This window comes from Catellatospora paridis, from assembly GCF_009720365.1.
GTDB classification, from domain to species: Bacteria; Actinomycetota; Actinomycetes; order Mycobacteriales; family Micromonosporaceae; genus Catellatospora; species Catellatospora paridis.
The window spans coordinates 160,295-209,275 of sequence record NZ_ML769320.1 but is presented as its reverse complement, the minus strand read 5'-3'; the positions used below and the strand labels follow the sequence as shown (position 1 = coordinate 209,275).

Here is a 48,981-nt window from a genome sequence, read left to right as displayed (position 1 = left end):
TTGCTCTCCCGCTGGGCGCCCCCCCCCCCCCCCGCGCCGGGGTGTCCCCCCCCCCCCTCCTCGACCCTTTGCCTCCTGATTAGACTGCGCCAGCTGAAGTGCCGAGCGTTAGGCTGACGAAGCGCCATGCCGGCGCGCACAGGGGGCTCAAACTGCTCCGGATTCTATGGTCGGACGTGGTCGAACATGGACTTGTATGGTGGCTCGGTGAAGCTTGCGCAGTGGGCGCGCTGGCTGCTGACTAATCTCGATGGTGGCACCCTGCGCGGGGCGGCTGTCGGTTCGTTCGATCACGGCACGCGGGTCGTCCACCGCGGGGACTGCGTCGCGTGAAGAAGTTCCAAGTGCAGCCCGGTTTTGTAGTGCAGGCGTGCGCGACGAAAGCCAAGCTTGCGCTGCACGTCCGAGCCTTCGACTGCGACGTCTGCCCGCTGGTGATGGACCGCGACGCCAACGCAGCACGAAATTTGGCCGCCCTCGCAGCGGCCGTGACGACTGGTACCGGAGTGGCCGGAGACCAGGACGCGCAAGCGTCGAAACCTCGTGGAGCCGACCAGAAGACCCGCACCACCACCCGACCGCGCAAGCGGCCGGGTGGGCGGGCAGGTGGCGCAATCCCGCGCCAGCGGACAGAAGCGAGAGACCGTACTCAGGACACCGAAACGCACCCGCGCAACGGTGACACCGTGACGGACCTTCCCGCCCGAAAGGCCGGGACTACTGATATCCGACTATGGAATCCGTAACGGCACGTTCATGCAGCCCGACAACGGTTACGCCTACTATCTGCAGCAGCTCAACGAGTGAACGGGCCGACATATGGCTGTGAACTGGGCCGACGACGCCCCCGCGACGGAAGCCGCCTGGACGCGGCTCACCCCGGCGGAGCGTACGTCGATCGAGCGGATCGACGCCGAGCGCCTGGAGCGCGAACGCGCGGGTATGTCACCCCGGTTCGCCGCCGTGCTGCGCGAACCGAAGTACTCGGTCTGCAGCAGATTCCGGCTCTGGGAACACCTGATCGGCCGCCTGGAGCAGGACCGCCTCGACGACGGCTACCTGATCGACCTCTACTTCAACGACCTGGCCAGCCGCGACTCGCTCGGACTGATCCTGGAGGCCCACCCGGAACTCGCCGACGGGGAGCTGGGTTCGCTGCTGGGCGCGCTCGACCGCAGGTTCGACGCGGCGACCGCCTTCGACGGCGGCGCGGAGCGGCGGCGCTGGACCTCCCGTTTCGAGTCCGAGCAGCTCAGTCCGCGCTGGTCCCGCCGGCCACGCGAGCTGCCCTGGGAACACTGAGCGCGTTCGCCAGGTGCCGGAGCCGCCCGCCTTCAACTCAACGGCTCCACCTGCACCGGCAGCTGAGAAAGGAAGGGCACCTTCACAACGTTATGCGTTGCAGAAGGTGCCCTTCTTAACGGTTCACCGCCCGCGGGCAGGCATCGGTCAGCGCAGCGGGTCCTGGACCCAGGCCTGGGGGAAGTCACCGGTGATCGGGGCGAAGTGGCCCATCACCCGGTTGGCGTCGCCCTGGCTGATCGAGGGCGTGCCGGGGCTCAACGACGCCGCCTGCGTGCCGCTGTACGCGTACCCGGCCGCGTTCTTGGCCGACTGGATCCGGCGACCGTCGATCTCCACGAACGGGCCGGAGGTGTCGAGGTCCGCACGGTTGTGGGTGTTCACCCACCACCACGCGCCGCCGGTGGCCAGCCGCGCACCGCTGTACGTGGCGACCCGCCCCGGGCGGCCCACCGCCTCGAAGGAGCAGTCCGTCATCCGGGTGCCCGGCGGCGTCCAGGCCAGCCGGAACCCCACCACGCAGCGGCGCACCCGGTCGAAGCGCACCAGGCCCGCCGTCGCCAGCACCTCGGACCGCTCGGTCTGCGGCTGGTCGTCGACGTGCAGGACGACCTGCACCCAGGTGCCCGGCGCGGGCTGCCAGGTCAGCGAACCGTACGACTGCCGGCCCGCCACCCGGTCGCTCAGCCGCAGCGTCGCCGGCCTGCCGTCGAAGGTCACCGGCTCGGTGGACACGGGCGGTGGCAGCGGCTCGCCGCGTCGGGCGGCCACCAGGCCCTGCTCCGTGTCCGCCGCCAGCACCTCGTACCGGCTGAACGCCGCCGCGTCGCTCACCCGGACCACCGTCAGCGACTCGTGCCGCTGCCCGGTCGACCACGTCATCCTGACCGCCGCCGGGTCGGCGGCGTCCAGGTACAGCAGCTGCCCGGTGCCGACCCGTCCGCCCTGGCCCAGCGGCTTCGCGGCGGCGACGTACGGCGGCCGGAACGCGCCCACGGCGGCCGCTTCGCTCGGCAGAGCCGGCAGTGGGCTCACCGATCCACCGCGCGACGGTGTGGACGGTCCAGTGGTCGCCGCACTCGGCTGCGTCGCGGTGTCCACGCCAGGAGCCGCCGCGGTGCCCCACGGCACCGCCGACAGCACGCCGCCGACAGCCAGCACCGCCACGGCGGTCCCGCCGGCGACCAGGGCGTGATGGATCCGACGCCGGCGTTTGCCCAGCCGGGTGGCGCCGGCGAGCAGGCCTTCCAAGTGCACGTCGCCATCGGCACGTTCGTGCAGCGCGGCGCGGATCGTCTCGTCGATGTCGGTGTTCACCGGTCTCCTCCTCGGGCAAGGGCCGCCGGCACGTCCAGGTGCCGGCGGAGGGTGGCGAGGGCGCGCATCGCCTGGGTGCGGACGGTGCTCGGCGCGCAGTCCAGGATCTCGGCGATGGCGGCGTCGTCGAGGTCCTCGTAGTAGCGCAGCACCAGGGTGGCGCGCTGCTTGGGCGGCAGCTCGGCCAGCAGCCGCCAGGCGGCGTCGCGGTCGGCTGCCGCAGCGCCGACATCCGTGCGGTCGGCGCGGTCGGCGACGTCGCCGACCGCGAGTTCGCTCGACGAGCGGCGGCGCTGCCGGCTGATGTGCGCGTTGACGAGCATCCGGCGCACGTACGCGTCGGGCTCACCGAACTTGACGATCTTGTTCCAACGGGCAAAGGCTCGGCCAAGCACCTCTTGCACGAGGTCCTCGGCCAGGTGGCGGTCGTGGACGAGCAGCCGCGCCAGGCCGACCAGACGCGCGCCGCGTAATCGGACGTACTCCTCGAATGTGATCATCGGCAGGTCCTCCCCGTAGATGAACCGGTCGACCTGAATGCACGCGGCCCGGACCCCAGATGTTGCACGCCCCCGGGCCGGGCTTGCGTACAGGACGGTGACCGGCACCCCACCAGGCGGCTCCAGATCAGGTCAGGCCGGACGGGAGGCAGTCCGGTGCCTGGGCACGGTCGGTCGGCGGATACGACAGTGGGCGGACGCCGCCACGGCGCCCGCCCACTGTCGTGCTTGCTCAGATCCTGCCGACCCCCGCTCCCGCGGTCACCGCGGCAGGCACGGCCGTGGCGCTCTGCAGGGTGTACGAGTAGAAGCTCCCCGGCTCCGTCACGCTCCCGCCGGCCTCGCAGGCCCCCGAGTTCACGAACGCGTTCGCGCGCTGGACCAGGCGGCCCGGGGCGCTGTCGGCGTACCCGTTCGTCGAGTGGCACGGGAACGCCACGTTCTCGAAGTAGTTGCCCTCCACGACCACGCCCGCGTTCTCCGTGGACGCGACGCCGTACAGGCCGACGTTGCGGTAGTAGTTGTTGTACACGTGCACCGGCTCGCCGAACCGCACCCGCGGATGCCGCTGGTTCGAGCCGTCGAACAGGTTGTGGTGGTAGGTCACCTTCAGGTGCCCGATGTCGTCGGGGAACGTGTCCGAGTGCCCGAGCAGCATGGACTTGTCGGTGCCGTGGAACACGTTCCAGGACACGGTGACGAAGTTCGACTGCCGCTTCACGTCGACGGAGCCGTCGAAGCCCGGCCAGAACTCGTTGTGGTCGATCCAGACGTGGTGCGAGGCGTTGTGCACGCTGACCGAGTCGTCGGACGCGTCGCGGAAGGTGATGTTCCGGACGATGACGTTGTTGCCGGGCCGGGTGGTCGAGCCCATCTGCAGCCCACCACCGGTGATCTCGGCTGTCGTGCCGACGCCGATGATGCTCTTGTTCGCCACTACGGTGATCATGCCGCTGACGGAGATCCGTCCGGAGACCATGATGGTGTACGGCTCCGCCCGTCCCGCGTAGTCGGCCAGTTGCGCCGCGCTGGTGACGGTGACGGTCTGCCCGCCCGCGCCGCCGTACGTGCCGTTCTGGCCGAGGGAGTTCACCGAGGCGTAGCCGTCGGCCTGGCCCGGCGGAGGCGGGGGCGGCGGGCTGGTGCTCGGGCTCGGCGAGGCCGGCGGTGAAGCGGGTGTCGACGGTGAGGCCGGTGCCGATGGATCGGGGCCGCTGCCGGTGACGACCTGCACGTCGTCGAAGGCGGCGCTGGCATATGAGCCGATCAGCCCGATCCGGCCCGTGGGGAACGTGCCGTCGGTGGCCGACACCAGTTGCACGCCGTTGACGGACCCGCGCAGCGTGCTGCCGGTGAGCTGCAGGGCGAGGGTGTGCCAGGTGCCCGGCACGACCGTGGTGGCCGCCTGGGCCAGCACCGTCACCCCACCGCCGCTGGTGCGGCGCAGCTCGGCGCGGCCCGCGCCGACCAGCACGAGCGAGTAGAAGCTGGATGTGCTCGACGCGCGGGCGGCGATACCGGCCGCGCGGGTGCTGTTGCCGAAGGCGATGGGCTTGACCCGGGCCGAGACCGTGTAGTCGGTCCAGGAGGCGGTGCCGGACAGGGACTTCGCGTCGGCGCTGGTGCTGCTCTGCCGGTAGGCGCGCGAGCCGTCGACGACGACCGACCAGCTGCCGCCCGAGCTGCTCCAGCCGGTGGCGTTGCCGTCCTCGAAGTCGTCGCTGAACAGGGTGGCCGCGGACGCGGCGGTGGTGAGGCCGACCGCCAGGGCGAGGGCGGCGGCGATGGTGCCGGCGAGGAGTGCGGTGCGCCGGCGGTGCGGGATCGTCATCTCTCCTCCGGATCACGTGCGAGATCGGGGTGGCCGCGGCAGTCCGCGTTCGCGGGTCGCCGGCGGGCAGGTCAGGTGCGGTGCGGTGCGGAGATGGGAAGGGCACCTTCTACAACGCGGAGCGTTGTGAAGGTGCCCTTCCTTTCATCAGATGCGGCCGGCGCCGGCGCCGCCGGTCACGATCGACTTGATCGAGGACGCCGTTTGGAGGGTGTAGGAGTAGGGGATGCTGTTGACGGAGCCCCCGCCGCTGGCGGGGCTGCCGGAGCCGACGAAGTAGTTGTTGCGCTGGACGATGGCGCCCACGGGAGAGTCCGCGTAGCCGACCGCGGTCGGCTCGTCGACGTTCTCGAAGTAGTTGCCCTCGACGAGCACACCCGCGCCGCAGGTGGAGGCGACGCCGTACTCGTTGCCGTTGTAGTAGTTGTTGTAGACGTGCACCGGGTTGCCGAAGCGCACGCGCGGGTGGCGGGTGCCGGAGCCGTCGAACCAGTTGTGGTGGTACGTGACGCGCAGGTGGCCGATGTCCTGGCTGCCGTTGTCGTCACTGTGGCCGAGCAGCATGCTCTTGTCGTGGCCGTAGATCCGGTTCCAGGAGACCGTGATGTAGTCCGAGCCGCGCTTGATGTCGATCGCGCCGTCGTAGCCGTTGGTCAGGCTGTTGTGGTCGATCCACACGTGGTGCGAGCTGGTCTCCACGTTGATCGCGTCGTCGTCCCAGTCCCGGAAGTTGATGTTCCGGATGATGACGTTGGAGACGTTGCTCAGCGTCAGGCCGCCGCCGACCAGGGTCGCGTTCGAGCCGACCCCCAGGATCGTCTTGTTCGAGGCGACCCTGTTCATGCCGCTGAGCGAGAACGAGCCGGAGAACGTGATGGTCTTCGCGCCCGACGAGTTGATCTCGCTGAGGAACTGGGACGCACTGGTCACGTTGACCGTGCTGCCTCCCGCGCCACCGGTGGTGGTGCCGGAGACCGTCGCCCAGCCGACCAGCCCGGTGACCGGCGGCTGCGGGCTGCTGGGCACGGACGGGGAGGGGGACGGGGGCCGCGGTGACGCCGACGCCGACGGCTGCGGACCGCCGGTGGTCGGGGCCGGGCCTGCCGCGTCGGAGACCACGACGTCGTCGAACCGGGCCGTGGCGTACGACGTCACCAGCACGATCCGCCCCGCGCCGAACGCGGTGTTCGTGCCCGAGGCGACCTGTGCACCGTTGACCCAGCCGGTCAGCGTGGATCCGCTGGCCGTGAGCTGCAGGGTGTACCAGGTGCCGGTGCTCACGGTCAGGTTCACGCCGCCGATGACGGTGACGCTGCTGCCGTTGACCACCTGCAGTTCGGCCCGCCCGGAGTTGAGCAGGGCCAGCTGGTAGCGGGTCGAGGACCCGGTGGACCGCGCGCCGAGCGCGGCGTAGCGGCCGGAGCCGGAGAAGCCGGTCGGCTTCACCCGCGCGGTCACGGTGTAGTTGGTCCACGAGGTGCTGCCCGCGAACTGGCGGGCCAGTTCACTGTCGACCTTGCCCTGCTGGAACGTGCCGGTGCCGTCGGTGACCACGGACCAGTCGCCGCCGGACTTGGACCAGCCGGTGGCCGATCCGCTGTTGAAGTTGTCGGAGAACAGCGTGGCGGCCATGGCGACGCCGCCGGTCAGGTTCAGCAGCATCGTCATCACGACGGCCAATGCTGCGGTGGCGGCGGCGGTCACCAGACCGGCTCGCCTGGCGCGGTGCGCGCCCGGGCTGTACGCGTGTCGCATGGAAGATCCTCCTCAGATCTTTCCGACACCGGCGCCGGCCATCACGATGGCCTTGACGTCGGCAGGATTGTCCAGCACGTAGCCGTAGTAGGCGCTGGGCTCCTCGACGGTGCCGGAGCAGTCGGGGGCGCCGGGCTCGTTGCCGGTGTAGATGTTGTTGCGCGCCACGCAGCGACCGCCCGGACCTGCGTAGCTGTTCGAGATCGGCTCCTCGACGCTCTCGAAGTAGTTGCCCTCGACCACGCAGCCGGCGTCGGTCTGGCAGGCCACGCCGACGTCGGTGTTGTGGAAGTAGTAGTTGTTGTAGATGTGCACCGGCTCGCCGTAGCGCACGCGCGGGTTGCGCTGCGGGGTCTCGTCGAACCAGTTGTGGTGGTAGCTGACCTTCAACCGGCCGGTGTCCTGCAGGTCGTCGGCGTCGTCGCGGCCCAGCAGCATGTTCTTGGCATGGTGGTGGGTGTGGTTCCACGAGATGGTCACGTACGACGAGCCGCGCTTGACGTCGATCAGACCGTCGTAACCCTGGGCGAGGTCGTTGTGGTCGAGCCAGATGTGGTGCGAGAACATCTGGACGTTGATCGAGTCGTCGCTGGCGTTGCGGAACACCATGTTGCGGATGATCACGTTCTGCACCGCGTTCGCGGGCGGGGACGTGATCGCGTCGTCGATGGTCAGGCCGATGTTGAAGCCGCCGCCGGAGATGCCGGAGTTCGCACCGACACCGATGATCGACTTGTGTGAGCTGACGTTGTACATGCCCGCCGGGACCGTGATCAGTCCCATGACGCAGATGTTGAGCGGGCCGGTCTGCGCGATCGCCGCGATCAGCTCGGCGGCGGTGTCGACCTCGACGGTCGCGCCGCCCGCGCCGCCGGTGGTGCCGTTGCGGCCCCAGGCGTTCACGGCCGCGAAGCCGACCGGGGTGCCGCCGGTGTTGCAGGTGCCGGGCGGCGGCGGTGAGCCGCTCGGCGACGGTGACGGAGGCTGCTGCGAACCCGAGGGGGTGGGCGTGCCCGGCCCGGCCGTGTCGGACACCGCCACGTCGTCGAACGCGACGCTGGCGTACGACGCCATCAGGCCGATCTTGCCGGAGCCGAAGGTGGCGTCGGTGGCCGAGGCCACCTGCGTGCCGTTGACGTAACCGGTCAGCGCCGAGCCGAACGCGTCGAGCCGCAGCGTGTACCAGGTGCCGGGCGTCACTGCGACGGTGGCGGTGGCCAGCGTGGTGACTCCGCCGCCGGAGACCCGGCGCAGCTGCGCCGTGCCGGAACCGGTCAGCACCAGCGAGTAGTAGTTGGACAGGCTCTGCAACCGGGCGGCCACGCCGACCGAGCGCGAGGAGTTGCCGAACGCGATCGGCTTGACCCGGGCCGAGACCGACTGGCCGGTCCAGGTCGAGCCGGCCTGCGCCTTGGCGTCTGCCCCGGTGCTGGTCTGCCGGTAGACCTGACTGCCGTCGGCCGTCACCGACCAGCTGCCACCGGACTTGGACCAGCCGGTGGAGTTGCCGTCTTCGAAATCGTCCGAGAACAGCGTCGCCGCGTACGCGGTCCCGCCGAACCAGGTTGCCCCGAGCGCCACGACGAGGGCTGTGAAGCCCGCGCCCAACGCCGCGGCCAGTCTGCGACGCCGTGGAGCCGCGCGCATGGAGATGGACATGAGCGGTACCTCCTTGGGAGGAACCGCACCCGGTGGTCCGGCACGGGTGTGCCGGAGGGCGCCACCAGGGTGCGGGAGCTCTGTTGCCGTCGGCGGACCTTGCCACCGCGGCGGCGGTGTCCGGCGGCCGGGCAGGGGCCGACCGCCGGACACCGGGTCAGCGGGCGCCGAGCCTTCCGGCACCGGAGAGCAGGGTGGCCAGCGGCACCGCCCAGCCGGGCAGCGGCTGGTACGCGCGCAGCGTGGGCGTCCAGCCGGCGTCGGCGCCGAAGTCCGGGTCGTTGGCCGTGTTGTACGCCGCCAGCAGGTTCAGCGGCCCCGGGCGGCCGGTGCCGACCCGGCCGAAGCTGCCGCGCTCGGTGACGGCGGTGCCCTTCCAGTCCTTCAGCACCCGGTCGGCGGTGATGCCGTCGGTCAGCGTGAAGTGGTTGTTCTCCAGGTACACCGCGGACTGGATGCCCAGGCCGACGCTGTAGTCGTAGAACTCGGCGACGCGGAAGGTGTTGTTGTACACGTCGACCTGGCCGAACCGCACCCGCGGCGCGCGCTGGCCGACCCCGTCGAACACGTTGTGCCGCAAGGTGGTCCGCAGCTTGCCGACGTCCGGGCCGACCGTGTCCGAGGAGCCGATGAGCATGGTCTTGTCGTGGTGGGTGAACACGTTCGCCGACACGGTGACCAGGTCCGAGGTGTGCGTGATGTCGCACGCGCCGTCGTGCACCTGCCAGGGACGGCCGAAGTACACCGGCTGGTTCGAGTCGGGATTGTCGCCGTCGCTGAAGGTGTTGTGGTCGATCCACACGTTCGTCGAGCGGCGCACCGAGACCAGGTCGTACTCGGAGTTCCAGTTGCCCTCGGCGCCGTCGGTGGGCCGCCAGCGCGGGAAGCAGTCCGCGGCGTCCTCGAAGTTGAGGTTGCGGACGATCACGTTGTTGCCACCGTCGATCATCAGGGTGAGGTGGCGCAGCGTGGCGTTGCCCAACCCGAGGACCGTGGTGTTCGGGCCGACCTTCAGCTCGGTGCGGGCCCGCTGGTTGGCCACCGAGCGGACCCGGGCCTGCTCGATCGGGCCGCTCGGGTCCGTGGCGCGGCCCCAGACGGCCGGGTCGTACGCGGCGAGGTAGCTCTCCAGCGTGTAACCCGGGTCGGCGAGGTCCGCACAGGTCAGCGCCGCGCCGTCGGCGGTCTTCAGGCCGTCGACGACACCCTCGACGAAGACGATCTTCGGCTCGGCACCGGTCAGTGCCGCGGCCAGCTCGTCCCGGTTGCGTGCCACGAACACGTGGGCGTCGTCGGCGGCGGAGCCGCCCGTCGTGCCGGCGCCGGCGGCGGCCCAGCCGTCGTTGGCCGCGAGCGGCTGCCGGGCGAGCTGCTGGGCCCACCAGCCGGGGCCGCTGGGGTCGCCGGTCGCCACCGCGGGCGACGCGCCCGTCAGCAGCAACAGGACGCCGAGGGCGGATCCGGCGGCTGCCCGCCGGATCCGGCGGCGACCGACCACACTGTCTCGCATTCGCATCGCGCTCTCCATATGTATCCGATGTGTTACCTCATCAGGAACATAAGAAGCGCCAACAGTGAAGTCAATGGATTGAAATAGCAGCTTTGTTGCAGTGATTAATGCACAGTAACCCCTGCTCCAGCCCTTGAAAGAGCTGGATGCAGCGGCTATTCAAAAGGGTCTTGCCGCGCTTGTTCAGCCGTTTGCAGTCACGTCCGGACCGTTTGCACCCCAAGGCGTGGAAAGCTCGTTCATCAGCGCCCCCTCCGCGGCGCAACGGCGCAATACCGTGTTGACCCCGACCAGTGTCCGGTGCCCGTCGTCTACCGCCAGCGCCTGCGGAGCGACCTGATAGGGCGGTGGGGCCACCCGCAACTGCTCGATGACGGTGGTGAACGAGGCGGTGCGGGCGAGCCCGGACAGCAGCGGGGCCCCCGTCGCGCGGTGCGCCAGCAGGTTCTCCAGCAACGACTCCCGCCCCTCGACCAGCACGGCCGCCTGGTCGGCGGGCAGCCGCAGCAGGTCCTCGCGGAAGGCCAGCTCGGCGACGCCGCGGTCGCCGTACACGGTGAGCTCGCCGTCGACGTGTTCCTCCCCCGCCAGCGTCACCGCGACGAGCACCCGCGCGCCGTCCGCCAGCGTGATGCGCAGCGTGGCGGTGTCCTCGACCTCGATCGGGCGCACCCGCAGCCAGTCGATCTCGACCCGGAGCACCGGCGCGTCCAGCACCGCCAGCGTCTGCATCACGGCGTGCGCGAACGGGTTGGCCAGCGCGCCGTCCAGCGACGGCCGGCCGTTGACGGTGCGCCGCCCGGACCAGGGCGAACGCGACCAGTACGCGTCGTCGCGCCGCCAGCAGCCCAGCACCGAGATCTGACGCACGGTGCCGAGCTCGCCAGCGGCGACCGCCGCGCGCAGCTTCACCAGGGCCGGCGAGGCCAGCGACTGGAAGCCGACCTGCACCACCCGGCCGGTGGCGTCCTGCTCGGCCAGCAGCGCGTCGTGCTCCGCCCGGTCGAGCACGGGCGGCTTCTCCAGCAACACGTCCGCACCCGCGCGCAGCGCGTCGCGGGTCAGCGCCAGGTGCGTGTGCGGCGGTGTGCACACGATGACCACCTCGGGCTTGACCTCGGCCAGCATGGCCGCGTGATCGGTGTAGACGGGCACCCCGTCGGGCGGGTCCACCACCGGCTGCGGATCGGCGAGCCCGGCCAGCCGGACCAGCCCCCGCTCGGCGGGTTCCACCAGGTTCTGCCGGTGGTGCAGCCCGTGCCCGTTCGCGCCGATCAGCGCCACCGATGTGACCGTCATGCCGTCCTCCTTCGCGCCACTGTCACCGCACCGCCGTCCGGACCAGGTCCGCTGCGCCATGTGTGGCCAGTGCGGTGCGCCATGCCTCGATCATGCGGCGATGGGCCGGATCCGGCACCTCGAGCACGCCGCCGGGGCCGAACAGGGCCTCGGTGCTCAGGTCCGCGCGGACCTCGGCGGCCCGCGGGTCGTCCAGCGGCAGCGCCTGCCCGGCGTCGCCCGTGCCCTCGGCGAACCTCGCCCAGGCGGCCACGATCAGCGTGGCCAGAGCCGGTTCGGCGACGGTGTTGAGCACCGACAGCACCCGCTGCGGCAGCTTCTGCGTGCCGTCCATGGCCACCTGCAGGCAGCGGTGCCCGAGCCGCGCGTTGGCGAAGCGCTCCAGCGCCGCCTCACCGTAACCCGGGACGGTGACCCCGTCCGGCGGCGTCATCGAGGCCGTGACCTCGGTGGCGACGTACCGGCGCAGCAGGTCGGCCATGCCCGGCAGGGCCAGCGCGTCGGCGATGCTGTCGCAACCGGCCAGCGCGCCCAGATAGGCCAGGGCACTGTGTACGCCGTTGAGCGCGCGCAGCTTGAGGTGCTCCCACGGCGTGACGTCGTCGGTGAGCACCGCGCCCGCCGCCGCCCAGTCGGGGTGCGCGCCGGCGAAGTCGTCCTCGATGACCCACTGGCTGAACGGCTCCCCGGCGACCGCGGCCAGGTCACGGGCCCCCAGGCAGCGCTCAGCGGTGGCCAGCGTGCCCGCCGTGGTGGCCGGCACGATCCGGTCCACCATGCTCGACGGGCAGCGCACCGAGGTCTGGAACCAGTCGCGCTGCGCGGCGGGGATCATCCCGGCCAGCAGCTTGCCCAGCACGACACCGTTCGACGGCAGGTTGTCACAGCTGAGCAGGGTGATCGGGCCGGTGTCCGCGTGGGCGCGGGCGACCAGCCCCTCCACCAGCAGCCGCGCCACGGCCGCGTCCGGCGCGTACGCCTTCTCCGTCACGGTCAGCGTCACCACCCGGATCGCCGGGTCGGCCAGCAGCGCGACCACGGCCGCGGGATCGCTCGCGGCGTGCACCGTGCCGTTGAGCGCGCCCAGCACCCGGGTGCGTTCGGCCGACGCGTCGAGCGTCACCACGCTGTAGAGGTGGTCCTGCGCGCGCAGCGCCTCCAGCACGTCCCGCGAGCGCGGCGCGACCCCCACGATGCCCCAGTCGCCACCGCGCGCGGCCATCGCCGCCTCGATGTAGACGGCCTGGTGGGCGCGGTGGAACGCGCCCAGTCCCAGGTGCAGCACGCCGCTGCGGGCCTCGCCGGGCCGCACGGCCGGGCGGCTGTCGGCGGGCAGCCGCGACAGGCTCGCCCGGCCGAGCCGGGTCGTGGGGACCGTCATCGCCATACCGGGCCGTCCGGGAACGAGTACTGCGCGATCGACTCCGGCTTGAGCGTCACCGAGTAACCCGGCTGGGTGGGCAGCTGGTAGCGGCCGCCGACCACGTTGATCGGGTCCTCGAAGTGCTCGTGCAGGTGCGCGACGTACTCCACCATCCGGCCGTCGAGCGAGCGCCCGAGCCGCAGGTAGTCGAAGATCGACAAGTGCTGCACGTACTCGCAGAGCCCGACGCCGCCCGCGTGCGGGCACACCGGCACGCCGAACTTCGCGGCCATCAGCAGGATCGACAGCACCTCGTTGACGCCGCCGACCCGGCACGCGTCGATCTGGCACACTTGGATCGCGTCGGCCTGCATGAGCTGTTTGAAGATGACCCGGTTCGCGGCGACCTCACCGGTGGCGACGCGGATCGGCCGCACCGACCGGGCCACGGCCGCGTGCCCGAGCACGTCGTCGGCGTGCGTGGGCTCCTCGATCCAGTACGGGTCGACCTCGGCCAGCACCGCCATGTTGGCGATCGCCTCGTCGACGTCCCAGACCTGGTTCGCGTCCATCATCAGCAACGCGTCCGGGCCGATCTCCTCACGGATCAGCCTCGCCCGGCGGATGTCGTCCTCGATCGGGCCGCCGACCTTCATCTTCATCGCCCGCCAGCCCTGCGCGTACGCCGCCCGGGTCAGCTCGCGCACCTGCTCGTCCGGGTAGCCCAGCCAGCCCACCGAGGTGGTGTACGACGGGAACCCGTCCCGCTCCAGCACGGCCAGCCGCTCGGCGTAGCCCTCGTCCTGGCGCAGCAGCTCCAGCGCCTCGGCCGGGGTGATCGCGTCGGTGATGTGGTGGAAGTCGACGCTGGCCACCAGCTCCTCGGCCGGCATCTCGGCCAGCAGCCGCCACATCGGCTTGCCCTCGGCCTTGGCCCGCAGGTCCCACACCGCGTTGACCAGCGCACCGGTCGCCATGTGGATGACGCCCTTCTCCGGGCCCAGCCAGCGCAGCTGCACGTCGGCGCTCAGCGAGCGCCAGAACGTCACCGGGTCGGCGAAGATCTCCTCCAGCGTGCGGCCGACGACGTGGTGCGACAGGGCCTCGATCGCCGCGCAGGCGATCTCGTTGCCGCGGCCGTTGGTGAAGGTGAAGCCCGCGCCGAACAGGCCGGACTCGGTGTGCAGCTCGACGTACGCGGCGCTGTAGTCCCCGCGGTTGATCGCGTCCGAGCCGTCGCCCGCGGCGGCGGTCGGGAAGCGTACGTCGTGCACCTTGGCGTCGATGATTTTCATGACTGTCCTACTCGGAAGATCTTCTTGGGCAGGTGGTAAGCCAGGTCGGCGATGGTCTCCGCGGCCTCGTCGAGGCCGAGGCGGTGCTCGGCGACCAGGCGCGCGAGGAAGCCCGCGTCGACCCGGCGGGCCACGTCGTGGCGCACCGGGATGGAGCAGTACGCGCGGGTGTCGTCGACGAACCCGGCGGTGTTGTAGAAGCCCGCGGTCTCGGTGACCCCCTCCCGCCAGCGGCGCAGTGCCTCCGGCGCGTCGAGGAACCACCACGGCGCGCCGACGAACATCGCCGGGTAGCCGCCGGCCAGCGGGGCCAGCTCGCGGGTGAAGGTGTACTCGTCCAACGTGTAGACGACGACCCGGAACCGCGGGTCGTGCCCGAACTCGTCCAGCAGCGGCCGCAGCGCGTTGGTGTACTCGGTGGCCACCGGGATGTCCCCGCCGACGTCACGCCCGTGCGTGCGGAACAGCGCCGCGTTGTGGTTGCGCGACGAGCCCGGGTGCAGCTGCATGACCAGGCCGTCGTCCAGCGACATCCGGGCGAACTGCATCAGCATGTGCGCCCGGAACGCCTCGGCCTCGGCCGGCGTGGCCGCCGGGCCGGAGGTCACCGGCGTGCCGTCGGGCGTCACGGCCAGGCCGTCCCGCAGCACCCGCTCGAACAGGGCCTGCGCGTCCACGGGGGCCAGCTCGCCGGTCGCCGCGGTCGGGTGCCCGTGGTCGGAGCAGGTCGCGCCCGCCGCGATGAAGTCGAGCCGCCGCTGCCGCAGTGCGGCGAGGTAACCGTCGTAGGTGCTGGTGTCGAGGCCGGTGATCTCACCGAGCCGGACCACCCGGGCGGCCCAGTCGGGCCAGTCCATGTCGACCAGGTCATCCGGGCGGAACGTGGTGATCACGCGCCCGCCGGGGCCACCCCACCCGTCCGCGGCCAGCTTGGCGTGGCGGGACAGGTCGTCCAGCGGCGACTCGGTGGTGGCCAGCACCTCCAGGTTGAACTTGCCGAACAGCGCCCGCGGCCGGTATTCCGGCTGCTCCAGGCGCGCGGCCAGCTCGTCGTACACCCGGTCGGCGGTCAACGGCCCGAACGGGGTCTCGATGTCGAACACGGTCTTGAAGGTCTGCTCCAGCCACAGCCGCGACGGCGTGCCCCGGAACAGGTGCCAGTGCTGGGCGAAGGTGCGCCAGATCGCCCGCGGGTCGGTCTCCACCGGGCCGCCGTCGACCCGCGGCACGCCCAGCCGGTCGGGCGTCACGCCCTGACTGAGCAGCATGCGGGTCACGTAGTGGTCGGGCACGATGATGAGCCGGGCCGGGTCCGGGAACGGCGCGTCCTCGGCCAGGATGCCGGGGTCGACGTGGCCGTGCGGGCTGATCAGCGGCAGGTTCCGCGCGTGCGTGTAGAGCTCCCGGGCGATCGCCCGGGTGCGCGCCTCCGCCGGGAACAGCAGGTCGTCCACGTCCGTCACTCCCATTCCGAGATGTCGAGCAGTTCCGCCACGTCCACGCTGCGCCCGGAGGCGATCGACGCGTTCGCGGCCAGGCCGGTCAGCAGCGAGCGCGCGCCGTCGAGCGCCGTCGCGGACCGTTGCAGCGGGTCGGCGTCGCCGCCGAAGAGCACCCCGGTCATGCGTACGTCCGCACCGCCGTGGCCCTGCCGGTCGTACGCCGCCACCGGCACGTCGACCGGCTTCTCCCAGTACCGGCGCAGCCGCAGCGAGACGCTGCCGCTCTCGGCGGCCGCCTCCACGCCGTGCAGCGCGGCCGAGTGGCCCTTGACCGCGCCGGCCACCCCGGGCGCGACGTGGTCGGACTCGACGATGTCGAGTTCGAGGCGGCCCCGGCTGCCGTTGAAGGCGATCCGGTAACCCTCCCAGGGCGCGTACGCGGTGAGGTGGTACGACATGGTCGCGCCGCTGGCGTAGCGGACCAACACCGCCATGTCGTCCTCGATGTCGGTGCCGGGCGCGAACACGTTCACGTCGCGGTGATACCCGTCGTGGGACTCCGCGTCGAGGTACAGCTCGGCCAGGTTCGGGTTGTCGGCCAGGTGCAGCGCGAACGGGTCACCGGCCGCGGCCGGTGCGCCGTGGGCGCGGGCGTAGTCGCGGGCGTAGCCGTGGCGGGCGCCGTTCTCGCCGTACAGGAACAGCCGGCCCTCGGCGGTGACCCGCACCGGCGTGCTGTTCAGCCACCAGTTGACCAGGTCGAAGTGGTGCGTCGCCTTGTGCACCAGCAGGCCGCCGGAGTTGGCCCGGTCGCGGTGCCAGCGGCGGAAGTAGTCCGCGCCGTGGCGCACGTCGAGCAGCCACTCGAAGTGCACCGAGCCGATCTCGCCGATCGCGCCCTCGGCCAGCAGCGTGCGGACCTGCTCGTGCACCGGGTGGAAGCGGTAGTTGAAGGCGACCCCGACCTTGCCGTCGTTGCGCCGCACCGCCTCCAGGATGCGCCGGCACTTCGGCACGTCCACGGTCATCGGCTTCTCCGTCACCACCGAGCACCCGGCGTCCAGCGCGGCGACGATGTACTCGTCGTGCGTGGCGTCGACGCTGCACACCACCAGGGTGTCGACGCGTTCCTTGGCCAGCATCGCCGGCACGTCGCCGGCGTCGTAGGCCACGGCGGGCGGGGCGCCCGCCGCCTGCAGGCGGCGCTGCTGGGCGGCGATCCGAGCGGGGTTGACGTCGGCTAGTGCGACAAGCTCGCCGTGCTTGTTCAGGGCTTGGGCGAACATCTGCGCTCGAGCCCCGGTCCCCACGATCGCGTACCGCGTGGTCATCCGGCCTCCTGGGCCTCATGCGACTACAAACGTTTGCAGCAGAACTAACCATCACGCTCCGATCGCGTCAATGGTTGCCCCGGAATCCGCCTTGATTGTCCTGTTATTTCCCAGTGCTGACACCGTCAAGGTCCACTGCCGAAACCAGATCGACATCTTCAGCCGTTGACACCGTCGCAACCGTTTGCATTAATGGGTCACCACCGTGATAGCCAACACAGGATCGCGTGTACACAAAGGAGTGCAGGTGCCGGCCACTATCCGCGATGTCGCCAAGGCCAGTGGCGTGCACGTCTCCACCGTGTCCCGCGCGTTCAGCGCACCGCAACTGGTGAACGCCGAGACCCGGGCCCACGTGCTCGCCGCGGCGGAAGTGCTGGGATACCGGCCCAACCGGGCCGCCCGCGCGCTGATCACCGGGCGCACGCACAACATCGGGCTGATCGTGGCGGACATCGCCAACCCGTTCTTCCCGCCGCTGATCAAGGCGGCGGAAAGTCATGCCCGCGGCCGCGACTACCACGTCTTCGTCGCCGACACCAATGAGGACCCCGGTGTCGAGGAGGAGCTGGTGCTCGCACTGGCCAAGCAGGTGGACGGGGTGCTGCTGTGCAGCCCCCGCATGAGCAACACCCAGATCGAGCAGCTGTCCCGCGAGGTCCCGCTGGTCGTGGTCAACAGGCCGGTTCCCGGCCTGCCCGCGGTCGTGATGGACGTCGCGCAGGGCGCCCGGCTCGCGATGGAACACCTGGTCGGCCTCGGCCACCGCGAGATCGCCCTGCTGGGCGGCCCGCGCGGGTCCTGGACGAACCGGGAGATCCGCCGCGCGGCCACCCTCGCCGCCCGCACCGCCGGGGCCGAGCTGGTGGTCCTCGGGCCCAACGCGCCCACCGAGGAGAGCGGGTCGGCACAGGCCGAGGCGGTGCTGCGGGCGGGCGTCAGCGCCGTGCTCGCGTACAACGACCTCATGGCCGTCGGCCTGATCGACGCTCTCGACCACCGCGGGGTCAAGGTGCCGGATCAGATCAGTGTCGTCGGAATAGACGACACCGCGCTGAGCCGCCGCACCCGCCCCATGTTGACGACGGTGGCCACCCCCACGGCGGCCGCCGGACGGGCGGCCGTCGACATGCTGCTTCAGCATGGCGACGACCGCCGCACCACGGCACTGGTAACGCTTCAGACCGAGTTGGTCATCCGCGACTCGTCAGGCCCGGGCCCGCATCGCACTGCGGGCCCGGGCAGGCGGCAGCAACCGCCCTTTGACGGTGTCGCTTCCGAGAGCAGGGAGTGAAAGCTATGCACCCAGCGACACCCGCGCCGGCCGACGAGCCGACGCAGCACAACGGTAGCCTGCCGGCGGGCGGTTGGAATCGCCGCCACCTGCTGCGCATGCTCGCCGGAACGGCCATTGCCGTCCCCGCCGCCGGCCTGCTGGCCGCCTGTGGCGGCGAGGAGGAGCCCGCGGCGGTCGACCCGAACGCCAAGTACACCGTCTCCTTCTTCTGGTGGGGCGGCGAGGCCCGCGCCAAGCTGACCGAGGAAGCGCTGAAGCTCTACACGGCCAAGCACCCCAACGTCACGATCACGCCGACCTGGCAGGCCTTCACCGGCTACTACGACAAGCTCGCCACCATCGCCGCCGGTGGCAACGCGCCGGACATCTTCCAGATCGACGACAACGGCCTGGCCGAGTACGCCGGCCGCAACGTCACCCTGGACCTGTCCAAGTACACGGCGAACAAGAAGATCGACGTGTCGAAGCACCCCGAGAGCCTCACCAAGTACGGGCAGCTCGGCGGCAAGCAGGTGGCCATCGCCACCGGCGAGAACACCCCGGCGATCATCTACGACAAGACGAAGCTGACCGAGCTGGGCATCGAGGTGCCGCAGATCGGCTGGACGTACGAGCAGACGATCACCTGGGCGGCCGGTGTCACCACCAAGGCCGGCGGCAAGTACTGGGGCCTGATGGACCCGAGCTCGGACTACAAGGCGTTCTGGCTGTGGCTGCGCGCCCAGGGCAAGGAGTTCTACGACGGCCCCAAGCTGGCCTTCACCGAGGCCGACCTGGTCGCGTGGTTCCAGCTGTGGGTGGACGCCCGGGCCAAGGGCGCGACCCCGCCCGCCGACGTCTGCCACGAGGCGGTCACCGGCAGCGTCGCCACCCAGCTGGTGGTCACCAAGAAGGCCGCCGTGTCGTTCATGTGGTCCAACCAGCTCTCCGAGATGCAGAAGGCCACCAAGAACGACCTCGGTATGACGGCCTACCCGGGCGACCCGAAGGGCCAGTGGGCGCGCGCGTCCACGTACTGGGCTGCCTCGCGTACCACCAAGGCTCCCGACGTGGTGGCCGACATCATCAACTTCCTGGTCAACGACGTGGAGGCCGGCAAGATCCTGGGCGTGGACCGGGGCCTGCCGAACAACCTCGACGTGCGCAAGTCGGTCTCCGACGGGCTGACCGACCAGAAGATGAAGGACACCGTCGCCTTCGAGAACGAGATCACGCCGAAGTTCGGCCCGGCCCCCGCGCCGCCGCCGAAGGGCCACAGCGGCCTGCGCAACACGCTGCGCGACATTGCCGAGACGGTGTCGTACGGCAAGCAGACCCCCGCGGCCGCGGCCAAGCAGTTCTTCTCCGAGGCCACCGCCGCTCTGGCGTGACCTGACGCTGGTGGGACTCCCCGGCGGCCCGCGGTACAGGCGGGCTGCCGGGACCATCCACCAGCGGACGCGGGCCCGGCCCGGCCGATCCCGGGCCGGGGCCGGGCCCGCTCCATTTCCGCAGCACATCGATCTCGTTTCCTGGAAGGGGACCGCGCGTGGCACTCACCACGGCCTCCCGTCCGGCCCTCCCGGTTCCGGCGTCAGCGCCGCCGCCGGCGCGCGGCCGGCGCAAGAACTACGCCGCCCGCCGCTCCGAGGGCCTGGCGGGCTATGTCTTCCTCTCTCCGTGGCTGATCGGCCTGATGGCGATCACCGCGTTCCCGATGCTGCTCTCGCTCTACCTGAGCTTCACCAACTACGACGTCCTGTCGAGCTGGGAGTTCGTGGAGTGGGTGGGTTTCGACAACTACGAGAAGATCTTCACCCTTGATCCGACCTTCTGGCAGTCGGTGCGCGTCACGCTCACCTTCGGCCTGATCGCGATCCCGCTCAAGCTGGCCGCTTCGCTGGGCGTGGCCCTGCTGCTCAACCGGGAACGCCGCGGCGTCGGCCTGTTCCGGAGCATGTTCTACCTGCCGTCGCTGCTCGGCGGCTCGGTGGCGCTGGCTCTGGTCTGGGTCGCCATGTTCAACCGCGAAGGCGCGTTCAACGCCGGCCTGAGCCTGTTCGGCATCGAGGGCAACAACTGGATCAACGATCCGGACTGGGCCCTGGCCACCCTGATGGTGCTCACGGTGTGGCAGTTCGGCGCACCGATGGTCATCTTCCTGGCCGGCCTCAAGCAGGTGCCCACCGAGCTCTACGAGGCCGCGCAGGTCGACGGGGCCAGCAAGCGCCGGCAGTTCTTCCACATCACGCTGCCGATGCTGTCGCCGGTCATCTTCTTCAACCTGCTGCTGGAGACGATCAACGGCTTCCAGGGCTTCACCTCGGCGTTCGTCATCAGCAACGGCACCGGCGGCCCGCTGGGCGCCACGAAGCTCTACACGCTGCACATCTACGACAAGGCCTTCACCGACTTCCAGATGGGCTACGCCTCGGCGCTGGCCTGGATCTTCCTGGGGGCGATCGGCCTGATCACCATCATCTTCTTCAGCACCGGCAAGTTCTGGGTGCACTACTCGGACGGAGAGAACTGATGGCCCGCGTACGTGGCTGGGTGCGGGTGCTGGCCCTACTCGGCGTGCTGGCGATCGTGCTCTACCCCCTGATCTGGGTGCTGGGCTCGTCGCTGAAGTCGCCCACCGAGGTGACCAGCAACCTCTCCATCTGGCCCGAGGAGGTGACCTGGTCGAACTACTCCGACGGCTGGAGCTACATCCCCGGCGTCAACTTCGGCCGCTTCTTCGGGAACAGCATCCTGATCTCGCTCGCCACGGTGGTGGCGAACGCGGCGTCCTGCCTGGTCACCGCGTACGCCTTCGCGCGGTTGCGGTTCTGGGGCCGCAAGGGCTACTTCGCGCTCATGATCGCGACGTTGCTGCTGCCCGGGCACGTGCTGATCGTGCCGCAGTACGTGCTGTTCAGCGAGTTCGGCTGGATCGACACCCCGCTGCCGCTGATCCTGCCCAAGCTGCTGGCCACGGAGGCCTTCTTCATCTTCCTCATGGTCCAGTTCATGCGGGGCATCCCCCGCGAGCTCGACGACGCCGCCAAGATCGACGGTTGCGACCCATACCGCACGTTCTGGCACGTCATCCTCCCGCTGTCGCGACCGGCCCTGATCACGACGGCGATCTTCTCCTTCATCTGGACCTGGAACGACTTCTTCACCCAGCTGGTCTACCTGCCCAGCGTGCCCAGCTACACCGTGCCGGTGGCGCTGCGGCTGTTCATCGACTCCAGCGGCCAGACCTCGATCGGCCCGATGCTGGCCATGTCGGTACTGTCCCTGCTTCCGGTGTTCTTGTTCTTCCTGGGCTTCCAGCGCTTCCTGGTCCAGGGCATCAACACCAGCGGACTGAAGGGCTGAAAGATGACGGCGACGACCACCACGGACTGGCGCGACACCCTGCGTGACGCCACCGACCTCGCCCTGGTCGGCATCCTGGTGACCGTCGCGGCGGTGCCGGTCGTGACGACCGGCGCCGCCGTCGCCGTCGGCGCGGAGGCCGTGCACCTGCGCTTCACCGACGGCCGCTGGCCCGGCCCCCGCGACCTGCTCCGCACCTTCGGCCGCCGCCTGCTCCCCGGCCTGCTGGCCACCCTGACCGTGCTGGCCGCGGCGCTGCTGGTCGCTCTGAACATCTACTGGCTGCGCGGGGGCCTGGTCCCCGGCGGCGAGGTGCTGCTGGGCGTCACGGCGGTAGCGGCGGTCGCGCTGATCGGCCTGGTCGCGCTGACGATCCCCGTCCTGGGCCGGGGGCACACCTACCGCCGCGCCCTGCGCACCGCGGTGACCCGGCCCGCGCTGATCGTGACCTGTGCCGGCGTCATCGGCATCGCCTTCCTGCTGGGCTCGATCCTCCCGATCACCGCCCCCCTGCTGGTCGGCTACGTCCTGTTCGCCCTCCACGCCATCGCCCGCCGCGTCCCCTGACGCCAGCCGCCCGCCGCCACATCGGCCACTTCGGCCGTCGGCCACTTCGGCCGTTTCGGGGAAACTGCATGAATCCGGCCGGCATACCTGCATTTTCCCTGACCCTGCAGCGACGCTGGTTCCATGACTTGGTCACCGCGGCCGCGGCCCGGGGACCCGCTTCAAGATCTGTTTTTGTGGACGCTGGGCGCCCCTATAGGGGCCGCTATCGTCCACAAAAACAGATCTTGGAAGTGTCTCCAGCCGCCTCGCGGCAAGCCGGTTCCAGTCCGCACCAGCGCTGCCGTGCCGGGATGATCCAGTAAGCGACATATGCCGCAGACGAGGCGGACCAGCGAGGCGGCGGGCGCCCCCTTCACAGGGACGCCCGCCGGGTCGTGCGGAGCTGACCGGGGTCAGCCGTTGGGGAACAGGGCGGCGAAGTCGGCGAAGGCCATCGCCACGTCGCTCTGGGCCCAGAACCGGTGGTAGTTGAAGCTCGGCGCGGGGCCGCCGTCGAGGTGGGCCTGCACCTTCGACCAGTCCGGGTCCTGCTTGTACCAGGACCGGATGTCGAGGAACGTCTTGCCCGCGGTGATGATGTCGCCGTTGGGCATGTCGCCGGTCCAGCCGGACGGGACGAAGATGCCCTGCCCGGTGGTGGCGTTGTAGGTGTCGTCGAACCGCGAGTAGTCCCCGCGGGTCTCCGTCGTCGAGACGCCCTTGCTCTCGGCCCTGGCGTACAGCGCGTCGATGATGCCCTTGCCGGTGGTCTTCGCCGCGGCGTTGCCGGACTTGGCGGCGTAGAACAGCAGCGTGCGGGCCAGCGACGCGGCGACGCCGACGTCCTGGCCGGTGCTGGTCACCGTGACGTGCAGGCCGGTGTTGCCGGCCGGGCTCGACGGGTTCCAGGTCGCGGGCGCGCCGGACCAGCCCAGCTCGGACGGGACGGCGAAATTCGTGCCGCTGACCGTGGTGTTGGCGACGGCCCACGGCACCCACTTGTCGAGCAGCGCCTTGGCCTTGGCGTTGCCGGTGGCGTAGTACAGCTCGGCGATGCGGCCCATCGACCAGACCTGCATGCCGAACCACTGGTTCGACGGCGGGTCGTGGTAGACCGGCTTCTCGTCGTAGAACATGCCGTAGAACGTCGGCGTGTTCGCGGGCGGCGTGGCGTACGAGCCGGCCCAGCTGTTGGTCGCGCCGCCGGCGATGCCGCCCTCGGCCGACTGCAGCCACTGGTAGAACTCCAGCTGCCGGTTGAAGCTGTTGGTCCAGTCCGCGTTCGCGGTCGGCGACTGCGGCTTCAGCTCGTTGACGTTGGCCAGGGCGTACGCCGCCATCGGGTTCTGGTAGCCGAAGTGGTTGAAGCTGGAGCCGATGCGCCACGACCAGGCCGACGTGAGACCGCCGCCCCAGGCGTAGTACCAGGACATCAGGTAGTGCATCGAGTCACGGCCGGTGCCCGCGGCGCAGGTGGTCGCGCCGACGCAGTTGCCGATCTTCTTGAAGTACTTGTCGAACATGGCGTAGCGCAGGTAGTCGCCCATCTTCGCGGCCTTGGTGAGGGTCGACGCGATCTGCGACTGCTTGCCCTGCTCGGTTGCCCAGGTCAGCGCCCAGTAGGCCGCCTCGATGGCGCGGGCGTCGGCATCGGGGGCGTTGGTGTACTTCCACTGCGCCGCGGGCGCGCTGGACTCCTTGACGAACAGGTCCAGGTAGCCGTTGGGGCCGCCGTTGTTGAGGTTGTCGCAGCTCGGCTGCGGGATGGTCTCCCACACCGACTCCTGCGGGCCCCGCTGGAAGGTGTTGATGTACGCCGGGCGCGTGGTCCCGTTGCCGCACCGGCCGAAGCCGTACTTGTTGTCGACGTCGAGCAGCCAGTGCATGCCGTAGATGCTGCCGTTGCCGTAGGTGCTGGTCAGCTCGCTGCGCAGCGGATCGGTGCCGACCGGGACGCTGGGCTGGAGCTGCGAGGGGTAGTTGGCCGGGGTGAGGTGCTCGGCGGCGTACTGCGGGGTGCCGGCGACGCCCGCGTTGGGCTGGTCGGCGGCCGACGGGATGATGTACTGCTCCATCACCGTCCAGGCCTGGTTGAACTTCGTCCAGTCCTGGGTGAACCGGCCGTAGTAGGCCTCCAGCCACAGCCAGTAGGAGAACGCCTCGCTGGTGGTCTCGTGGCCGTAGTCCGGCGCCTCGACGATCAGCGTCTCGATGGAGTGGTACGGCACGCCCTCGGGTGAGAAGTACCCGTTGGCCGTGTTCTTGATCTTGTTGTACTGGTCGATGAAGCGCTGCGTGTAGACGTTGACCTCGTCGTCGGCCTCGGTCGCGGTGACCACGCCGGGGTCGTACCCGGTGGCGCTGGCGGTGACCGTCGCCGAGCCGGAGGCGTTGTCCGCGTCCTGCGCCGCCGCCAGGGTGACCGTCTGTTCGGTGCCCCAGTTGGTGGTGCTGAACGTCAGCGTCGCACCGGTGGAGACCGACACGTCGGTGTCACCGGCGGTGCGGGCGACGGCCACGGTCAGGTTCGCCGACGGTGCGGCCGACAGCTTGACCTTGAACGTGTTGGTGCCGCCCTCGGGCACGCTGACCGCCGCCGTGCCGGCCCCGTTCACCAGCACCTTCGGCGCGACGGAGGCGTCCACGACGACCGTGGTGTTGGCCGTGGCGGTCGCGCCGCCGTTGTCGGTCGCCTTCGCCTGGAACACGTACGTGCCCACCGGCAGCGCCGAGACGTCCCAGGTGTACGGCGACGCGGTGTCCGAGCCGAGCAGCAGCCCATCGCGGTAGAACTCCACCTTCGACACGGTGCCGGGCGAGGTGTCCGCCGCGGTCGCCGTGACGGTGAACGACGCCGGGGCGGTGTAGTGGGTGTTGTTGGCCGGGGCGGTGATGCTCACCGTCGGCGCCGGGTTGGCCCCGGTGCAAGCGGTGCCGTTGATCGTGAACGACGTCGGCGACGCGTACGTGCCGCTCCAGCGGCCGTTGAAGCCGATGCCGGTGGACCCGTTCGTCGGCACGTTGCCGTTGTAGCCGAGGTTGGTCGCGGTGATGCTCTGGCCGGAGGCGGTGAAGTTCGCCGACCAGCCGGGCAGGGTGACGGTCTGCCCGGAGGGCAGCGTGAAGCCGAGCGTCCAGCTCGTCCACGGGTCACCGAGGTTCTTCAGGGTGAGGTTGGCGGTGAAGCCGCCCGAGCCGGGGGCCTCGGTCCAGGGGTTGGCGGTGTAGACGACCTCGCAGGCGACTGCGGCCTGGGCCGGGCTCGCCGCCACCACCAGGCCGCCGCCGGCGACGAGCGCCGCGGTGGCGACGGCGCCGAGGCGCCGCAGCAGACTGGGGCGGGAACGCCGCAGTGGGTACAACAAGACGAACTCCTCGCGAATGTGCCGGGACCACGTCCCGACGGGAAACCTGTGGCGGACCGTCCCTGAGGACGGTGGTGCCGCTTCGGCGCATCCGTGCCCTGACGTGCCGTGTCGCGCGACGATGGCTCCCGGTCGCGAATTCGGATCAGTCTTGCATGGGAGCGCTTCCATCGCAAGGGGTCACTGCCCGGCCGATCCGGCGGCACGCCGCGCGTCGATTCACCGGTCCGTGCCGGGCCGACTGCCGCGACCAGCGGCCCGACCACTGGAAGAATGGACCACATGATCGTTCCTGAGGTGACCCTCAACAACGGCGTAACGATGCCCCAGCTCGGATTCGGCGTCTGGCAGGTCGACGACGACACGGCGGAGAAGGCCGTGACCACGGCGCTGGAGTCGGGCTACCGCAGCATCGACACCGCCAAGATGTACTTCAACGAGCAGGGCGTGGGCCGTGCGCTGCGCGCCAGCGGGCTGCCCCGCGAGCAGCTGTTCGTGACCACGAAGCTGTGGAACACCGACCACGAGTACGACAAGGCCCTGCGCGCCTTCGACGAGAGCATGACCAAACTCGGCCTCGACTACCTGGACCTGTATCTGATCCACTGGCCGGTGCCGTCCCAGAACCTGTACACCGAGGCCTGGCGGGCGCTGGAGAAGCTGTACGCCGACAAGCGGGTGCGCGCCATCGGCGTGTGCAACTTCACCGTGCAGACGATGAGCCGCCTGCTCGACGAGTTCGACGTGGTGCCCGCGGTCAACCAGATCGAGCTGCACCCGCACCTCCCGCAGGAGGAGCTGCGCAAGCTGCACGCGGTGCACGACATCGCGACCGAGGCGTGGAGCCCGCTGGGCCAGGGCAAGGGCCTGCTCGACGACCCGGTGCTGGCGCGCGTGGCGGCCAAGCACGGCAAGTCCCCGGCGCAGGTGGTGCTGCGCTGGCACCTGCAGCTCGGCAACGTGGTCATCCCCAAGTCGGTGACCCCGTCGCGGATCGCGGAGAACATCGCGGTCTTCGACTTCGCCCTCGACGACGAGGACATGGCGGCGATCGCCACTTTGGACAACGGCGGCCGCATCGGCCCCGATCCGGCCGTCTTCGCCTGGATGGGATGAGGAAGTCCACTGCGGACGGATGCCCTCCGGCTCGGTTATGCCGCAGGGCGTCCGTCTCGTATGCTCGCCGACGTGTCTGTCACGGGGCAGGGCGGTCTGAGCCGCAGGTTGACCAGGGGGCTCCTCGACCAGGTCACACCCGGCCTGCGCTGGGCCGTGGCCGTGGTGCTGCTGGGGGTGTCCGGGCTGTTCGGCGGCCTCGACACGGTGCCCGAGCCGCCGGCGGAGACCGTCGCGGCGGGCACGCCCGTCCACGGCGGCCCCTGGGAGGTCACCGTCGAGGCGGCGGCCGTCTACCGCGAGCTGGGCAAGCTGCGGTTGGAGAAGGAGACCAACCGCTGGCTGGTGGTGACCGCGACGGTCCGGATCACCGCCCACGAGAGCACCATGCCGCCGTCCGACCTGCTGACGTTGACGGGCGTGGCCGGCCTCATCAACCCGACCCCGGCCGAGGAGGCGCTCGACCGGGACAAGAGCATCATGCGGCGGCTGCAGCCGGACATGCCGGAGCGCATCCTGTTCATCTGGGAGCAGTCGGGCGACGCCCCCGTGCCGACCTCGATCACCGTGGCGGTGGAGCAGCGCACCTACCGCGAGGACAGCCTCAGCGGCGCGTGGTACTGGATGGACGTGGACGGCAAGGGCGAGGACGAGCCCGCCGGCCGGGTCACGGTGCCGGTCAGAACCGACCTGGCACCGCCGATCGCGAGCCCGTCGCCCTCGGTCGCAGCGTCGCCCTCGACCAGCCCGAAGCCGGCCGCCAACCGCACGCCGAGCGCCGGGCCCACGCCGTGAGCCGCGCCGCTGCCATGAGCCGGACCCCTGCGGTGAGCCGGACCGATGCCATGAGGCGAGGAGACGACGCGTGAAGCTGTTGCGCCGCCTGGGAACCGCCGCCTTCGTGCTGGCCGCGCTCGCCGCCGGACAGGCCGTCGTGTCCGCCGAGCCCAACCTCAACCACGCCCTGCGTCCCTTCCCCGTCGCCGGGGAGGTCGGCGCCGAGGTGGCCGCCCGCACCTTCACGGCCCGGGTGCAGCTGGTGCGCTGCGCGGCCGCCCTGCGGATCGGCGAGCACGTGCTGGACACCCAGGGCGTCTGGATCGTCGCCAAGCTGCGGGTGGGCGCGCGGTTCAAGCCGACCAGCATCGCGTACGCCGCAGCGCGCGACGGCGCCGGAAAGGTTTACCAGACCAGTGACCGGGTCTCGCTGGACCTGGTCTCGGGCGGGCTCACCATGCAGCCCGGCCTGCCCTACGAGGGGGAGATCGCCATCGAGGTGCCCACCGCGTCCGCGGGCAGCCTGACCCTGCTGCTCGCCGACAACAGCCTCGACCAGCGGATGGACTCGATGGCCGAGATCCGGCTGCCGATCTCCGACGGGTCGGCCTGCTCGGCCGAGCCCACCACCCTGCTCGCCCCGAAGGCCGTGTCATGAGGGGCCCTGACTCGCTGGGCCGCGGCTGGTGGCGGCGCAACCTCTGGGGCCTGGTCGCCCTGCTGCCCATGCTGGCCCTGATGCTCGCCGCGGCCGGTTACTCCGATCTGGAGTTCTGGCAGCGAGGCAAGCCGGCCGCGGTGCTGCCCGCCGCCGACGGGGTCGCCGACTTCGCCGGGGTCCGGGTGCGGGTGGCCGAGCTGGCCCCGACCACGGACCTGAAGCGCGGCGGCGACCGCCCCTTCGTCGTGCCCGACAACATGACCGCCTGGCGGGTGGTGCTCGACATCGAGGGGCCGACCGACCCGAAGCAGGTGCCGTTCTGCAGCATCAGCATCGAGGACACCGCCGGCATCCTGTACGCCGACCAGCCGAGGGAGCTGTCGTCGGCGCGCATCCCGTTCGGCAACTGCCAGCCGGACAACAGTCCGGTGCCCGCTGCGTCAGGCCGACACCAGACCGTCGCCCACTTCGTCACGCCGCGCGGGGTGGACATCGCCGCGGTGCGGGTCTTCTTCGGCGGCGTGGACCAGACCCGGTACGTGCGGTTCGACCGGTAGCGGCGACTGCACCCGCAGCACCCGGTCGACGGTGGCGGCGACCAGGCACAGCAGCAGCACCATGCTGATCGCGTCGTTGACGATGCTGAGCGGGCCGGACAGCGGCCGCCACACGAAGTTCAGGTCCTGCGCGCCGATCAGCGCCCGCTCCAGTTCCCACAGCCAGGCCGGCAGCGTCTGCACGGCGAGGAACAGCACGCAGAACATCAGCATCGGCACCTTGCCGGCGTGCGCCAGCAGCCGGAAGCTCTGCGCCAGCGGCGTCATCGTCTCGCGCACGTTGGCCGTGCTCGCCGCACCCAGCCTGCGGACCGGCGCGGGCAGCTTCGCCCAGCGGCGGGCCGCCCGCACCGCGCGCCGGGCGGCCTTCGGACTCAGCGGCGGCGTGCCCAGGCTCTGCCCGTACACCACCGCGCCGACGATCAGCCAGGCCAGCGGCACGACCAGCACGACGTCGAGGGACAGGAACAGCTCCGACAGCCACTTCCCGGCGGCCCGGACCGGCTCCTCCAGCGGCCCGAGCTGCGCGACGACGTGATGCCAGCCCGACAGGACCCACTGGTATGCCTGCCGGTGCTCGACGTAGGGCAGCACCTTGTCGCTGACGCCCGCGACGAACACCGCCACCAGGGTCAGCGACAGCACCTCCAGGTAGGCCCGCACGAAGCCGATCCAGCTCCACAGCCGGTCGGCGCGCAGCCCCAACAGGAACCGCAGCAGCAGCGCGGCCAGCGACACCACGACGAGCGTCGTGTTCAGCGTGAACGGCAGACGCTCGGCGAGCACCAGCGCGGAGGGGTTCGTGATCGCCTCGGCCTTGCTGTTCTCGTCGGCGATGATCTCCAGCAGGTAGCTGTCGCGGTCGGCCTCGAAGTAGCCGTAGGAGGCGTACACCACGATGAACGGCAGCAGCACGCTCGCCACGTGCGCCAGGGTGCGGAAGCGCTGCCCGGGCTCGCCGCCCGGGGTCGTGGTCGGCAGTGACCGCGACAGCACCCGCAGCATCAGCACCAGCGCGGTCATCACCGCGACCGGGACCAGGGCGAAGACCAGGAAACCGAAGACGCCGTCGAGGTCGCTGGCCTGCACGGCCACCAGGGTCACCCCGCGCCGGGCCGCGAACCCGGCGAACACCAGCGCGAACAGCACCGGCCAGTGCCGCAGCAGCAGCACGCCGACGGTGCCGAGCACCGCCGCGAGGTGGCGCAGCGACCAGGCGATGCCGTGGCGCGGGCCGGGCGTCGCCGGGAGGGGATGCTGCGCGGGCGGCGAGGGGAGGTCCGTCACGACAGAGACGGTACAGTCCACCCCGGATGGTCAGCTGCCCGCCTGTTGCCCGATGAGCAGTCCGACGCCGTCGAGGATGCGGTCCAGTCCGAACACGAACTCCTCGTCCGGATCGTCGGCCCGGTCGAGCACCCCCGCTTCGATCGCGCGTGCCAGCGCCGGGAACCGGGCCGGGTCGACGAGCATTCTCAGCAAAGTGCCGTAGGCCGCCATGGCCTCGTCGAGCGAGCTGCCCAGGGCCTGCACCGCGGTCTGCATGTCGACGGCGACCACGGCCTCGTTGCGGACGTACATCGTCAGCAGCAGGACGATGGAGAGTTTCGCCTCCTCGCGCAGGCCGGTTTGCGCCATCGCCGCCAGCCCGGAGTCCATCCAGGCCAGCTGGTGGGGGGTGGCGGGCGGGCCGCTGACGGGCACCCGCAGCACCCAGGGCTGCCTCCGATACAGCTCGCGGCAGGCCCAGGACCAGGCGACGAGTCCGGCGCGCCAGTCGCCCCCGTGGGTGAGTGGCGGCGGGTCGCCGATGGCCGCATCCACCATCAGTTCGAGCAGCTCGTCCTTGGCCCGGACGTAGCGGTAGAGCGCCATGGTGGACGCGCCCGCCTCGGCCGCGACCCGGCTCATGGTCACCGCGCCGACGCCGTCGGCCGCCGCGACCCGGATCCCCGCCTGCACGATGCCGTCCAGGGTCAACCCCGGCTTGGGCCCCTTGCCGGGGCGCTCGCGCAGGCCCCATGCGGCGGCGATGTTCGCCGGGACCCCGGCGCTGTCGAGTTCCATCACACCTGCTTCCACCTCGAAGGCTTGACTGCACATCCTAGTACTGCGTATAACGTACACAGAACAGCGTATGACATACACAGAAGCGCGTACCTCATACACAGAAGGTTGGTCCTCGATGAACGAGCCAAGCCCACCCCTCGCCGGCCGCCGCGAGTGGATCGGCCTCGCCGTGCTGCTGCTGCCCCTGCTGCTGGTCTCCATGGACGTGTCGGTGCTCTACTTCGCCGTCCCGTTCATCAGCGCCGACCTCGCCCCGACCGCCACCCAGCAACTGTGGATCTTCGACATCTACGGTTTCGTGCTGGCCGGACTGCTCATCACCATGGGCGCGCTGGGCGACCGGATCGGCCGCCGCAGGCTGCTCATGATCGGCGCGGCCGCCTTCGGCCTCACCTCGGCCGCCGCGGCCTACGCGGGCAGCGCCGAGGCCCTGATCGCCACCCGCGCGCTGCTCGGGATCGGCGGCGCGACGCTGATGCCGAGCACCCTCGCGCTGATCCGCAACATGTTCCACGACGCCAAGCAGCGCGCCACCGCCATCGCGATCTGGACCGCCGCGCTCACCTTCGGCGTCGCACTCGGCCCGATCCTGAGCGGCCTGCTGCTCGAACACTTCTGGTGGGGCTCGGTCTTCCTGATCAACGTGCCGTTCATGCTGCTGCTGGTCGCGCTCGCACCGCTGCTGGTGCCCGAGTCGCACCGGGTCGCCGTCGGCCGGTTCGACCTGGTCGGCGCGGCCCTGTCGCTCGCCGCGGTGCTGCCGGTGATCTGGGGCGTCAAGGAGTTCGCCGCTGAGGGCGACAGCCGGCTCGCGGGCGCGGCGATCGTCATCGGCCTCGCCGTCGGCGCGGTCTTCCTGCACCGGCAGCGCTTCTCGCCGGATCCGATGATCGATCTCGCGCTGTTCCGGGGCCGCGCCTTCAGCGGCGCTGTCGCGGTCAACATGCTGGCGATGTTCGCCCTGATCGGCTTCGCCATCTTCACCACCCAGCTGCTGCAGACGGTGTGGGGCATGTCCCCGCTGGAGGCGGCGCTGTGGAGCCTGGTGCCCTCGATCGGGGTCGGTGCGGTCGCGCCGATCGCCGCCGGGCTCGCCCAGCGCGGCGTGCCCCGCGGCCGCCTGGTCGCGGGCGGCTTCCTGATCGCGCTGACCGGGTTCGCCGCGCTGACCGCCGTGGCCGCCGACTCTCCCCTGTGGACGCTGATGGTCTGCGCCGCGCTGTACGCCTGCGGCCTGGTCGTGGTGATGTCGCTGAGCACCGAGCTCATCCTGTGGGCTGCCCCGCCGGAGCGGGCGGGTGCGGCGTCCGCGCTGTCGGAGACAGCCGCGGAGTTCGGGGGCGCGCTCGGCATGGCCGTGCTGGGCAGCATCGGCACCGCCGTCTTCCGCGCCCACCTCGACGTGCCCGCGGGGCTGCCCGCCGAGGCCGCGGACGCCGCCCGCGAGACGCTGGCCGGGGCGGCCGTCGTCGCGAGCGGGACGCCCGGTCCCGTGGGTGAGGCGCTGTTCGCGAGCGCCCGCACCGCCTTCATGTCCGGCCTGCACGCTGCGGCGATCGCCGCAGCCGTGCTGATGGCGCTGGCCGCTGCACTCGCCCTGCTCACCCTGCGCGGCAGCGAACCCGACCGCGCCGCTTCACCCGCCACCGGCCACTCGCCCGAGTCCACCGGAGCCGAGCCGGGCAGGCCTGCCGGGTCCGTGCCGTCGCCTGCGCCCGGCTCCGCCGTCGGTGCGGCGGCACAGGACACGACGGCAGCCGTTTGACAAGTAGAGGCAAGGCTAACCTAACCTAAGCGTCATGCTGCGCGGCCGCCGGCTTCACGTGGAGTGCCACGGGTCGGCGGCCTTGCTCGGCAGCCCCTCTGTCGTCCGGCCCCTGGAGAAGATCCCGCGCATGAGCGAACCCATGGTCTGGCGGCTGTTCACCGTGCAGGTGCAGTCCGTCACCGAACTCAGCCCGACCTTCAAGCGGTTCACCTTCGCCGGGCCTGATCTCGCCGACTTCGCCGACTGCGGCTACGACCTGCGCCTCAAGCTGGTCCTGCCCGCGCCGACCGGCGGCTACGCCGCACTGGACCACGGACCGGACTGGTACACCATCTGGCGCGGCACGCCCGAGGAGGCACGCAACCCGGTCCGCACGTACACCGCCCGATACGTACGCCCCGGGCAGCGCGAGGTCGACGTGGACGTGGCCCTGCACGGCGACGCCGGACCCGCCTCGCGCTGGGCCCGCGCGGCCCGACCCGGCGACCGGATCGTCCTGATGGGACCCAACGGCGTCCACCCCGGCCCGCACGGCGGCGTCGAGTTCGTGCCGCCCGCACCGGGCGTGCCGGTGCTGCTCGCCGGGGACGAGACCGCGGTGCCCGCCATCGCGGCGATCCTGGAGCGGCTGCCCGCGGACACCGTCGGCGCGGCGCTGCTGGAGGTCCCGTACGCCGCCGACGCGCTGCCGGTGACCACGCCCACCGGGATGGACGTGCGCTGGCTGGCCCGCGACGGCGCCACCCACGGCAGCCTGCTGGTGCCCGCGGTGCAGCAGGCCGCGGCGCGACTGGTGCCGGTGCCAGGCACGGCCGAGGCGGTCGAGGACGTCGACGTGGACACCGACATCCTGTGGGAGGTCCCCGAGGTCGCCGCGAGCGGGCGGCTCTACGCCTGGCTGGCCGGCGAGGCCGCGGTGATCCGCACCCTGCGCCGCCACCTGGTCACCGAACGCGGCCTGGACCGCAAGGCGGTCGCCTTCATGGGCTACTGGCGCCAAGGCCGCACCGAAGAAGGCTGACCCGGGCACGGAGTCAAGATCGGCGTTTGAGGTCAGGATCTGCGGTGTGACAGCAGATCCTGACCTCAAACAGTGATCTTCCCCCGCCTGGCGCGGTTACGGGGCGGCGTTCATCAGGTCCAGGGCGCTCTGCTGGCGGGCGGCGTCGAGCTTGTCGACCGGTCCGGCCCAGCGCAGGCCGTAGAGGTCGAGCGGGGTGCGGTCGGCGGCGTACGCGGCGTCGGCCTGGCGGCGCAGGTAGGCCGTGTAGGGGTGGTCGGGCAGGGCGTTGTTGAGGGCGGCCAGGCCGCGCACGTACGCCCCCTTGAACGAGGGCCCGTCCGCGCCACAGTCGCCACCCTCGCACGGGTCGCGCAGGATGCCGTTGACGTGCAGCTGTCCTGTCGTGGTCGACGCGTCGGCGAGCCGCCGCGCGGTGGCCAGCAGGCTCGCGTCGCCGGTGGCCCGGTGCAGTTCGACCAGCCCGCCCAGCGGCACACCCTGGTTGTACGACCACACCGGCTGGCCGTTGTTGCGACAGGTGGACAGGTTGACCCCGTCGTTGATCAGCGAGGACGCGTTGATCATGCCGGTGCCCTGGAACCAGGTCCACGTCGCCCGCGCCCGGTTCAGATACACCGCGTCGCCCGCGATCCGGTTGTGCAGGGCGGCGTTGACGTGCAGGTAGAGGCCGTTGGCGATGGCGTTCTTCGCGGTCCGGGCGGTGCTCCACCAGACCCCGCCGCCGCAGACCCCGTCCCAGTACGCCGCCATGTGATCGGCCGCGACGCGGGCCGTGCTCAGGTAACGGGCCTCGCCGGTGAGGTCGTACGCGGCGATCCAGGCCAGCGCCCACCAGCCGGTGTCGTCGATGTACTCGTTGCGGAAGCTGCCCTGGTACGCCCCCAGGTTGAGGTCGTAGGTCCGTCCGATCGCGTACCGGTAGCTGCCCATGCCGGTGACCCGGACGTTGTCGATGAGCGCGGTCAGCGCGTTGGCCGTGTTCCACCAGCCGGTGGTGTCGAACCGGCCGGTGGACAGGTTGTAGGAGGTCATCAGCCCGGTGGCCGCGGCGGTGCGCCGGTTGCCGGCGTTCCAGGTGGTGCGGGCCCAGGTCGTGCAGGCGATCTCGGGACGGTCGCCCGCCTTGCCGCAGGCGCGCAGCGCGCCGACGCCGAGCCCGGCCCAGTCGTCCACGTTGAACATCGGGGTGCGCCAGCCGCGCTGGCCCGCCGGGACGGCGCTGTCGCCGAGCAGGCCGGTCCAGGTGCGGCCGCCGTTGAAGGAGCGGTCGAGCCAGACCCGGTCACCGGCGTTGCCGTTGGCGATGCTCGCCCAGCCCATCGCGTCGGCGTCGTCGAAGTGCAGCACGATCTGCCTGCCCCAGACCCCGGCGCTGAGGGGTGCGCGGTCGCCCGGGGACAGGGCCGGGTCGCGCCCGTCGCAGTAGCGGTTGCAGATCGGGGCCGCCACGGCGGCGCTCGCCATCGGCCCGGTGACCAGGCCCGCGACGGCGAGCCCGGCGGCCAGGAGACGTACCGGTAGTCGCATGTGAACCTCCTGCTCAGGGGAAACCCGGGATGCAGGAGAGCGCTCTCACTGAGCACTCATGTAACAGGAGGTTTACAGTTTCGTCAACGTCGATGGAATGCCAACCACGGGTCAGACCGCGGCCAGCGTCTCCAGCACCCCTTCGCCGTACTTGGCCAGCTTGTTCTCGCCGACCCCGCTGATCCCGCGCAGCTTGCCCAGCGAGTCCGGGGCCTGCGCGGCGATCTCACGCAGCGTCGCGTCGTGGAAGATCACGTACGCCGGCACGCTCTGCTCCTTCGCGGTCGCCGCACGCCAGGCGCGCAGCGCCTCGAACCGGGGCACCGCGTCGGCCGGCAGCTCCGCCACCGCCGCGGCGGCCGAGGCCTTGCGCGACGAGCCCGACGAGCGGGACGCGCGCTCCGGCTCGCGGCGCATCATCACCTCGCGGCGGCGGCCCAGCACGTCGGCGCTCGCGTCGGTCAGCGCCAGCGTGCCGTGCTCGCCCTGCACCGCCAGCAGTCCCTGCGCCAGCAGCTGGCGCACCACGCCGCGCCACTCGGACTCCTGCAGCTCGGTGCCGATGCCGAAGACGGTCAGCTCCTCGTGGCGGTGCTGCGCCACCTTGTCGGTCTTGCGGCCGAGCAGGATGTCGATCGACTGACCGGCGCCGAAGCGCTGGTTGCGCTCGCGCTGCAGCCGCAGCACGGTGGACAGCAGCTTCTGCGCGGGCACCGTGCCGTCCCAGGACTCCGGCGGGACCAGGCAGGTGTCGCAGTTGCCGCACGAGTCGCTGGGCTGCCCGAAGTAGGCCAGCAGCTGCACCCGGCGGCACTGCACCGTCTCGCACAGCGCCAGCATCGCGTCCAGGTGCACGGCCAGCCCGCGCCGGTAGGCCGCGTCCCCGGCCGACCCCTCGATCATCTTGCGCTGCTGCACGACGTCCTGCAGCCCGTATGCCAGCCAGGCCGTCGACGGCAGCCCGTCGCGGCCCGCGCGGCCGGTCTCCTGGTAGTAGCCCTCGACCGACTTCGGCAGGTCCAGGTGCGCGACGAAGCGCACGTCCGGCTTGTCGATGCCCATGCCGAACGCGATGGTGGCCACCATGACCATCCCGTCCTCGCGCAGGAAGCGGGACTGGTTGGCGGCACGCGTGGCCGCGTCGAGCCCGGCGTGGTAGGGCAGCGCGTCGATGCCCTGCTGCACCAGGAACTCGGCGGTCTTCTCCACCGACGCCCGGGACAGGCAGTAGATGATGCCCGCGTCGCCGGGGTGCTCGGTGCGCAGCAGCTCCAGCAGCTGCTTCTTCGGGTCGTTCTTCGGCACGATGCGGTACTGGATGTTGGGCCGGTCGAAGCTGGAGACGAACAGGCGTGCCTGCGTCAGCTGCAGGCGCTGCGCGATCTCGGTGCGGGTGGCGGTGGTCGCGGTGGCGGTCAGCGCGATGCGCGGCACGTCCGGCCAGCGCTCGTGCAGCACGGACAGGGCCAGGTAGTCGGGCCGGAAGTCGTGGCCCCACTGCGACACGCAGTGCGCCTCGTCGATGGCGAACAGCGAGATCTTGCCGCGCTCCAGCAGCCGCAGCGCCGCGCCGGAGGCGAGCCCTTCCGGGGCGAGGTAGAGCAGGTCCAGCTCGCCCGCGACGAACTGCGCCTCGACCACCCGCCGCTCGTCGAGATCCAGGGTCGAGTTGAGGAAGCCCGCCTTCACGCCCAACGCGGTGAGCGCGTCGACCTGGTCCTGCATCAGCGCGATCAGCGGCGAGATCACCACCCCGACACCGGGCCGCACCAGGGCCGGGATCTGGTAGCACAGCGACTTGCCGCCGCCGGTCGGCATGAGCACCAGGGCGTCGCCGCCGCCGATCACATGGTCGATGATCTCCTGCTGCTCGCCGCGGAACGAGTCATAGCCGAAGATCCTGCTCAACACCTGCGAAGCATCCTGCACCCGTCGATCCTATGGACCGCCCCCGACGGCATGCATGCCGGTGCGACGACGGCAACACGACCAGGGGCGCGTCACTCACACGCGGGTCACCCGCCGGACGCGCTCCGCTGCGTCACCAGCGCGGCCGTCACCCGGGCGATCACGTCGTACGGGACCGGCTCGCGCAGCGGGAACCGCAGCGTGCCCTTGGCCGCCCGGTACGGCGCGACGACCTCCTCGAACGCCGCGTCGCCGTCGGGCACCGGATACACCGAGACGTGGTGCTTCCAGCCGGCGAAGTAAACGAGATACCGGCCGTCCAGGGTGATGGTGGGGATCCCGTAACTGATGCTCTGCCCGGCCTGCGCGGGCGCGGCGGCCAGGATCGTCCGCCGGACCTGCTGCAGCACGTCCTGCACCTCAGCGGGGAAGGAGTCGATGTAGTCGTCGATCGTGGTGAACCGAGCCGCCATTCACTCATCATCGCGCCTGCGGCCCGCATCCGGCAGCCCGGTGCGAGCGGCGCGGAACAGTGGACCGCCGTGCGGGCAGTCATGAGTATGTTGCACCTCATGGCCGAGCCGCGTCGAAGCCTCCCCGACGTGGCAGACCTCTTCGACTCCCACGGTGCGGAACTGCTGCGCTACTGCACCGGCCGGGTCGGCCCGACGGTCGCGGAGGACGTCGTGGCCGACACGTTCCTCATCGCGCACCAGCGCCGGCACCGGCTCGCCGACGGCCCGGCGCGGGCCTGGCTCTACGGCATCGCCAGCAACCTGCTGCGCCGACACCGGCGCAGCGAGACCCGGGCGCTGCGAGCGCTGGCCCGGACGGGCCGCGACCTCGACCTGACCGACATCGCCGACGGCGCCGCCGCCCGCGCGGACGCGTCGGCGCTGACCCGGCGGCTGGCCGCGGTGCTCGCCGCGCTGCCCGCCCGCCAGCGCGACGTGCTGCTGCTGTACGCGGTCGCGGAGCTCGGCTACGAGGAGATCGCCCGCACCCTGGACATCCCCCTCGGCTCGGTCCAGTCGGCGCTGCACCGCGCGCGGGTGAAACTGCGCGCCGCCCTCGCCGCGGACCCCGCCGCCCACGCATCCCCCGACGGAGGCTCCCGATGACCGACGATCCCGATCTGCGCAGCGTGCGCGAATTCCACCAGCGGCGGCCGGGGGCGGCACCGGGCGCGCTCGACCGGGTGCGCCGCCGCGTGCAGACGGCGACGGCCGCACCGCACGCACCCCGCCTCCTCCCCCGCTGGGCGGCGCCCGCCGCAGCCGCGGCCGTGGTGGCCGCCGTGGTCGGCGGAGTGGCACTGCTGGGCGCCGTCGACCGCGGAACTCCGCAGCCGGGCGGGCCGACCGGCGTACCCGCGCGCTCTGCGAACACCGCGCCGGAGGGCGCCGACCCGCTGTGGCTGAAGTACGGCGCGGCGGTTCCGGTCCCCACGGTCTTCGCCCAGCTCGACCAGGCGGCAGCCGGTGCCGCCCTGGCCGCGCCGCGCCCGGGTGAGCTGTTGTGCTCACACGCCACCGTGCTCACTCGGCCGGGTCCCTCCCCCGCGCCCGGCAGCGCACCGGCGACGGCCCAGGCGCAGGTGCACTGCTTCGAGCCCGAAGGGCTGCTCGAAGTGCCCGCGCCGGACCCCGCCGAGGTCAAGGGGCAGTCCGCCGCCGAGCGGCTCGCCGCCGCGCGGGACGGTTTCGCCGCGGCCGGACCCGGCTGGGGCTATCCGACCGCGGCCTGGCTGGCCACCCTGCCCACCGACCCGGACCTGCTGCTCGCCGGCTTCCGAGCGGGCACCCGTAGCCCGGCCGAGATCGACGATCTCACCCGCTGGCAGCAGTACGGGCGCTTCCTGGCCCGGGTCGACCCGCTGCTGCCCGCCGCCCAGCGCGCCGCCTTCCACCGGCTGCTGGGCAGGCTCGACGGCCTCACCGCCGCCGAGGCCTTCACCGTGTCCGGCAAGCGGCTCTACGCGGTACGCCTGACCAGCGGCACGATCGCCGACGAGCTGCTGTTCGAGCCGAACACGGGACGGCTGGCCGGGCACGTCGAGCTGACCGGCCCCGCGCCGGTGAACAGCCTGACCGCGTCGCCGGGCCCCGGGGTGGGCGAGCCGGTGCCGGTCAGGCAGGAACTGTGGAAATACGTGTCGCAGCCCGCGGCGACCTGGGCCGTCCCCTCCGCCACCGCACGGCGGTAGCGCCCCGGCCCGGGCCGCACCCACGGGTCGGCGACACGGTGCGAGGACGCCGACACGTGGGGTTCCGCCCGGTAACGAAAGGAGCAACCGCTCGCCCACCAAGTGACAGCCATCTATAGCCAGTCTAGACTGCGTGGATCTCTCTACTCCGGTTGCACCCTCCAGACTGGAGCGGCCATGAACCTAGAGATCCGGCATCTCAGAGTGGTCTGCGCGATCGCGGACACGGGCAGCGTGACCAAGGCGGCCTCGCTGCTCGGGCTGGCCCAGCCCGCGGTCACCGCGCAGTTGCAGCGCATCGAGCGCGCGCTGGGCGGCCCGCTGTTCGAGCGCGGCCGCCACGGGGCCACCCCGACCGCCCTGGGCGAGCTGGTGCTCGCCCGCGCCCGGGTGGTGCTGCCCGCGATGCGCGGCCTGCAGGAGGACGCGGCACAGCTCTCCGGCACCCGCGTCCGGCCGAACCAGTGGCGCATCGGCGCGGTCAACGGCCCGATCCTGGGCGGCCTGATGTCCCGGCTGGCCGCGGACAAGGACGGCGTGGAGGTGCTCACCCACCCGTCGCACTGGGCCGATCAGCTCTGCGAGCTGGCCGTCGCCGGCAAGCTCGACTTCTGCATCGTCGGCGTGTGCGGCGACACCGTGCCGGGCGCCCCGGAGGACGGGCTGATCTGGCGGGAGATCGCGATCGACGCCATCTTCGTGATGCTGCCCGAGCACCATGCGCTGGCGCAGCGATGGGAGATCGACCTGGCCGAGCTGGCCGACGCGCAGTGGGCCAGCATGCCGGGCGACGGCTGCTTCGGCGACTGCTTCGCCGCGGCCTGCGCGCGGGCCGGGTTCACCCCGCGCACCATGTACGAGATGGACATCGGCAACGCCGTCGACGCGGTGCTGTCGGGGCACGCGGTCGGCCTGTGCAAGGCGACCTTCCGCCGCGTGGACGGCATCGCCACGGTGCCGCTGGCCGGCGGGCCGCTGCGGTGGCGACACCTGCTCGGCTGGCATCCGCGCAGCGAGGCCGCCGGATACGCCGACGTCATGCTCGCCCACGCCGCGGCGGCGTACGCCGAATCGGCCGCCCGCAACCCGCACTACCTCGAATGGGGCAAGGCCAACCCGCAGTTCGGCCCCCGGGTTTCCATCGCATCGCGGTAGGACCCAAGCGATATCTACCCCTGCCTATATATACCGCATAGCTTCCCAGCATGAACCGCAGACTCCTCTTCGCTTCGGCGGCGGCCACCCTCACCCTGGGGATCACCGTCGCACTGACGTATCCGGCCGCGGCGGGACAAGGTCCCGCCGCGGCAGCCGACGCCGCCACCGCGGCGGGCATCTCGCCCCAGGTCCTCCAGGCGCTGGCCCGTGACCTCAAACTCGACCCCGCGGGCGTGCAGGCCCGGCTCGCCGACGAGCAGAAGGCCGGCAAGGCCGAGCTGACCCTGCGCAAGTCCCTCGGCGCGACCTATGGCGGCGGCTGGCTGTCGGCCGACGCGAAGACCTTCACCGTCGGCGTGACCAGCCAGGCGCAGGCGGACAAGGTGCGCGCCGCCGGCGCGACCCCGAAGCTGGTCGCCCGCAGCCTCGACCAGCTCGACGCGGTCAAGGCCCGGCTCGACGCGAACGCGGCCAAGGCCCCCAAGGCAGTGCCCGGCTGGTACGTCGACGTGACCGCCAACCAGGTCGTGGTGCTCGCCAAGTCGGGTGCCGACGCGGCCGCCTTCGTCAAGCAGAGCGGGGCCGACGCCGCCGCCGTGCGCGTCGAGGCGACCGCCGAGACCCCGGTGCCGTTCATCGACGTCATCGGCGGCAACGCGTACTACATCGGCAGCGGCAGCCGCTGCTCGGTCGGCTTCCCGGTCAGCGGCGGCTTCGTCACCGCCGGCCACTGTGGCACCACCGGGTCCACCACGACTCAGCCGAGCGGCACGTTCCGCGGCTCCAGCTTCCCCGGCAACGACTACGCCTGGGTGCAGGTGGCCGCCGGCAACACCCCGCGCGGCCTGGTCAACAACTACGCGGGCGGCACCGTGACGGTGTCCGGCTCGACCGAGGCCGCCGTCGGCGCGTCGGTCTGCCGGTCCGGCTCGACCACCGGCTGGCACTGCGGCACCATCCAGGCCCGCAACTCCTCGGTCACCTACCCGCAGGGCACCGTCAACGGCCTGATCCGCACCAACGTCTGCGCCGAGCCCGGCGACTCCGGCGGCTCGCTCATCGCCGGCAACCAGGCCCAGGGCGTCACCTCGGGCGGATCCGGCAACTGCTCGTCGGGCGGCACCACCTACTTCCAGCCGGTCAACGAGATCCTGTCGGCGTACAGCCTGACCCTCATGACCGGCGGCGGCACCCCGCCGTCGTCGCCGCCGCCCGGCGGCAGCGGCTGCACCGGCTACGAGTTCTCCCGCAGCGGCTCGCTGTCCAGCGGCGGCAGTGCCTACCAGCCGGACAACAGCTACTACCAGTCCACCGCCTCCGGCACGCACCGCGGCTGCGTGGCCGGTCCGTCCGGCACGGACTTCGACCTCTACCTGCAGAAGTGGAACGGCTCGGCGTGGGCCGTCGTGGCCCAGGGCGACACCCCGTCCAACGCGGAGACGCTGACCTACTCGGGCACCGCCGGCTACTACCGGTACCGGGTGCACGCGTACAGCGGTTCGGGCTCGTACGCGCTCGGCTTCACCAACCCGTGACGGCCGCCTGACCCCGCAAACGCCGAAGCCCGGTTCCTGGCCAGGAACCGGGCTTCGGTCTTTTCGTAGCGGGGGCCAGATTTGAACTGACGACCTCTGGGTTATGAGCCCAGCGAGCTACCGAGCTGCTCCACCCCGCGTCGGGTGCTTGCACAGACTATGTCACCGTTGTCGACCGTGTCCAATCGGTTAACCGCCCACATTCATGGACACCATCCTCTTGGCAGGACGGCTTCCACGGTGTTCGATGACTGGCAACAATCCTTCTAGAAAGGAGCCAGTCGATGCGAACCCTCCGCACGGTGGCCGTCACGGCGGCCGTCGCCCTGCTCGGCGCAGCGGTCCCCTACCTGACCGGCACCGCCGCACACGCCGCCGGGCCGGTGCTGCGTGCCACGGTCACCCAGGTCAGCGTGTGGGCCACCGGATACGGCGCGGACGTGACGGTGACCAACACCGGCGACGCCCCCGCCACCGGCTGGACCGTCGCGTTCGACCTGCCCACCGGCACCACGGTCAGCTCGTCGTGGAGTTCGGTCCGCACGCAGAGCGGGCAGCGCTACACCTTCACCAACGTGAGCTGGAACGGCACGGTCAACCCGGGCGCGTCGCAGACCTTCGGCTTCAACGCCGCCGGGCTCGGCACCCCGGTCAACTGCACCGTGAACGGCGGCTCCTGCGCGGGCGGCCCGGCCCCGTCGCCGTCCACCCCGCCGTCCCCGTCGGCTTCGCCGTCGCCGTCCGCGCCCGCCTCACCGTCGCCGTCGCCGTCGGCGCCGTCCTCCCCGCCGCCCACCGGGCCGGTCGTGGACGTGAGCACCGCCGCGCAGTTGAGCAGTGCGCTGAGCAGTGCGAACCCCGGCTCCACCATCCGGCTCGCGGCCGGCACCTATCGCGGGGCGTTCGCCACCACGCGGGCGGGCACGGCCAACGCCCGGATCACGCTGACCGGGCCGCGCACCGCGGTGCTGATCAACGACGGGCCGAGCGGCACCGCGCCGTCCTGCCCCGCGCCCACCGCGGGCTGGGACTCCGGCTACGGGCTGTGGCTGTTCAACGCGCCGTACTGGAACCTCACCGGCTTCACCGTGGCCGAGTCGAAGAAGGGCATCGTGCTCGACAACTCGCACCACGTGACGATCAGCAGCGTGTACGTGCACCACACCGAGGACGAGGGCGTGCACTTCCGCCGCTCCTCGGCCGACGGCGTGATCCGCGACTCGATCGTCGAGTACACCGGCCTGGTGCAGCCCGGCTACGGCGAGGGCGTCTACCTCGGCTCCGCGGGGTCCAACTGGGCCTGCCACGGCAACTCCGGCGGCGTCGACCGCTCCGACCGGGTCCAGGTGCTCAACAACCGCATCGGCCCGTACGTCGCCGCGGAGCACATCGACATCAAGGAGGGCACCTTCGACGGCGTCATCCGCGGCAACACCTTCGACGGGCGCGGCATCTCCGGGCAGAACTCGGCCGACTCCTGGATCGACGCCAAGGGCATCGGCTACCTCATCGAGAACAACACGGGCACGTTCGCCGCGCCGGGCACGTTCGTCAACGGCTACGAGACGCACAATCCCGCGACCACGCCGTCCTTCCTGAACGGCTGCGGCAACGTGTGGCGCGCCAACAGCTCGAACCTGGGCGGGGTCGGCCAGTACGCGATCCGGGTCACCTCGACCTCGAAGTGCGCCGGCAACCTCAACGTGGTGTACGCCTCCAACACCGTCACCAACGCCACCACCGGCCTGACCAACATCGCGGTCACCCCCTGACCCGGTGCACGGCACAGACGCCCGCTCCGCCGTCGCATGGTGGGGCGGGCGTCGTCACGTCAGGCGGCGCGCTCCCGGGTCACGCCGCGGCCCCGGCGCGCCGTCCGGCCTCGCCGTTGCGGACCTGCCGCAGGACCCTCTTGGCCACGCACCCCGGCAGGGACGCGCTCCAGGAGTGGTCACTCGCCCGATAGGCGCTCGGGCTGACCCCGACGATCTCGGTGAAGCGGGTGCTGAACGAGCCCAGCGAGGTGAAGCCGACGGCCATGCAGACGTCGGTCACGCTCAGATCGCCCCGGCGCAGCAGGGCCTGGGCGCGCTCGATCCGGCGGGTCATCAGGTAGCTGTACGGCGTCTCGCCGAAGGCGGCCCGGAAGCTGCGCGAGAAGTGCCCCGGCGACATCAGCGCGGTGCGCGCCAGCGCGGCCACGTCCAGCGGCTGCGCGTAGTCGCGGTCCATCCGGTCGCGGGCCTGCCGCAGCCGGACCAGGTCATCCCTCGTCACTCTGTTCACCCTACCCACATGCAGAAAGACCCGGCTCCATCGGAGCCGGGTCTTTCGTTCGTAGCGGGGACAGGATTTGAACCTGCGACCTCTGGGTTATGAGCCCAGCGAGCTACCGAGCTGCTCCACCCCGCGTCGGTTTCTAAACCATAGCCGGTTGATCGCAGCAGGTGCAAATCGACACGGGGTGAGCGCCGTCTCAGCACTCACCCCGTGTCGTCTCACCGTGTCGTTCAGCCGGTGGTGGCCGGAGAAGGCGAAGGCGAGGGCGGTGGCGCCGAAGGCGAGGCAGCCGGGGGCGGCGTCGTCCCGCTCGCCTGCTCGAACTCCTTCATCGCCGCCTCCAGCGCGGCCAGCGCCTTGCCGTACGCCTCGAAGTTGCCGGACTGCTGCGCGGCCCGCACGTCGTCGATGGCCTTGTTGACCTTCTCGGCGGCGGCGTTCAGGTTCGGCGTGCCGGTCGTCGGTGGCGGCTGCTCGGGCGTGGTCACCGGCGGTGTGCCGGTGGTCGTGCCGACCAGCTGTTTGATGCCGTCGGTGAGGGTGTCCGCGAAGGCCACCTTGTCGCCGTAGCTGACCAGCACCTTCTTCATCAGCGGATACGCCTTCTCCCCGCTGGAGCGCAGGTAGATCGGCTCGACGTAGAGCATGCCGCCGCCGTACGGCAGGGACAGCAGATTGCCCTTGACGACGTTGTTGCCCCAGATGTTGAGCTGTGTTCGCGCCGCATCGAAGTTCTCCATCAACTGCTGCGCCTGGCCCGGTCCGGGGATCCGGCCGTCCTTGCTCAGCTCCAGCACCTGCAGTGTCGGTTTACCGTCGACGTACGACCCGGAGATCAGCGCCGCCAGGTTCTGCCGTTCCCGCGGGGTCACCGCGGCGGTGAGCTGGAAGCGCGCCTCGGTCTGCCCGGGCAGCTGGGTCAGCAGGTAGTACGGCGGCTGCTTGGCCGAGGTGCCGGCGGTGGCCGGGTCGTTGGGCACGGCCCAGAAGTCGGGCGCGTTGAAGAAGTCGTTGGCGTTGTTGACGTGGAACCGGGTGAGCAGGTCGCGCTGCACCTTGAACATGTCCGCCGGGTAGCGGAAGTGCTGCGCCAGCTCCGCCGGGATCTCCGACTTCTTCGTGATCAGCTCGCCGCCGAAGGCGTTGTTCCAGGCCTTCAGGATCGGGTCCTTGTCGTCGAACTCGTAGAGCTTGACGGTGCCGTCGTAGGCGTCGACGGTGGCCTTCACCGAGTTGCGGATGTAGTTGATGTCCTGCCGGGCGAGCCGGAACGTGCCGTCGCCGGTCAGCGAGTCACTGGTCGCGTCCTGCAGGTCGATGCGCTGCGCGTACGGGTAGTTCGCGCTGGTCGTGTAGCCGTCGATGATCCACACGACGCGCCCGCCGACCGCGGCCGGATACGGGTCGCCGTCCAGCGTCAGGAACGGCGCGACCTTCTGCACCCGGGTGCGCGGGTCGCGCTCGTACAGGATCTTCGAGTTGTCGTTGACCGCGTCGGCCAGCAGGAAGTTCGACTCGGCGTACTTGATCGAGTAGAGCAGCCGCCGCCAGGTCGAGCCCAGGTCGACGCCGCCCTGACCGGTGTAGGTGTAGCGGGCGTCGGTGGCCTCGCCGGTGGGCCGGTCGTACTCGGCACTGGTGCCGCCGTCGGGCTTGCCGACGATGGCGTACTCGCCCATCCGCTCGCCGTAGTAGATGCGTGGCTGCTCCACGGGCAGCTTGTCGGTGGACGACGAGCAGCCCTGCTCCGCGCCCTGCGCCTGGCCGGTGAAGAAGCCGGAGACGAAGTACGGCTGGCCGGCGCAGACCGTGGTGTTGGCGGGCGCCGCGACCAGGCCGTAGCCGTGGGTGTAGACGGTGTGCTTGTTGATCCAGTTGCTCTGCGCGGTGGTCAGCTTGCTGTACTCGATCTCGCGCACGCCCACCACGTAGTCGGCGGTCTTGCCGTCGATGGTGTAGCGGTCGATGTCGAGCTTGTCGCCGAACTGGTAGAAGCTGCGCACCTGGGACAGCTGGGTATAGGTCTCGGCGACCACAGCCGGGTCGAGCAGGCGGATGTTCGGCACGATCGTCTTGTCCTGCGCCAGGGACGCGGGCGGCTCGACCGTGTCCGAGGCATACGACGTGGTCGCCGCGGAGTCCAGCCCGTACGCGGCGCGCGTGGCCGCGATGGTGCGGTCGATGTACGGCGCTTCCTTGACGTTGCGGCTCGGGTCCACCTGGAACGTCTGCACGCCCCAGGGGTAGATGCCGCCGATGGCGACCGCGGAGATGGCCAGCAGGCCCAGCGCGACGCCCGGCCACACCAGGTTGCGCATGACCGCGTTCGAGAAGATCAGGATGGCGATGACGACGATCACCGAGATGTAGGTGAGCATCTCCTTGGCCGGCAGCAGCGCCTGGATGTCGGTGTAACCCGCGCCGGTCAGGTCGGTGCCGGAGATGGTGTCCAGCAGCAGCGCCCGGCGGTCCAGCACGTACGCGATCGCCTTGAGGCTCACGAACAGCGCGACCAGGCCGGTCAGGTGGGCCCGCGCGCCGGTGGTCATCCGGTCACCGGCGCCGGACAGCCGCACCCCGCCGTAGAGGTAGTGCACGCCGAGCGCGCCGATCAGCGCCAGCACCGTCACGGTGAAGCCGGTGTTCAGCAGGTACTGCCAGAACGGCAGTTTGAAGATGTAGAAGCCGATGTCGATGCCGAACTGCGGGTCCTTCTGGCCGAACGGCACGGCGTTCTCGAACAGCAGCCACTGCTGCCAGTGCCCCTGCGCGGCGAGCCCGGCGAAGAACGCGACCGCGCCCGCGGCCAGCGTGAACCAGCGCATCAGGTGCGGGCCCAGCAGGTAGCGGTAGCGCTCCAGCGCCTGCTGCTCGACCCCGGTCGGCGGCAGGAACGGGCGCAGCTTGTACGCCAGGTACAGGTTGCCGAACAGGAACGCCCAGATGATCAGGCCGAACACCGCGAACAGACCTATCCGGGTGCCGAGCTGACCGGTGAAGACCTGGGTCGCGCCGAGTTCGTCGAACCAGAGCCACTCGGTCCACGCCTCCACCACCCAGCCCAGGACGGCGAAGAAGACAAGAAGGCCGGTCAGCACGATGAGCCAGGCGCGTCCGCGACGGCTCATGTGCGGCAGTTGGCTTGATCGGTTCACCACGGTGGAAGCCTACGTTGCCGTGCAAGAGCCCGGCACCGATGGACGCCCTCACGGAACCGTGGTGAGTCGTCTGACGTGCGGTTTCGGCGCAGAGCCCGCCTGGACGGGCCCTGCGCCTGGCCGTTTTCTCAGCTGATTAACAGGAAGGCGGCTGCCCGCCGGCACGCACCGTGGCCAGCGCGGCCAGCGCGTCCTGGAGCGTGCCCACCTTGGCCAGCGGCAGTCCGGGCAGCGCGTTGGCCTTGGCTTCCGCGCAGTTCGCGGCAGGGGTGAGGAAGATCTTGGCCCCGGCCGCCTTGGCGCCGTACAGCTTCTGCGGGATGCCGCCGATCGGCCCGACGTTGCCCTCGTCGTCGATGGTGCCGGTGCCCGCGATGACCTTGCCGCCGGTGAGGTCCTCCGGCTTGAGCTTGTCGATGATGCCGAGCGTGAACATCAGACCGGCGCTCGGGCCGGCGATGTCGTCGAGCTTGATGTTCAACGTGAACGGGTGCGGCTGGTCGGTCTTGACCTCGATGCCCACCCGCGGGGTGTCGTCGGTGGCCGACGCCGGCTTGGTGGTCACCTCCACCGTGGTGGGGGTCTTGTCGCGGGTGACGCCGAGCTTCAGGGTGCTGCCGGCGGGCTTGGCCTGGATCAGCTCCAGCAGCTTGCCGTTGGAGGTGACCGCGGCGCCGTCGACGGTGTCGATCACGTCGCCCGGCTTCAGCCGGCCGTCGGACGCGCCGCCCGCGACCACCTTCTCCACCGAGATGCGCACCGGGTAGCCGAGTTCGCGCAGCGCCGCGGTCTCCGCGCTGGACTGCGAGTTCTTGAAGTCCTCCTGGCCCTGCTGGTCGATCTCCTCGCGGCTGGCGTCCGGCGGGTAGAGCAGCTCGTACGGGACGACGGCCTGCTCGTCGGACCACCAGCCCCGGATCACCGAGATCAGGTCGGTCTTCGACTGCACGTTGACGGTGACCAGCCGCAGCTGCCCGTCGGACTTCGTGGCCTTCGCGTCGCCGCCCACCGAGATGACGTCGTGGCAGCTCTCCGAGGCTCCGGGTGCTCCCGGCGTGCAGACTTCGCCCTGGTCGTCGACGGCGGCCAGGGTGTCCACGGTCGGGCCGGCGCTCTCCACCACGTAGGGCACGTCCACCCGCCCGATGGCGATCAGCAGCAGCACGGCCAGGAGTGCGCCCAGCACCACAGTCAACCCGCGACGTCTCATGGCGGCCAGCCTATCCGGGCGGTCCGCGCGCTCGCCGGACCCTGACTTGTCCCCTATCACGGGGTGGGTATGAGTCACTTGGGCTCAACTTCGCGTACGGTGGAGGGCGTGCCTGACACCCCGTTCGGGTTCGCCCTTCCTGGCGGCCAACCACCAGACCCCAACGACCCGCAGCAGATGCAGCAGTTCCTCGCCGGGCTGCAGCAGCTGATGGCGATGAGCTCCAGCGGCGGCGGCCCCGTCAACTGGGACCTCGCCCGGCAGGTCGCCACCACCTCGCTGAACAGCGAGGGCGACCCGGCCGTGACCGCCGCCGACCGCCGCGAGGTCGACGAGGCGCTGCGCCTGGCCGACCTGTGGCTCGACCCGGCCACCTCCCTGCCCAGCGGCGTGCTCACCACCGCCGCGTGGAACCGCAACGAGTGGATCTTCAACACCCTGGACGTCTGGCGCAAGCTGGCCGACCCGGTCGCCGACCGCATGGTCAACGCCATGGGCGACCTGGTGCCGCCGGAGGCCCGCGCCCAGCTCGGCCCGATGGCCGCGATGATCAGCAGCCTGGGCGGCGCGCTGTTCGGCGGCCAGTTCGGCACCGCGCTGGCCAAGCTCGCCGTCGAGGTGCTCTCGGCCGGCGACATCGGCCTGCCTCTCGGCCCGAACGGCACCGCCGCCCTCGTGCCCGCCAACATCCGGGCGTACGGCGAGGGCCTGGAGCTGGACCCGGGCGAGCTGCGCCTGTTCGTGGCCCTGCGCGAGGCCGCCCACCAGCGGCTCTTCGGCCACGTGCCGTGGCTGCGCGGGCACGTGCTGACCGCGGTGGAGGCCTACGCCAACGGCATCCGGGTGGACCGCGAGGCCATCGAGGA

At 71.0% G+C, this 48,981-nt stretch carries 39 protein-coding genes and 2 tRNA genes (1 of these 41 running past the window's edge); 19 read left to right on the top strand and 22 right to left on the bottom strand.

Annotated elements, in window-relative coordinates:
- Positions 1–207: 207 nt before the first annotated feature.
- Complete coding sequence (locus F9C41_RS41885; protein WP_269058961.1) at positions 208–333, top strand: hypothetical protein; 126 nt, start codon at positions 208–210, stop codon at positions 331–333.
- A 486-nt stretch (positions 334–819) separates the two neighbouring features.
- Positions 820–1,302, top strand: coding sequence for a hypothetical protein (locus tag F9C41_RS23470; protein ID WP_155388976.1), 483 nt, complete (start codon positions 820–822; stop codon positions 1,300–1,302).
- A gap of 147 nt (positions 1,303–1,449) precedes the next feature.
- Here F9C41_RS23470 and F9C41_RS23465 read toward each other — a convergent pair whose 3' ends face one another.
- From F9C41_RS23465 to F9C41_RS23415, 11 genes are all read right to left on the bottom strand, one after another.
- Complete coding sequence (locus tag F9C41_RS23465; protein ID WP_155388975.1) at positions 1,450–2,619, bottom strand: hypothetical protein; 1,170 nt, start codon at positions 2,617–2,619, stop codon at positions 1,450–1,452.
- A complete protein-coding gene (locus F9C41_RS23460) occupies positions 2,616–3,116 on the bottom strand; it encodes a SigE family RNA polymerase sigma factor (RefSeq protein ID WP_155389039.1) in 501 nt (166 codons plus the stop codon). Before F9C41_RS23460 ends, F9C41_RS23465 begins: the two co-directional genes overlap by 4 nt.
- A 235-nt stretch (positions 3,117–3,351) precedes the next feature.
- The gene (locus F9C41_RS41875) at positions 3,352–4,950 is read right to left on the bottom strand and encodes a pectate lyase family protein (protein WP_155388974.1); all 1,599 of its coding nucleotides are present in this window, start codon (positions 4,948–4,950) and stop codon (positions 3,352–3,354) included.
- 147 nt (positions 4,951–5,097) lie between these two features.
- Complete coding sequence (locus F9C41_RS23450; RefSeq protein WP_230689926.1) at positions 5,098–6,705, bottom strand: pectate lyase family protein; 1,608 nt, start codon at positions 6,703–6,705, stop codon at positions 5,098–5,100.
- A gap of 12 nt (positions 6,706–6,717) precedes the next feature.
- A complete protein-coding gene (locus F9C41_RS23445) occupies positions 6,718–8,364 on the bottom strand; it encodes a pectate lyase family protein (RefSeq protein WP_230689925.1) in 1,647 nt (548 codons plus the stop codon).
- A 157-nt stretch (positions 8,365–8,521) separates the two neighbouring features.
- A complete protein-coding gene (locus F9C41_RS23440) occupies positions 8,522–9,880 on the bottom strand; it encodes a pectate lyase family protein (protein WP_230689923.1) in 1,359 nt (452 codons plus the stop codon).
- Between the two features lie 177 nt (positions 9,881–10,057).
- Positions 10,058–11,173 (bottom strand): Gfo/Idh/MocA family protein, encoded by a 1,116-nt coding sequence (locus F9C41_RS23435; RefSeq protein WP_155388973.1) that lies wholly within the window; start codon positions 11,171–11,173, stop codon positions 10,058–10,060.
- Between the two features lie 22 nt (positions 11,174–11,195).
- Positions 11,196–12,554 (bottom strand): mannitol dehydrogenase family protein, encoded by a 1,359-nt coding sequence (locus F9C41_RS23430; protein ID WP_230689921.1) that lies wholly within the window; start codon positions 12,552–12,554, stop codon positions 11,196–11,198.
- Positions 12,551–13,831, bottom strand: a complete 1,281-nt coding sequence (locus F9C41_RS23425) for an enolase C-terminal domain-like protein (RefSeq protein WP_155388971.1) — start codon at positions 13,829–13,831, stop codon at positions 12,551–12,553. Before F9C41_RS23425 ends, F9C41_RS23430 begins: the two co-directional genes overlap by 4 nt.
- Positions 13,828–15,300 carry a glucuronate isomerase gene (uxaC, locus tag F9C41_RS23420; RefSeq protein ID WP_155388970.1) on the bottom strand — a complete coding sequence of 491 codons (1,473 nt, stop codon included), beginning with the start codon at positions 15,298–15,300 and terminating at the stop codon, positions 13,828–13,830. Before uxaC ends, F9C41_RS23425 begins: the two co-directional genes overlap by 4 nt.
- Positions 15,291–16,604 (bottom strand): Gfo/Idh/MocA family protein, encoded by a 1,314-nt coding sequence (locus tag F9C41_RS23415; RefSeq protein WP_155388969.1) that lies wholly within the window; start codon positions 16,602–16,604, stop codon positions 15,291–15,293. Before F9C41_RS23415 ends, uxaC begins: the two co-directional genes overlap by 10 nt.
- Before the next feature lie 247 nt (positions 16,605–16,851).
- Between F9C41_RS23415 and F9C41_RS23410 the strand changes: the two genes are divergently transcribed.
- The 5 genes from F9C41_RS23410 (at position 16,852) to F9C41_RS23390 (ending at position 21,813) form a co-directional block, all read left to right on the top strand.
- A complete protein-coding gene (locus F9C41_RS23410) occupies positions 16,852–17,898 on the top strand; it encodes a LacI family DNA-binding transcriptional regulator (RefSeq protein WP_155388968.1) in 1,047 nt (348 codons plus the stop codon).
- A gap of 5 nt (positions 17,899–17,903) precedes the next feature.
- Complete coding sequence (locus F9C41_RS23405) at positions 17,904–19,271, top strand: ABC transporter substrate-binding protein (protein WP_230689919.1); 1,368 nt, start codon at positions 17,904–17,906, stop codon at positions 19,269–19,271.
- 158 nt (positions 19,272–19,429) lie between these two features.
- Entirely contained in the window at positions 19,430–20,413 is a 984-nt protein-coding gene (locus tag F9C41_RS23400; protein ID WP_407924728.1) for a carbohydrate ABC transporter permease, read from the top strand.
- Positions 20,413–21,246: a carbohydrate ABC transporter permease gene (locus tag F9C41_RS23395; protein ID WP_155388967.1), complete on the top strand. Its 834-nt coding sequence runs from the start codon at positions 20,413–20,415 to the stop codon at positions 21,244–21,246. The genes F9C41_RS23400 and F9C41_RS23395 overlap by 1 nt, the downstream gene beginning before the upstream one ends.
- 3 nt (positions 21,247–21,249) lie before the next feature.
- Positions 21,250–21,813 (top strand): hypothetical protein, encoded by a 564-nt coding sequence (locus tag F9C41_RS23390; RefSeq protein ID WP_155388966.1) that lies wholly within the window; start codon positions 21,250–21,252, stop codon positions 21,811–21,813.
- A gap of 395 nt (positions 21,814–22,208) precedes the next feature.
- Here F9C41_RS23390 and F9C41_RS23385 read toward each other — a convergent pair whose 3' ends face one another.
- Entirely contained in the window at positions 22,209–25,127 is a 2,919-nt protein-coding gene (locus F9C41_RS23385) for a glycoside hydrolase family 48 protein (protein WP_196279912.1), read from the bottom strand.
- A 315-nt stretch (positions 25,128–25,442) separates the two neighbouring features.
- Between F9C41_RS23385 and F9C41_RS23380 the strand changes: the two genes are divergently transcribed.
- The 4 genes from F9C41_RS23380 to F9C41_RS23365 all read left to right on the top strand — a co-directional run bounded on the left by F9C41_RS23380 (position 25,443) and on the right by F9C41_RS23365 (position 28,271).
- Positions 25,443–26,276: an aldo/keto reductase gene (locus F9C41_RS23380; RefSeq protein WP_155388964.1), complete on the top strand. Its 834-nt coding sequence runs from the start codon at positions 25,443–25,445 to the stop codon at positions 26,274–26,276.
- Between the two features lie 72 nt (positions 26,277–26,348).
- Positions 26,349–27,071: a hypothetical protein gene (locus F9C41_RS23375; RefSeq protein WP_155388963.1), complete on the top strand. Its 723-nt coding sequence runs from the start codon at positions 26,349–26,351 to the stop codon at positions 27,069–27,071.
- 70 nt (positions 27,072–27,141) lie between these two features.
- Entirely contained in the window at positions 27,142–27,711 is a 570-nt protein-coding gene (locus F9C41_RS23370) for a hypothetical protein (RefSeq protein ID WP_155388962.1), read from the top strand.
- Entirely contained in the window at positions 27,708–28,271 is a 564-nt protein-coding gene (locus tag F9C41_RS23365; RefSeq protein ID WP_155388961.1) for a hypothetical protein, read from the top strand. The genes F9C41_RS23370 and F9C41_RS23365 overlap by 4 nt, the downstream gene beginning before the upstream one ends.
- Here F9C41_RS23365 and F9C41_RS23360 read toward each other — a convergent pair.
- Together F9C41_RS23360 and F9C41_RS23355 are read right to left on the bottom strand one after the other, a co-directional pair.
- Positions 28,155–29,558, bottom strand: coding sequence for a hypothetical protein (locus tag F9C41_RS23360; RefSeq protein ID WP_155388960.1), 1,404 nt, complete (start codon positions 29,556–29,558; stop codon positions 28,155–28,157). The genes F9C41_RS23365 and F9C41_RS23360 overlap by 117 nt on opposite strands.
- Positions 29,559–29,588: 30 nt before the next feature.
- The gene (locus tag F9C41_RS23355) at positions 29,589–30,338 is read right to left on the bottom strand and encodes a TetR/AcrR family transcriptional regulator (protein ID WP_155388959.1); all 750 of its coding nucleotides are present in this window, start codon (positions 30,336–30,338) and stop codon (positions 29,589–29,591) included.
- Positions 30,339–30,456: 118 nt separating this feature from the next.
- Here F9C41_RS23355 and F9C41_RS23350 point away from each other — a divergent pair, with 118 nt between their 5' ends.
- Positions 30,457–32,106 (top strand): MFS transporter, encoded by a 1,650-nt coding sequence (locus F9C41_RS23350; protein ID WP_155388958.1) that lies wholly within the window; start codon positions 30,457–30,459, stop codon positions 32,104–32,106.
- Positions 32,107–32,236: 130 nt separating this feature from the next.
- Positions 32,237–33,130 (top strand): siderophore-interacting protein, encoded by an 894-nt coding sequence (locus F9C41_RS23345; protein WP_155388957.1) that lies wholly within the window; start codon positions 32,237–32,239, stop codon positions 33,128–33,130.
- 96 nt (positions 33,131–33,226) lie between these two features.
- Here the strand turns inward: F9C41_RS23345 and F9C41_RS23340 are convergent, their stop codons facing one another.
- From F9C41_RS23340 to F9C41_RS23330, 3 genes are all read right to left on the bottom strand, one after another.
- A complete protein-coding gene (locus tag F9C41_RS23340) occupies positions 33,227–34,660 on the bottom strand; it encodes a glycoside hydrolase family 76 protein (RefSeq protein ID WP_155388956.1) in 1,434 nt (477 codons plus the stop codon).
- A 111-nt stretch (positions 34,661–34,771) separates the two neighbouring features.
- On the bottom strand, positions 34,772–36,589 hold the full coding sequence (gene recQ, locus F9C41_RS23335; RefSeq protein ID WP_155388955.1) for a DNA helicase RecQ: 1,818 nt from the start codon (positions 36,587–36,589) through the stop codon (positions 34,772–34,774).
- 86 nt (positions 36,590–36,675) lie between these two features.
- Positions 36,676–37,041: an iron chaperone gene (locus F9C41_RS23330; RefSeq protein WP_155388954.1), complete on the bottom strand. Its 366-nt coding sequence runs from the start codon at positions 37,039–37,041 to the stop codon at positions 36,676–36,678.
- A 99-nt stretch (positions 37,042–37,140) separates the two neighbouring features.
- Between F9C41_RS23330 and F9C41_RS23325 the strand changes: the two genes are divergently transcribed.
- The 4 genes from F9C41_RS23325 (at position 37,141) to F9C41_RS23310 (ending at position 41,467) form a co-directional block, all read left to right on the top strand.
- On the top strand, positions 37,141–37,689 hold the full coding sequence (locus F9C41_RS23325; protein ID WP_230689917.1) for an RNA polymerase sigma factor: 549 nt from the start codon (positions 37,141–37,143) through the stop codon (positions 37,687–37,689).
- Positions 37,686–38,774, top strand: a complete 1,089-nt coding sequence (locus F9C41_RS23320; protein WP_155388952.1) for a hypothetical protein — start codon at positions 37,686–37,688, stop codon at positions 38,772–38,774. Before F9C41_RS23325 ends, F9C41_RS23320 begins: the two co-directional genes overlap by 4 nt.
- 177 nt (positions 38,775–38,951) lie before the next feature.
- Positions 38,952–39,929, top strand: a complete 978-nt coding sequence (locus F9C41_RS23315; protein ID WP_155388951.1) for a LysR family transcriptional regulator — start codon at positions 38,952–38,954, stop codon at positions 39,927–39,929.
- Positions 39,930–39,979: 50 nt separating this feature from the next.
- Complete coding sequence (locus F9C41_RS23310) at positions 39,980–41,467, top strand: S1 family peptidase (protein WP_155388950.1); 1,488 nt, start codon at positions 39,980–39,982, stop codon at positions 41,465–41,467.
- Between the two features lie 66 nt (positions 41,468–41,533).
- Here F9C41_RS23310 and F9C41_RS23305 read toward each other — a convergent pair.
- A tRNA-Met gene (locus F9C41_RS23305) sits at positions 41,534–41,607 on the bottom strand.
- Between the two features lie 144 nt (positions 41,608–41,751).
- On the opposite strand from F9C41_RS23305, the gene F9C41_RS23300 reads away from it, so the two are divergent.
- Positions 41,752–43,239, top strand: coding sequence for a cellulose binding domain-containing protein (locus tag F9C41_RS23300; RefSeq protein WP_155388949.1), 1,488 nt, complete (start codon positions 41,752–41,754; stop codon positions 43,237–43,239).
- Between the two features lie 79 nt (positions 43,240–43,318).
- Here F9C41_RS23300 and F9C41_RS23295 read toward each other — a convergent pair whose 3' ends face one another.
- The 4 genes from F9C41_RS23295 to F9C41_RS23280 form a co-directional block, all read right to left on the bottom strand.
- Positions 43,319–43,699, bottom strand: coding sequence for a helix-turn-helix transcriptional regulator (locus tag F9C41_RS23295; RefSeq protein WP_196279911.1), 381 nt, complete (start codon positions 43,697–43,699; stop codon positions 43,319–43,321).
- A gap of 106 nt (positions 43,700–43,805) precedes the next feature.
- Positions 43,806–43,879: transfer RNA gene (locus tag F9C41_RS23290), tRNA-Met, on the bottom strand.
- A 98-nt stretch (positions 43,880–43,977) separates the two neighbouring features.
- Complete coding sequence (locus F9C41_RS23285) at positions 43,978–46,875, bottom strand: UPF0182 family membrane protein (protein ID WP_155388947.1); 2,898 nt, start codon at positions 46,873–46,875, stop codon at positions 43,978–43,980.
- Positions 46,876–47,041: 166 nt separating this feature from the next.
- Positions 47,042–48,115, bottom strand: a complete 1,074-nt coding sequence (locus F9C41_RS23280; RefSeq protein WP_155388946.1) for a YlbL family protein — start codon at positions 48,113–48,115, stop codon at positions 47,042–47,044.
- Positions 48,116–48,223: 108 nt separating this feature from the next.
- On the opposite strand from F9C41_RS23280, the gene F9C41_RS23275 reads away from it, so the two are divergent.
- Positions 48,224–48,981 carry the 5' portion of a zinc-dependent metalloprotease gene (locus F9C41_RS23275; RefSeq protein WP_196279908.1) on the top strand. The gene runs 532 nt beyond the window's last position, so 758 of the gene's 1,290 nt are visible here — the first part of the coding sequence; it begins with the start codon at positions 48,224–48,226; its stop codon lies beyond the right edge, outside the window.

What these genes read in the sequence shown, in the direction of transcription:
- uxaC (WP_155388970.1), bottom strand. Translation starts at nt 15,300, where the DNA reads ATGGGAGTGACGGACGTGGACGACCTGCTGTTCCCGGCGGAGGCGCGC.
- F9C41_RS23350 (WP_155388958.1), top strand. Translation starts at nt 30,457, where the DNA reads ATGAACGAGCCAAGCCCACCCCTCGCCGGCCGCCGCGAGTGGATCGGC.
- F9C41_RS23345 (WP_155388957.1), top strand. Translation starts at nt 32,237, where the DNA reads ATGAGCGAACCCATGGTCTGGCGGCTGTTCACCGTGCAGGTGCAGTCC.
- F9C41_RS23295 (WP_196279911.1), bottom strand. Translation starts at nt 43,699, where the DNA reads ATGGACCGCGACTACGCGCAGCCGCTGGACGTGGCCGCGCTGGCGCGC.
- F9C41_RS23450 (WP_230689926.1), bottom strand. Translation starts at nt 6,705, where the DNA reads ATGCGACACGCGTACAGCCCGGGCGCGCACCGCGCCAGGCGAGCCGGT.
- F9C41_RS23395 (WP_155388967.1), top strand. Translation starts at nt 20,413, where the DNA reads ATGGCCCGCGTACGTGGCTGGGTGCGGGTGCTGGCCCTACTCGGCGTG.
- F9C41_RS23285 (WP_155388947.1), bottom strand. Translation starts at nt 46,875, where the DNA reads ATGAGCCGTCGCGGACGCGCCTGGCTCATCGTGCTGACCGGCCTTCTT.
- F9C41_RS23405 (WP_230689919.1), top strand. Translation starts at nt 17,904, where the DNA reads ATGCACCCAGCGACACCCGCGCCGGCCGACGAGCCGACGCAGCACAAC.
- F9C41_RS23390 (WP_155388966.1), top strand. Translation starts at nt 21,250, where the DNA reads ATGACGGCGACGACCACCACGGACTGGCGCGACACCCTGCGTGACGCC.
- F9C41_RS23435 (WP_155388973.1), bottom strand. Translation starts at nt 11,173, where the DNA reads ATGACGGTCACATCGGTGGCGCTGATCGGCGCGAACGGGCACGGGCTG.
- F9C41_RS23315 (WP_155388951.1), top strand. Translation starts at nt 38,952, where the DNA reads ATGAACCTAGAGATCCGGCATCTCAGAGTGGTCTGCGCGATCGCGGAC.
- F9C41_RS23310 (WP_155388950.1), top strand. Translation starts at nt 39,980, where the DNA reads ATGAACCGCAGACTCCTCTTCGCTTCGGCGGCGGCCACCCTCACCCTG.
- F9C41_RS23445 (WP_230689925.1), bottom strand. Translation starts at nt 8,364, where the DNA reads ATGTCCATCTCCATGCGCGCGGCTCCACGGCGTCGCAGACTGGCCGCG.
- F9C41_RS23430 (WP_230689921.1), bottom strand. Translation starts at nt 12,554, where the DNA reads ATGACGGTCCCCACGACCCGGCTCGGCCGGGCGAGCCTGTCGCGGCTG.
- F9C41_RS23380 (WP_155388964.1), top strand. Translation starts at nt 25,443, where the DNA reads ATGATCGTTCCTGAGGTGACCCTCAACAACGGCGTAACGATGCCCCAG.
- F9C41_RS23320 (WP_155388952.1), top strand. Translation starts at nt 37,686, where the DNA reads ATGACCGACGATCCCGATCTGCGCAGCGTGCGCGAATTCCACCAGCGG.
- F9C41_RS23330 (WP_155388954.1), bottom strand. Translation starts at nt 37,041, where the DNA reads ATGGCGGCTCGGTTCACCACGATCGACGACTACATCGACTCCTTCCCC.
- F9C41_RS23425 (WP_155388971.1), bottom strand. Translation starts at nt 13,831, where the DNA reads ATGAAAATCATCGACGCCAAGGTGCACGACGTACGCTTCCCGACCGCC.
- F9C41_RS41875 (WP_155388974.1), bottom strand. Translation starts at nt 4,950, where the DNA reads ATGACGATCCCGCACCGCCGGCGCACCGCACTCCTCGCCGGCACCATC.
- F9C41_RS23365 (WP_155388961.1), top strand. Translation starts at nt 27,708, where the DNA reads ATGAGGGGCCCTGACTCGCTGGGCCGCGGCTGGTGGCGGCGCAACCTC.
- F9C41_RS23280 (WP_155388946.1), bottom strand. Translation starts at nt 48,115, where the DNA reads ATGAGACGTCGCGGGTTGACTGTGGTGCTGGGCGCACTCCTGGCCGTG.
- F9C41_RS23440 (WP_230689923.1), bottom strand. Translation starts at nt 9,880, where the DNA reads ATGCGAATGCGAGACAGTGTGGTCGGTCGCCGCCGGATCCGGCGGGCA.
- F9C41_RS23340 (WP_155388956.1), bottom strand. Translation starts at nt 34,660, where the DNA reads ATGCGACTACCGGTACGTCTCCTGGCCGCCGGGCTCGCCGTCGCGGGC.
- F9C41_RS23415 (WP_155388969.1), bottom strand. Translation starts at nt 16,604, where the DNA reads ATGACCACGCGGTACGCGATCGTGGGGACCGGGGCTCGAGCGCAGATG.
- F9C41_RS23325 (WP_230689917.1), top strand. Translation starts at nt 37,141, where the DNA reads ATGGCCGAGCCGCGTCGAAGCCTCCCCGACGTGGCAGACCTCTTCGAC.
- F9C41_RS23470 (WP_155388976.1), top strand. Translation starts at nt 820, where the DNA reads ATGGCTGTGAACTGGGCCGACGACGCCCCCGCGACGGAAGCCGCCTGG.
- F9C41_RS23300 (WP_155388949.1), top strand. Translation starts at nt 41,752, where the DNA reads ATGCGAACCCTCCGCACGGTGGCCGTCACGGCGGCCGTCGCCCTGCTC.
- F9C41_RS23355 (WP_155388959.1), bottom strand. Translation starts at nt 30,338, where the DNA reads ATGGAACTCGACAGCGCCGGGGTCCCGGCGAACATCGCCGCCGCATGG.